Annotated in this window: 46 protein-coding genes, 6 tRNA genes, 1 rRNA gene and 1 riboswitch (1 of these 54 running past the window's edge); of the genes, 38 read left to right on the top strand and 15 right to left on the bottom strand. The window is 37.7% G+C overall.

From position 1 onward, the window contains the following. Positions 1 to 95, top strand: a 5S ribosomal RNA gene (gene rrf / locus ACIQXI_RS19360); the annotation flags it as partial. A gap of 113 nt (positions 96 to 208) precedes the next feature. On the opposite strand, the gene mbcS is transcribed toward rrf, so the two are convergent. Continuing rightward, positions 209 to 1786 carry an acyl-CoA synthetase MbcS gene (gene mbcS / locus ACIQXI_RS19355; protein WP_402927851.1) on the bottom strand — a complete coding sequence of 526 codons (1578 nt, stop codon included), beginning with the start codon at positions 1784 to 1786 and terminating at the stop codon, positions 209 to 211. Between the two features lie 267 nt (positions 1787 to 2053). Between mbcS and ACIQXI_RS19350 the strand changes: the two genes are divergently transcribed. The 17 genes from ACIQXI_RS19350 (at position 2054) to ACIQXI_RS19270 (ending at position 13804) form a co-directional block, all read left to right on the top strand. Next, positions 2054 to 2130: transfer RNA gene (locus ACIQXI_RS19350), tRNA-Asn, on the top strand. Between the two features lie 116 nt (positions 2131 to 2246). Next, positions 2247 to 2321 (top strand) — tRNA-Glu (locus ACIQXI_RS19345). Positions 2322 to 2389: 68 nt separating this feature from the next. After that, positions 2390 to 2465: transfer RNA gene (locus ACIQXI_RS19340), tRNA-Val, on the top strand. A 14-nt stretch (positions 2466 to 2479) separates the two neighbouring features. Beyond that, positions 2480 to 2563 (top strand) — tRNA-Tyr (locus ACIQXI_RS19335). A 19-nt stretch (positions 2564 to 2582) separates the two neighbouring features. After that, positions 2583 to 2657 (top strand) — tRNA-Gln (locus ACIQXI_RS19330). Between the two features lie 13 nt (positions 2658 to 2670). After that, positions 2671 to 2743, top strand: a tRNA-Lys gene (locus ACIQXI_RS19325). Positions 2744 to 2923: 180 nt separating this feature from the next. Next, positions 2924 to 3829 (top strand): arginase, encoded by a 906-nt coding sequence (rocF, locus tag ACIQXI_RS19320; RefSeq protein WP_402927850.1) that lies wholly within the window; start codon positions 2924 to 2926, stop codon positions 3827 to 3829. A gap of 134 nt (positions 3830 to 3963) precedes the next feature. After that, positions 3964 to 4527 (top strand): RNA polymerase sigma factor SigW, encoded by a 564-nt coding sequence (gene sigW / locus ACIQXI_RS19315; protein WP_402927848.1) that lies wholly within the window; start codon positions 3964 to 3966, stop codon positions 4525 to 4527. Positions 4528 to 4540: 13 nt separating this feature from the next. Beyond that, positions 4541 to 5164 carry a zf-HC2 domain-containing protein gene (locus tag ACIQXI_RS19310; RefSeq protein ID WP_402927847.1) on the top strand — a complete coding sequence of 208 codons (624 nt, stop codon included), beginning with the start codon at positions 4541 to 4543 and terminating at the stop codon, positions 5162 to 5164. Between the two features lie 149 nt (positions 5165 to 5313). Further along, a complete protein-coding gene (gene cdaA / locus ACIQXI_RS19305) occupies positions 5314 to 6150 on the top strand; it encodes a diadenylate cyclase CdaA (protein ID WP_402927845.1) in 837 nt (278 codons plus the stop codon). Continuing rightward, entirely contained in the window at positions 6143 to 7171 is a 1029-nt protein-coding gene (locus tag ACIQXI_RS19300) for a CdaR family protein (RefSeq protein WP_402927843.1), read from the top strand. The genes cdaA and ACIQXI_RS19300 overlap by 8 nt, the downstream gene beginning before the upstream one ends. A gap of 320 nt (positions 7172 to 7491) precedes the next feature. Next, complete coding sequence (glmM, locus tag ACIQXI_RS19295) at positions 7492 to 8844, top strand: phosphoglucosamine mutase (protein WP_402927841.1); 1353 nt, start codon at positions 7492 to 7494, stop codon at positions 8842 to 8844. Between the two features lie 113 nt (positions 8845 to 8957). After that, on the top strand, positions 8958 to 9473 hold the full coding sequence (locus ACIQXI_RS19290; protein WP_402927840.1) for a type 1 glutamine amidotransferase domain-containing protein: 516 nt from the start codon (positions 8958 to 8960) through the stop codon (positions 9471 to 9473). A gap of 638 nt (positions 9474 to 10111) precedes the next feature. Then, positions 10112 to 11914 (top strand): glutamine--fructose-6-phosphate transaminase (isomerizing), encoded by a 1803-nt coding sequence (glmS, locus tag ACIQXI_RS19285; RefSeq protein WP_402927839.1) that lies wholly within the window; start codon positions 10112 to 10114, stop codon positions 11912 to 11914. 262 nt (positions 11915 to 12176) lie between these two features. After that, the gene (locus tag ACIQXI_RS19280; protein ID WP_402927838.1) at positions 12177 to 12884 is read left to right on the top strand and encodes a hypothetical protein; all 708 of its coding nucleotides are present in this window, start codon (positions 12177 to 12179) and stop codon (positions 12882 to 12884) included. Positions 12885 to 13086: 202 nt separating this feature from the next. Further along, positions 13087 to 13572, top strand: coding sequence for a DUF2975 domain-containing protein (locus ACIQXI_RS19275; protein ID WP_402927837.1), 486 nt, complete (start codon positions 13087 to 13089; stop codon positions 13570 to 13572). A gap of 10 nt (positions 13573 to 13582) precedes the next feature. Continuing rightward, complete coding sequence (locus tag ACIQXI_RS19270; RefSeq protein ID WP_402927835.1) at positions 13583 to 13804, top strand: helix-turn-helix domain-containing protein; 222 nt, start codon at positions 13583 to 13585, stop codon at positions 13802 to 13804. Positions 13805 to 13917: 113 nt separating this feature from the next. On the opposite strand, the gene ACIQXI_RS19265 is transcribed toward ACIQXI_RS19270, so the two are convergent. The 3 genes from ACIQXI_RS19265 to ACIQXI_RS19255 form a co-directional block, all read right to left on the bottom strand. Beyond that, positions 13918 to 14808, bottom strand: a complete 891-nt coding sequence (locus tag ACIQXI_RS19265) for an alpha/beta fold hydrolase (RefSeq protein ID WP_402927834.1) — start codon at positions 14806 to 14808, stop codon at positions 13918 to 13920. A gap of 341 nt (positions 14809 to 15149) precedes the next feature. Beyond that, positions 15150 to 16589, bottom strand: a complete 1440-nt coding sequence (locus tag ACIQXI_RS19260; RefSeq protein WP_402927833.1) for an MDR family MFS transporter — start codon at positions 16587 to 16589, stop codon at positions 15150 to 15152. A gap of 163 nt (positions 16590 to 16752) precedes the next feature. Then, positions 16753 to 17460 (bottom strand): DUF421 domain-containing protein, encoded by a 708-nt coding sequence (locus ACIQXI_RS19255; protein ID WP_402927832.1) that lies wholly within the window; start codon positions 17458 to 17460, stop codon positions 16753 to 16755. 176 nt (positions 17461 to 17636) lie between these two features. On the opposite strand from ACIQXI_RS19255, the gene ACIQXI_RS19250 reads away from it, so the two are divergent. The 11 genes from ACIQXI_RS19250 to ACIQXI_RS19200 all read left to right on the top strand — a co-directional run bounded on the left by ACIQXI_RS19250 (position 17637) and on the right by ACIQXI_RS19200 (position 28235). After that, the gene (locus ACIQXI_RS19250; protein ID WP_402927830.1) at positions 17637 to 18158 is read left to right on the top strand and encodes a GNAT family N-acetyltransferase; all 522 of its coding nucleotides are present in this window, start codon (positions 17637 to 17639) and stop codon (positions 18156 to 18158) included. Positions 18159 to 18481: 323 nt separating this feature from the next. Continuing rightward, positions 18482 to 19741, top strand: a complete 1260-nt coding sequence (locus ACIQXI_RS19245) for a histidine--tRNA ligase (protein WP_402927861.1) — start codon at positions 18482 to 18484, stop codon at positions 19739 to 19741. 25 nt (positions 19742 to 19766) lie between these two features. After that, a complete protein-coding gene (locus ACIQXI_RS19240; RefSeq protein WP_402927829.1) occupies positions 19767 to 20270 on the top strand; it encodes a GNAT family N-acetyltransferase in 504 nt (167 codons plus the stop codon). Between the two features lie 571 nt (positions 20271 to 20841). Further along, positions 20842 to 21834, top strand: a complete 993-nt coding sequence (locus tag ACIQXI_RS19235; protein ID WP_402927859.1) for an ABC transporter substrate-binding protein — start codon at positions 20842 to 20844, stop codon at positions 21832 to 21834. A gap of 158 nt (positions 21835 to 21992) precedes the next feature. Next, positions 21993 to 23009: a FecCD family ABC transporter permease gene (locus ACIQXI_RS19230; protein WP_402927827.1), complete on the top strand. Its 1017-nt coding sequence runs from the start codon at positions 21993 to 21995 to the stop codon at positions 23007 to 23009. After that, positions 23002 to 24036, top strand: a complete 1035-nt coding sequence (locus tag ACIQXI_RS19225; RefSeq protein ID WP_402927826.1) for a FecCD family ABC transporter permease — start codon at positions 23002 to 23004, stop codon at positions 24034 to 24036. The genes ACIQXI_RS19230 and ACIQXI_RS19225 overlap by 8 nt, the downstream gene beginning before the upstream one ends. Before the next feature lie 65 nt (positions 24037 to 24101). Continuing rightward, positions 24102 to 24908 carry an ABC transporter ATP-binding protein gene (locus ACIQXI_RS19220; protein WP_402927825.1) on the top strand — a complete coding sequence of 269 codons (807 nt, stop codon included), beginning with the start codon at positions 24102 to 24104 and terminating at the stop codon, positions 24906 to 24908. Between the two features lie 15 nt (positions 24909 to 24923). Further along, on the top strand, positions 24924 to 25703 hold the full coding sequence (locus tag ACIQXI_RS19215; protein ID WP_402927823.1) for an IucA/IucC family C-terminal-domain containing protein: 780 nt from the start codon (positions 24924 to 24926) through the stop codon (positions 25701 to 25703). A gap of 181 nt (positions 25704 to 25884) precedes the next feature. Continuing rightward, a complete protein-coding gene (locus ACIQXI_RS19210) occupies positions 25885 to 26427 on the top strand; it encodes a cupin domain-containing protein (RefSeq protein ID WP_402927822.1) in 543 nt (180 codons plus the stop codon). A gap of 241 nt (positions 26428 to 26668) precedes the next feature. Beyond that, complete coding sequence (locus ACIQXI_RS19205) at positions 26669 to 27607, top strand: ring-cleaving dioxygenase (protein ID WP_402927821.1); 939 nt, start codon at positions 26669 to 26671, stop codon at positions 27605 to 27607. Between the two features lie 19 nt (positions 27608 to 27626). Continuing rightward, complete coding sequence (locus ACIQXI_RS19200) at positions 27627 to 28235, top strand: flavin reductase family protein (RefSeq protein ID WP_402927819.1); 609 nt, start codon at positions 27627 to 27629, stop codon at positions 28233 to 28235. A 100-nt stretch (positions 28236 to 28335) separates the two neighbouring features. Here ACIQXI_RS19200 and ACIQXI_RS19195 read toward each other — a convergent pair whose 3' ends face one another. Further along, on the bottom strand, positions 28336 to 28728 hold the full coding sequence (locus ACIQXI_RS19195) for a RidA family protein (RefSeq protein ID WP_402927817.1): 393 nt from the start codon (positions 28726 to 28728) through the stop codon (positions 28336 to 28338). A gap of 403 nt (positions 28729 to 29131) precedes the next feature. Here ACIQXI_RS19195 and ACIQXI_RS19190 point away from each other — a divergent pair, with 403 nt between their 5' ends. Further along, positions 29132 to 30175: an AI-2E family transporter gene (locus tag ACIQXI_RS19190; protein ID WP_402927816.1), complete on the top strand. Its 1044-nt coding sequence runs from the start codon at positions 29132 to 29134 to the stop codon at positions 30173 to 30175. Positions 30176 to 30468: 293 nt separating this feature from the next. On the opposite strand, the gene ACIQXI_RS19185 is transcribed toward ACIQXI_RS19190, so the two are convergent. Both ACIQXI_RS19185 and ACIQXI_RS19180 read right to left on the bottom strand, forming a co-directional pair. Next, positions 30469 to 31803 carry an MATE family efflux transporter gene (locus ACIQXI_RS19185; protein WP_402927815.1) on the bottom strand — a complete coding sequence of 445 codons (1335 nt, stop codon included), beginning with the start codon at positions 31801 to 31803 and terminating at the stop codon, positions 30469 to 30471. Further along, positions 31790 to 32257, bottom strand: a complete 468-nt coding sequence (locus ACIQXI_RS19180) for a GNAT family N-acetyltransferase (protein WP_402927814.1) — start codon at positions 32255 to 32257, stop codon at positions 31790 to 31792. Before ACIQXI_RS19180 ends, ACIQXI_RS19185 begins: the two co-directional genes overlap by 14 nt. Positions 32258 to 32341: 84 nt before the next feature. Between ACIQXI_RS19180 and ACIQXI_RS19175 the strand changes: the two genes are divergently transcribed. Next, a complete protein-coding gene (locus ACIQXI_RS19175; RefSeq protein WP_402927813.1) occupies positions 32342 to 33175 on the top strand; it encodes a MerR family transcriptional regulator in 834 nt (277 codons plus the stop codon). Between the two features lie 66 nt (positions 33176 to 33241). Here the strand turns inward: ACIQXI_RS19175 and ACIQXI_RS19170 are convergent, their stop codons facing one another. Further along, positions 33242 to 33595: a hypothetical protein gene (locus tag ACIQXI_RS19170; protein ID WP_402927812.1), complete on the bottom strand. Its 354-nt coding sequence runs from the start codon at positions 33593 to 33595 to the stop codon at positions 33242 to 33244. Positions 33596 to 33616: 21 nt separating this feature from the next. After that, complete coding sequence (locus tag ACIQXI_RS19165; RefSeq protein ID WP_402927811.1) at positions 33617 to 34312, bottom strand: DUF2225 domain-containing protein; 696 nt, start codon at positions 34310 to 34312, stop codon at positions 33617 to 33619. A gap of 402 nt (positions 34313 to 34714) precedes the next feature. On the opposite strand from ACIQXI_RS19165, the gene ACIQXI_RS19160 reads away from it, so the two are divergent. Together ACIQXI_RS19160 and ACIQXI_RS19155 are read left to right on the top strand one after the other, a co-directional pair. Next, on the top strand, positions 34715 to 35488 hold the full coding sequence (locus ACIQXI_RS19160; RefSeq protein ID WP_402927810.1) for a Cof-type HAD-IIB family hydrolase: 774 nt from the start codon (positions 34715 to 34717) through the stop codon (positions 35486 to 35488). A 194-nt stretch (positions 35489 to 35682) separates the two neighbouring features. Then, positions 35683 to 36279 carry a DedA family protein gene (locus ACIQXI_RS19155; RefSeq protein ID WP_402927809.1) on the top strand — a complete coding sequence of 199 codons (597 nt, stop codon included), beginning with the start codon at positions 35683 to 35685 and terminating at the stop codon, positions 36277 to 36279. A gap of 41 nt (positions 36280 to 36320) precedes the next feature. Here ACIQXI_RS19155 and ACIQXI_RS19150 read toward each other — a convergent pair whose 3' ends face one another. After that, complete coding sequence (locus tag ACIQXI_RS19150; protein ID WP_402927808.1) at positions 36321 to 37058, bottom strand: cyclase family protein; 738 nt, start codon at positions 37056 to 37058, stop codon at positions 36321 to 36323. Between the two features lie 231 nt (positions 37059 to 37289). Beyond that, positions 37290 to 37391, bottom strand: a riboswitch (SAM riboswitch). A gap of 397 nt (positions 37392 to 37788) precedes the next feature. On the opposite strand from ACIQXI_RS19150, the gene ACIQXI_RS19145 reads away from it, so the two are divergent. Then, positions 37789 to 37947: a DUF1540 domain-containing protein gene (locus tag ACIQXI_RS19145; RefSeq protein ID WP_402927806.1), complete on the top strand. Its 159-nt coding sequence runs from the start codon at positions 37789 to 37791 to the stop codon at positions 37945 to 37947. A gap of 139 nt (positions 37948 to 38086) precedes the next feature. Here the strand turns inward: ACIQXI_RS19145 and ACIQXI_RS19140 are convergent, their stop codons facing one another. Next, positions 38087 to 38512: a YuzC family spore coat inner layer protein gene (locus ACIQXI_RS19140; protein WP_402927805.1), complete on the bottom strand. Its 426-nt coding sequence runs from the start codon at positions 38510 to 38512 to the stop codon at positions 38087 to 38089. 129 nt (positions 38513 to 38641) lie between these two features. Here ACIQXI_RS19140 and ACIQXI_RS19135 point away from each other — a divergent pair, with 129 nt between their 5' ends. The 3 genes from ACIQXI_RS19135 (at position 38642) to ACIQXI_RS19125 (ending at position 40012) form a co-directional block, all read left to right on the top strand. Beyond that, positions 38642 to 39085 carry a VOC family protein gene (locus ACIQXI_RS19135; RefSeq protein ID WP_402927804.1) on the top strand — a complete coding sequence of 148 codons (444 nt, stop codon included), beginning with the start codon at positions 38642 to 38644 and terminating at the stop codon, positions 39083 to 39085. Positions 39086 to 39147: 62 nt separating this feature from the next. Next, a complete protein-coding gene (locus ACIQXI_RS19130; RefSeq protein WP_402927803.1) occupies positions 39148 to 39753 on the top strand; it encodes a methyltransferase domain-containing protein in 606 nt (201 codons plus the stop codon). A 100-nt stretch (positions 39754 to 39853) separates the two neighbouring features. After that, a complete protein-coding gene (locus ACIQXI_RS19125; protein WP_402927802.1) occupies positions 39854 to 40012 on the top strand; it encodes a DUF1540 domain-containing protein in 159 nt (52 codons plus the stop codon). A gap of 98 nt (positions 40013 to 40110) precedes the next feature. On the opposite strand, the gene ACIQXI_RS19120 is transcribed toward ACIQXI_RS19125, so the two are convergent. Further along, the gene (locus ACIQXI_RS19120) at positions 40111 to 40365 is read right to left on the bottom strand and encodes a group-specific protein (protein WP_402927801.1); all 255 of its coding nucleotides are present in this window, start codon (positions 40363 to 40365) and stop codon (positions 40111 to 40113) included. Positions 40366 to 40489: 124 nt separating this feature from the next. Between ACIQXI_RS19120 and ACIQXI_RS19115 the strand changes: the two genes are divergently transcribed. Next, on the top strand, positions 40490 to 41038 hold the full coding sequence (locus ACIQXI_RS19115) for a histidine phosphatase family protein (protein WP_402927799.1): 549 nt from the start codon (positions 40490 to 40492) through the stop codon (positions 41036 to 41038). A 46-nt stretch (positions 41039 to 41084) separates the two neighbouring features. Here ACIQXI_RS19115 and ACIQXI_RS19110 read toward each other — a convergent pair whose 3' ends face one another. The 3 genes from ACIQXI_RS19110 to ACIQXI_RS19100 all read right to left on the bottom strand — a co-directional run. Beyond that, complete coding sequence (locus ACIQXI_RS19110) at positions 41085 to 41735, bottom strand: SIMPL domain-containing protein (protein ID WP_402927797.1); 651 nt, start codon at positions 41733 to 41735, stop codon at positions 41085 to 41087. A gap of 35 nt (positions 41736 to 41770) precedes the next feature. Continuing rightward, positions 41771 to 42073, bottom strand: a complete 303-nt coding sequence (locus ACIQXI_RS19105; protein ID WP_402927796.1) for a YunC family protein — start codon at positions 42071 to 42073, stop codon at positions 41771 to 41773. 283 nt (positions 42074 to 42356) lie between these two features. Beyond that, positions 42357 to 42415: the end of a hypothetical protein gene (locus tag ACIQXI_RS19100; RefSeq protein WP_402927795.1), read on the bottom strand. 64 nt of this gene lie beyond the right edge of the window; the window shows 59 of its 123 coding nt (coding positions 65-123); the start codon falls outside the window, past its right edge — the gene reads right to left on this strand; its stop codon occupies positions 42357 to 42359.

Below are 42415 nucleotides of genomic sequence, written 5' to 3'. Positions count from 1 at the left end.
GTCACACCCGTTCCCATACCGAACACGGAAGTTAAGCTCTTTAGCGCCGATGGTAGTTGGGGGCTTCCCCCTGTGAGAGTAGGACGTCGCTAGGCGCAAAAAGTCGCTGCTGATACAATCAGTAGTGGCTTTTTTTATTGCTGTCTTATAATTCAAAATAAAAGGAGACATTTCACCATGAAAAGTGAAGTGTCTCCTTACTTGTTTATTAAACGGTAGTTGCTCGCAATTCAATACGACGGATTTTACCCGAAGTGGTTTTTGGTAGCTCATCGATAAAAACAATGCTACGAGGGTATTTATAAGGCGCTGTTAACGCTTTAACATGCTCCTGAAGCTCTTTTACTAATTGATCTTCATCCAGTCCCCGGAAGCCCTCTCGTAAGATGACAAAGGCTTTCACAATATGACCTCTGATTTCATCTGGTGCTGCAACAACAGCGCATTCTTGTACAGCTTCATGTTTATTTAATGCATCCTCTACTTCAAATGGTCCAATTGTATAGCCTGATGAAATAATAATGTCATCACCACGTCCTTCAAACCAGAAGTAACCATCCTCGTCACATTTAGCTTGATCTCCTGTAATATACCAATCCCCTCTAAAGGCAGCTTGTGTGCGCTCAGGTTCACGGTAATACTCTTTGAATAGAGCAGGTGATGATTTATGAACTGCGATGTCTCCTACTTCTCCAACAGGTGCCTCATTACCGTCGTGGTCAATAATACGTACAATATTTCCTGGTGTAGGAACACCCATTGAACCAGGGCGTAATTCTGTATTTTCCAGTGTACCAATCAATAATGTATTTTCAGTTTGTCCATAACCGTCACGTACCTTAAGGCCAAAATTTTTCATAAACGTTTCGATAACAGGACGATTTAATGGTTCACCCGCAGAAACAGCACTTCTTAATGTTGATAAGTTATAATCTTTTAGATTATCAATCTTTGCCAAAATTCGATATTCTGTTGGTGTACAACAAAGAACATTTACTTTCTCATCTTGAAGAAGTTGTAGATAAGTATGTGGGTCAAAACCGCCATGATAGACGAATGCCGTTGCCCCTAACATAATTGTCGATAAAAACGGACTCCAAATCCATTTTTGCCAACCAGGTGCTGCTGTAGCCCATACTAAATCACCTTCCCGTACACAAAGCCATTTGGAGGCTGCTGTGCGAATATGGGCGTAGCCCCAGCCGTGGGAATGAACAACCCCTTTAGGTTTACCAGTTGTGCCTGAAGTATAAGAAAGGAATGCCATATCATCACGTTTTGTTGCCACAGCAGTAAAGCTTATAGGTTGTTTGTCAGCTAATGCGTCTAAAGAGATCCAATTGTTTGAGGCATTGCCAATAACTAATTTGTTATTTAAAGCTGCTAATGAGGTAGTAATTTGATCAACCTCACTTGTAAAAGCTTCGTAAGCAATAACTGCATTGGCAGAAGCATGTTCCATACGATATTCTAAGTCACTTGCTCGCAACATCTCAGAACAGGAGATTGGCACGATGCCAGCCTTTAAACAGCCAAGGAACACAAAATAGGCTTCTGGTAGGCGTGGAATGATAACTAAAACACGATCACCTTTTTGAAGACCTCTTTCTGTAAAGGCATTCGCATATTGGTTCATTTTTTGAATAAGGTCCGCATAAGAAATGGTACGACGATTTTGTTTAGTATCCAACCATCGTATAGCTTGGCGATCACTATCTTGGGAAAATTTCTCTAATTCCTCTGTGATGTTGTAAAGTTCTGGTGCTATTAAATCTTTTGTTACCATATGAACATTCCTCCCCAAAACGTATTTAATAGAAAATTCTTAAAACTATTTTTATTTTAACAATTGAAATAATATACAGCAAGAATATTCAATACATAAAATAGAAATACTTCTCCTTATAGAGAACTATTAAACTTCTGAAAATGGAAATGAAAATTATGCAATAAATTAAATAATTTTTTTGAAAAAGTATTGCATAATTTAGAATGCTTGGTATAATAATAAATGTACTTAAGAGGTTGTTTAAACCGAATTGAATAGTATTGTTCCGAAGTAGCTCAGTTGGTAGTAGCACCTGACTGTTAATCAGGTTGTCGCAGGTTCGAGTCCTGCCTTCGGAGCCATTTTTTTGCACTTTTTTAAGTCAAATTAAATTTTAATAAGAAATTTTTAAAAAAAGCTTGCAACAATAAAAGAATGATGTTAATATAAATCTTGTCTTGTTTGAGACATAAAGAATGGCCCCTTGGTCAAGCGGTTAAGACACCGCCCTTTCACGGCGGTAACACGGGTTCGAATCCCGTAGGGGTCACCATTTTTAAGTAGTAATGCATAGGCTTAAAAAGATAAATAAACTGTGAAGAAATAAACACCTGTTTCTATGGAGGATTAGCTCAGCTGGGAGAGCATCTGCCTTACAAGCAGAGGGTCGGCGGTTCGAGCCCGTCATCCTCCACCATATAGTGTTTTTTCGGAGGGGTAGCGAAGTGGCTAAACGCGGCGGACTGTAAATCCGCTCCTTAGGGTTCGGCGGTTCGAATCCGTCCCCCTCCACCAGTTTTATTTATATAATGATTGGGGTATAGCCAAGCGGTAAGGCAACGGATTTTGATTCCGTCATGCCTAGGTTCGAATCCTAGTACCCCAGCCATTTTTCTTTTTTTGAGCCATTAGCTCAGTTGGTAGAGCATCTGACTTTTAATCAGAGGGTCGAAGGTTCGAGTCCTTCATGGCTCACTTTTCTATAATTTAAATTTAAAAGTGTAACATTAACTACAGATACTAATCTCTTGCTGAAAACAGCAGGAGATTTTTTTTACTATTTTTAAATGCATAAATATACGATTTTTTGTTAGGTTGAGCCAAGTGCATTGTAGGCTTTACAATAGTCTTATTAAAAATAGGGGGTATAAAAACATGAATAAACATCAAATTTCAATTATAGGGGTTCCAACTGATTACGGACAAACGCGAAGAGGAGTGGATATGGGTCCGAGTGCTATTCGTTATGCAGGTGTTGTAGAACGACTAGAAGCAATTGGTCACGGGGTACAAGATCAGGGAGATATTCTTGTTAGTCAAGTACAAGAAAGTAATGAAATCGATAAACAGCTATTAAATTTAGAAGAAGTTGTAGAAGTAAGCACAACTTTAGCAAATCAAGTACATGAAGCATTAGAGCAAAAAAAATTCCCACTAGTATTTGGTGGAGATCATAGTATTGCAATTGGTACTCTTGCAGGACTTGGTGAACATTACAAAAACTTGGGCGTTATTTGGTTTGATGCGCATGCAGATTTAAATACACCTGAGACAACACCATCTGGTAATATTCACGGTATGCCACTTGCAGTGAGTATTGGCTTAGGACATGAACGTCTTGTACAAATTCGTAACTATGCACCTAAGGTTAAACCGGAAAATGTCATTATTATTGGTGCGCGCTCAGTAGACCCAGGTGAACGTGAGTTAATTCGTCAACAAGGTATTAAAGTTTATACAATGCATGAAATCGATCGTCTTGGTATGACGCGTGTTATGGAAGATGCACTGGCATATTTACAAGAACGCAAAGTAGATGGTTTGCACTTATCATTAGATTTAGATGGTTTAGATCCGCTCTACACACCTGGTGTAGGAACGCCAGTGCCTGGAGGTATATCTTACCGCGAAAGTCATTTAGCAATGGAAATGTTACAAGAATCAGGGATGCTAACATCTGCTGAATTTGTTGAGGTGAATCCAATACTAGACGAAAAAAATAAAACTGCAGATGTGGCCGTGGCATTAATCGGTTCTTTATTCGGTGAGACACTAGTTTAATGTAAAATTGTGAAAAAATTGTTTATCGCCACATTGATTAAAAATCTTTTGTTATAATTGAATATAAATTGAAACTTTTCTTATAGTCGGGCCGTATAGTATAAGACAGTTGTAAAGGTGGAGAAGTAGACACAATGGATGCGTTAGTAAATAAGAGAATAAAACAAGTGCTTAAAGGCGATCAAAACGCATTTGCCGATATTGTGAGTCTCTATCAGCACAAACTGTACCAAGTATGCTACCGGATGTTAGGAAACAAGCAAGAATCTGAGGATATTGCGCAAGAAGCGTTTGTTCGTGCTTATATGAACTTGCATACTTTTGATCAAAAAAGAAAATTTTCGACGTGGCTTTATCGCATCGCAACAAACCTCTGCATCGACCGTATAAGAAAGAAAAAACCGGATTATTATTTAGATGCGGAAGTAGCTGGTACGGAAGGACTCGATATGTATTCACAAATCGCAGCAGATGACCAACTACCGGAGGAACAGTTAGAACAGATGGAGCTACAAGATCGCATTCAATACGAGATAGGACGTTTGCCTGATAAGTACCGTTCGGTTATAGTATTGAAATATATTGAAGAATTACCGTTGCAGGAAATTAGTGAAATTTTAGATATGCCTCTTGGGACAGTGAAAACGAGAATTCACCGCGGACGCGAAGCATTACGAAAGCAATTAAACAATCTGTAGGAGGGGGAGCGTCATGAATATTTGTCCAGAGCATATTATTGATTATATGCATGATTATTTAGACGGTGACATTAGTCGTGAGCATGAGCAAGAATTGAAACAGCATTTGCACTCATGCGGTGATTGCAAACAATTGATGCAAGAATTGAGTGAAACGATCGCCTTTGTGAAGAGTGCTTCCCATATTACAGCACCTCCAGATTTTGAAGCTGCGGTGATGGCTCGTTTACCGAAACCAAAAAGTCGTGTAGGCATGCAAAAATGGATTCGTCGTCATCCATTCTTTGTTGCAGCAGCAGTCTTCTGTTTATTTATGAGCGCTACATTATTAGGTAGCTTCATGGACGATCAACAATTCTCTGTCACGAAACAACCAAACCTTGTTGTAGAAGGACAAACGGTTATCGTTCCAGAAGGAGAGGTTGTAAAAGGTGATATCGTCGTTAAAAATGGTGATTTAATTGTTGAGGGTGAAGTGGATGGCAATATCACCATTATTAATGGTCAGTATATGGCATCTTCTGCAGTCGTTTCAGGTAAAATAGAAGAAATAGATGAAGCGTTTGAATGGTTATGGTATACCATCAAAAATTCCGTAAAAGCTGCCATGACATTTGAGGAAAAAGAAACTAAATAAAACTCTATACGTCCTACATGATAGTGCACGGGAGAGAATGAAAAGTCTACCCATATGGGTAGACTTTTCTTTTGAAAAAAGTTACATTTGACAAGAATGTGCTATACTTAAACGTATATGGATTCGCAATGAAAAGTGGGGGATGCCACGTGCAAATTATCGAACAATTCACGGATTTAACACCGGTGAACATTGTTATTAACTTCATAGATGTACTGCTCGTCTGGTACGTTGTTTATAAAATTTTAACCCTCATTAAAGGGACGAAAGCTGTCCAATTACTAAAAGGCATTTTCGTCATTATTATTGCACGCATTGCAACAGACTTTATTGGGTTAGAAACTTTAGGATGGATGCTAAAACAAGTCATTGAATTTGGTTTCTTGGCTATTATCATTATCTTCCAACCTGAAATTCGACGTGGTCTCGAGCAAATTGGACGAGGAAAGCTGTTCCAACGTTCGACGAGTCAAGAAGAAGAAGAACAAACGAGACTGATTGAAGCCATGAAGAAATCGGTTAGCTATATGGCAAAACGCCGTATTGGTGCACTTATTTCTATTGAAAAAGATACAGGCTTAACTGAATATATTGAAACGGGAATAGGTCTTAATGCAGAAGTATCTTCTGAATTACTTATTAACATTTTTATACCGAATACCCCACTTCATGATGGGGCAGTTATTATGCAAAAAGATAAGGTAACAGCAGCAGCGTGCTATTTACCGCTGTCAGAAAGTCCTTTTATCTCAAAAGAGCTTGGAACACGACATCGTGCAGCACTCGGGCTTAGTGAAGTAACAGACGCAATTACCATTGTCGTGTCAGAGGAAACTGGCGCCATCAGTATTACGTTAAACGGTAATCTACATCGTAACCTTTCTCTAGAGGAATTCGAAACACTGTTACGCAAAATGTGGTTTGGATCAGTACAAGAATCGAATGCGGCCTCTAAGTTGACTTGGAGGGGGAAAAAGAATGGATAAAATGATGGATAGCCCATGGGTATTGCGAATCATTGCGCTCTTTCTAGCGTGCTTACTATTTTTCTCTGTTCGGACTGAGTTAGCATCTACAGATAAAACTGCGATGACTGAACAGGTAGAAGTGATTCGAGATGTACCCGTAGAGGTTTATTATGATGATGATAGCCTTATTGTAACGGGAATTCCGAAAACAGTGAATGTTACGGTTAGGGGACCAAAGCAACTCGCTTTGCAGGCAAAATTAGTGAAAGATTTCTCTGTATTTATAAATTTAAATGATTTATTAATTGGTGAGCATAGCGTTGAACTACAATACGAAAATATTTCGGATAAATTAAAAGTGACGCTAGACCCAGCGACAGTGAAAGTAAATATAGAGGAAAAAGTCACACAAGAATTCCGCGTCGATCCTGAAATGAATAATCGTTTAATAGATGAAGGTTATTACTTAAAAGGAATGTCCGCGAACCCAGCGACTGTGTTTGTAACAGGCGCAAAAAGCGCAATAGAGAGCATTAGCTATGTAAAAGCGACTGTAACGGGTGAACAAGGCTTGAGACAGTCTTTCTCTCAAGAAGCGGCTGTAAAAGTATTAGATCGCGACTTAAATAAACTAGATGTGATGATAGAACCAGAAAAGGTTAAGGTACGGGTAGATATTGCAGAATATAGTAAAGAACTACCGGTAACGATAAAGGAAACAGGTAAAGCGGCAGATGACATTACTATCAATCGATTAACCCTTATTACTAACTCTTTGAAAGTGTATGGGAAAAAATCGATTATCGATGTTTTAACGAGCTTGCCAGTTGAAGTTGATCTATCGAAAATTACTGAATCAAAAACGTATGAATTCGATGTGAAACTACCTGAAGGTGCGACTAAAGTATCTGAACAAAAAATAAAAATTAAAGCTGATGTCACAAAAGCAGAAAAGGTAGAAGAGGAAAAAAAGGAAACTATTACAATTCCTGAAGAACCAAATCCTGACCCTGTGACAGAAGATGATGTTGATTCTTAAACAAGAACTGACTATAATTTTAATTTGATTCATAAGAGATTTCCTGTCTCTACAAATCGTGCTATATAGCAGATATCTAAATGCTAACGAACAAGATAGGCTCAGGTAATGATGAGCACGTGAATTATTCTGTCATTTGAATGGAGTGCCTGTTGCCAAAAGCTTGTTGCATTAGAGCCTCTGAAAGCTAGTTGAAGAGGCCTATTATTAGTAAATGAATAACAAAAGACTTTTCCAAAAGTAAGCAGACGAGCCGTCCGATTGTCCGCAGGAAACAAGCGTGATGCGGTCGTCTTGCATTGAAGGAGAGAACAATTAAAATGGGTAAATATTTTGGAACAGATGGCGTTCGTGGCGTCGCGAATAGTGAATTAACACCGGAATTTGCATTTAAACTTGGCCGCGTAGGTGGTTATGTTTTAACGAAGGATGCAACGGGGCGTCCAAAGGTATTAATTGGTCGTGACACGCGTATTTCAGGCGAAATGCTTGAAGGTGCACTAGTAGCCGGGCTTTTATCTATCGGCGTAGAGGTGATGCGTCTTGGTGTAATTTCTACACCAGGTGTTGCTTATCTTTCTAGAATTATGAGTGCAAACGCAGGCGTCATGATTTCAGCTTCACATAACCCAGTTGCCGACAATGGCATTAAATTTTTCGGTCCCGATGGTTTCAAACTAACTGATGCGCAAGAGGCAGAAATTGAAGCTATACTTGATGCACCAGAAGATACATTGCCACGTCCAATCGGTGCGGATTTAGGCATTGTAAGTGATTATTTCGAAGGTGGACAAAAGTATATTCAATACTTAAAACAAACGGTAGATGAAGAGTTCGATGGTATTCATGTAGCATTAGATTGCGCACATGGTGCAACATCGTCACTCGCAACGCATTTATTTGCTGACTTAGAAGCAGATATTTCAACAATGGGTGCTTCACCAACTGGTTTAAACATTAATGACGGTGTTGGTTCAACACATCCAGAAGGTCTTGCTGCGTTTGTAACTGAAAAAGGTGCAGATGTCGGTTTAGCATTCGACGGTGATGGTGACCGCCTTATCGCAGTAGACGAAAAAGGTAAAATCGTTGACGGAGACCAAATTATGTTCATCATTGGTAAGCATTTAAATGCAGTGGGTCGTTTGAAAAAGCAAACGATCGTCTCTACTGTGATGAGTAATATGGGCTTCTACAAAGCTGTTGAAGAAAATGATATGCACAGTGTACAAACTGCTGTAGGAGATCGTTACGTTGTAGAAGAAATGCGTGCCAATGAATATAATTTAGGTGGCGAGCAATCAGGTCATATTGTATTCTTGGACTTTAATACAACAGGTGACGGTTTACTTACAGGTATTCAACTTGTCAATATTATGAAGGCTACTGGCAAAAAACTCTCTGAACTTGCTGGCGAAATGACGATTTTCCCTCAACGTTTAGTAAATGTCCGTGTAACAGACAAGCATGCAGTGACTGAAAATGCCAAAGTTGCAGCTGTCATTGCGGAGGTTGAAGCGGATATGGCTGGTAACGGCCGCATCTTAGTTCGTCCTTCTGGCACAGAGCCACTTGTGCGTGTCATGGTGGAAGCAGCTACAGAAGCGGATTGTGAACGCTATGTAGAATGTATTGCCAATGTAGTACGTGCTGAAATGGGCTTAACAGAATAAGTGTAAAGTAACTCGATCTTTCATCTTGGAAGATCGAGTTTTTTATGTTTGAAATAGCTGGGAGAGGGAAGAATACTGTTGAGTCACAAAACAACAAGGGGTGTTTTATTGATATGGCTAAAATTGCAGCAGTAATAACAGATATGTTCGAGGACGTAGAGTTTACAAGTCCAAAGGCAGCTTTAGAAGCAGAGGGGCATGAAGTAATTACAATTGATATCGAAGCAGGAAAAGAAGTTGAAGGTAAGCACGGGGAGAAAGTAAAAATCGATAAAGGTATTGAGGAAGTGAATGCGTCAGAATTTGATGCACTATTTATTCCAGGTGGCTTTTCACCAGATATTTTACGTGCAGATGATCGTGTTGTCGCTTTCGTCAAAGCATTTATGGATGATATGAAGCCAACCTTTGCGATTTGTCACGGGCCACAGCTACTTATTACAGCGAAAACGCTAAATGGGCGTGATGCCACAGGCTATAAATCAATACAAGTTGATTTAGAAAATGCCGGTGCAAAGTTCCATGATGAAGAAGTATTTGTTTGTCAAAAACAATTAGTGACAAGCCGTACACCGGAAGATTTACCTGCGTTTAATCGAGAAATTGTGAAATTACTAAGTAAGGAATAGAAGGCACTCTTAGCGTAAGATGCAACCTTTATTACCTGTTGCGTCTTACGCTTTGTTTTATGCCTTATTTTGATGCAATCTGGCATGCACACTCGCCTTTTGCACTACGTTGTTACTCGAAAATGGGGAAATGGTGATATTTTTTTAACGAAAATTTGACGAACAGCATATGATTGAGTATTATGGAGAAGCTGACGGCTTGGAGATACCATGTCCGCTTAGCAAGTGCAAAAGGAGGAAAGTTAGCACAAAAAATCGGAAAACAATTATAGCGCCTGAGCTGGAGAAATTGGACGAAGACATCTTCAGCAGACGAGGTGGAGGTTTATCGAAAATTCGGCGGATGCCTCCCGATCGACATACCCGATTGTCATTTTTCATTTTGAAAGCATTTAAGTGATTGAATGTACAGAAAATGGAGAAGGTATAAGTAAAGCAATAGATAAATAGAAAAACTTCACGTATCGAAGTAAAGCACTATTTTAGAACGCTAAAATAGTACGAGGACGTGCGCGTATCAGTTTGCTTATTTTTTACTCGAAACTAAGCGATACTAATACCGCCCACTGAAAATTTTCGATAGGCTGAGGTCTAGTTTGTCATTGCGTCAATACGACAATATCGGAGGAAAAGTAATTATGTGTGGAATTGTAGGATATATTGGTGAATTAGATGCAAAGGAAATTTTATTAAAAGGCTTAGAGAAATTAGAATACCGTGGCTATGACTCAGCAGGTATTGCTGTACGCAATGAAGAGGGCGTAACAATCTTTAAAGAAAAAGGACGTATTGCGGACTTACGTGAAGCTGTAGACGAAGACGTAGCTGCAAAGATTGGGATTGGTCATACACGTTGGGCAACACACGGTGTACCAAACCGTTTAAATGCGCACCCGCATCAAAGTACATCAGGTCGTTTTACGCTTGTGCATAATGGTGTAATTGAAAACTATCATTTATTACAAAAAACATATTTAAAAGGCATTCCAATGAAGTCTGACACAGATACGGAAGTAATCGTGCAGTTAGTGGAGCTATTTGTGAAGGATGGACTGCAAACGGCAGAGGCATTCCGCAAAACATTATCACTATTACACGGTTCTTATGCGTTAGCGTTATTAGATGCTGAAGCGGCTGACACAATTTTCGTTGCGAAAAACAAATCGCCACTTCTAGTAGGTGTCGGTGAAGGCTTTAATGTAGTAGCGTCAGATGCAATGGCGATGCTACAAGTAACAGATCAATTTGTGGAATTACACGATAAAGAAGTCGTTATCGTGCACAAAGGCAGTGTGGAAATTACAAAATTAGATGGCACAGTAGTAGAGCGTGCACCGTACACAGCAGAGCTTGATATGAGCGATATTGAAAAAGGTACGTACCCTCACTATATGTTAAAAGAAATGGATGAACAGCCAACAGTTATTCGTAAAATCATTCAAGCATATGAAGGCGACAATGGCGAATTAACAATTGATAAGGATATTTTACAAGCAGTGCAAGCTGCTGATCGTCTATACATTATCGCGGCCGGCACAAGCTATCATGCAGGCTTAATCGGTAAACAATACTTTGAGAAAATGGCAGGCATTCCTGTTGAAGTGCATATTTCAAGTGAGTTTGGCTACAATATGCCATTACTATCAGAAAAGCCGTTATTCATCTTTATTACTCAATCAGGTGAAACAGCAGATAGCCGCCAAGTACTTGTGAAAATTAAAGAGCTTGGCTACCCAACATTAACAATTACGAACGTACCAGGTTCAACGCTATCACGCGAAGCAGACCATACGCTATTATTGCATGCTGGCCCAGAAATCGCTGTAGCTTCTACAAAAGCATACGTAGCGCAGGTGGCAGTTCTTGCAGTAACAGCATATGTAACAGCCAAAGCAAGCGGTAAAGGCTTAGAATTTGATTTAAAACAAGAACTAGCCATTGCAGCCAACGGTATTCAAACAATTATCGATTCAAAAGATGTATTAGAAGATATCGCAGAAGACTATTTGAAAATTGCACGCAATGCCTTCTTCATCGGTCGTAATATCGACTTCTATGTAAGTCTTGAAGGTGCTTTAAAACTGAAAGAGATTTCATATATTCAAGCGGAAGGTTTTGCAGGTGGCGAACTAAAACACGGTACAATTGCCTTAATTGAAGAAGGTACACCAGTTTTCGCCCTTGTAACACAAGAAGCAGTAGCCTTAAATATTCGCGGCAATGTAAAAGAGGTAGCAGCACGTGGAGCGTACCCATGCATTATCGCCATGGCTGGCGTAGACGAAGATGGCGACCGTTTAGTCATCCCACATGTCAATGAATACTTAACACCACTTGTTTCCGTAGTACCATTACAGTTAATTAGCTACTATGCAGCATTACACCGTCGTTGTGACGTTGATAAGCCTCGTAACTTGGCGAAGTCAGTGACAGTGGAGTAGGCTGGAGAGCTGTTGCGTTTGATGAAGCTCTATTAAAGATAAATAATTTGTATTAAAGTTTAATTCAAGCCATCTCACCTTGTTAAAGGCGAGATGGTTTTTTTGCTATCGCCGAGTGAAGCAAAGTACTTAAATTAACTACTGAAAATAGTGTAAACAGGTGCAATTTATTAAGTGAGGTTAAATATTTAAAAGCCAATATAATACATATTTATGGTATAATTAAGGGAAATTTAAGGTGGTGTTAAATGAGGTGAAAATGTTGAAAAAATATTTATACATAAGCATTTTTCTAGCGGTATTTGCATTATCAGGTTGCAATAATGATGAAAGTGATCAAGAAAAAGTAGTAGCAGAATCGCCGATTACAGAGCAATCAAGGGCTATAAACAATGAGGCTAGTACAACAAAGATAGAAGATGCAGCACCGATTCCTTTAAAGTTAACGCAAGAACAAAAAGAAGAATATTATCAAAAATATGTAACGATTATTGAGAAGCTAAATAGTGAAGATATGGACTTCGAACTAGAGTTGGAGCCTATAACGAATTTTGTAGATGAATATTGGATTGCAATAGAAGACTTTGAAAAACTGGCAAAGGACAGAGCTAATATGTCTATTGTTATTTTAGAAAATAGCGAACGCTATAATCCAATGATAGTGCCAAAGACAGTAAAGTTACAGATTGGCTCAAAAGAAACAGACATTATGTTTAAAGGTTCTTTTGACACACAATTAAACACTAATACACCAGGAGGACGACAACTATTTTCAGCATTTCATTCTATTTCTTCAGAAGCAGCAAACGCTGATGGAAGTTGGACACAATTAGGATATGAAGGTTCGCTAATGGATGGAGGAGTTAATTATGTTATTGATATAGGGGGGAAATTCTCACAGGGTGGTATTATTTCTTCACATATTGTGACATTAAAATTCAACTGTAATATAAATGGCGCAATTAGTTAAAAATTTTAATAGAATTCTATCAAACGTTTTTCACATAAAAATTAACAGTTTAAAGTAAGAGCATTTCTCCATCTGGGAAATGTTCTTTTATTTTTATCACTTAATATAACGGTGGGAATAACGAAAAACAATCTATATTTATTGTGAATCGATAAATGTTGTGGTAAATTTATTGTGTCATTAACTAACTGAGGTGCTTATTATGAATAATAAACGAGGTTCAACCACTTTTTTAAAGGTCATTATTTCACTGGCAGGAATGGCAGTGCTTGCGCTATGTATATTTTTAGTGCCCCATGTAGCGAATTTCGCCTCTACATCGTATCCGACGATTGCGCCGATGAAATATCTTGTATTCATCGTGATGTATGGAGCGGCTGTGCCTTTTTACTTTGCACTCTATCAAACTTTCAATCTTTTACGGTACATTGATGCAAAAACACCGTTCTCGGATTTATCTGTAAAGGCGTTAAAGAACATTAAGTACTGCGCAATTATCATTAGTAGTATCTATATAGTAGGTTCACCATTGTTCTACTTTATAGCGAGGAAAGTTGATCCTCCTGTTGGATTATTGGGCCTTATGATTGTTTTTGCTTCGTTCGTTATCGCCGTTTTTGCTGCTATTCTCCAACGGCTTCTACAAGAAGTCATTAGCATAAAATTAGAAAATGACTTGACGGTCTGAGGCGGATACTATGGCAATTATTATTAATATTGATGTAATGCTAGCAAAACGAAAAATGAGCGTAACGGAGCTTTCGGAGAAGGTTGGTATCACTATGGCGAATCTTTCGATATTGAAAAATGGCAAAGCAAAAGCGGTTCGCTTTTCAACATTAGAAGCAATATGTAAAGCTTTAGATTGTCAGCCGGGTGATATTATGGAGTATCAAAGCGACGAAGAGATACAAGAATAACAAACGATGAGTAATATATAAAAACAGAGTTTATCTACAAAATGCGTAGAATGTAACTCTGTTTTTTTAGTTCGTAAATTTTATATTTAATTAAAATCCTCATCTAGGCAGTGTCAATTGCGACGAGCCATTTGCTCTATACGATCCACAACTACTTTGTACAATTGATGTGGCAGGTCATGCCCCATGCCGTCCACTAACATTAGCTCAGCTCCCGGGATGGCAGAAGCCGTGTCCTCGCCACACACTGGAACGAACAATGGATCGTCCACCCCATGGATGACAAGTGTGGGTACTTTTATAGTCCCCAACAGCGGACGACGGTCACCAGAGACAGCGATAGCAGCAATTTGTCTTCCGACACTACCTGGATCGTATGCTCGCTGAGCTTCCTCCATAATAAGCGCCCGATAAGCATCTTCTTCAAATGGATAGCCTGTGCCAGCGATACGTTTAGCAAATGACAGGCTGTGCGCCAAAAATCCTGCTTCATTGTCAAATGGGTTCGGCGCTGGTTTGGTCATCATGGCCATGACATCCGGGTCAGTTTGCGGGAGGGCGGGATTACCCGAACTGGACATAAAAGATGTCAGTGATAGAACCCGTTCAGGGTACTCACTGGCTGCAATCTGGGCAATCATGCCGCCCATCGATCTGCCAATGAAATGTGCACGTTCAATGGATAGGGCATCGAGTAGTCCAATCGCGTCATTGGCCATGTCATTGAGTGTGTATGGGATTTCCGGTATCTGTCCTGACATGAGAGCAGTCGCCAGTGCGTTAAAATCCAGCGTTGGGCAATGGCTAAAGTGCGTTGAGTAACCTACGTCTCGATTGTCAAAGCGGATTACGTGAAAACCCCGCGCTGCTAGTATCCGACAAAATGAATCCGTCCATCGAATCATCTGAGTTCCAAGCCCAGCAATTAGGATAATAGCCTCGTCATTACCGTTACCGAAACGGTCATAGGCTAATTCGACTCCGTTGACTTTTAGGATATTCATAATCATGTACTCCTCCAATTATTATTCCAAATTTTTTACGCCTCATTTACTTTCGTTCCGTTTTTTTCCTCCGAGAAATGCCCTAGGCTTGGATTCTCATCGGTCAAAAATGTTTAAAAAGACTAACCGCCAGTTCTAATAAACTTCTTTATATTGAGTGAACAATTAGTATCGATGTAATAATTTATAATAAACATTATATTATTTTGTTTGTTATTAATCAAACGATTTTAATTTTTGTTTGTTTATTAGAATAAATAGAAACGTTGAGATTCCTCGTAAAAAAATAAGCTATGAAGAAAAATTTCCTTCATAGCTTATTTTTAATAAGCATTATTTTTTTATAGCTCACTCGTTTGAGGGGATGGCTTTAAAAAGAACCACACAATGAATAATGTGACGATGGCTAATATAAATGTATCCATATAAATGAAATGGACACTTGCAGCTAATGCTTCTTGGGACTCGGTTACGACGTCTTTTATTGCTCCGCCGTGACCACCGGAAGAAACAAGATCGAGGTTTTGAATGCCTCGTGCATGAATCATTGTGTTGAAAAGCGCACCGAAAACTGCGGCGCCTAATGTTTGGCTAAATGTATTGATAAATGTATTTAAGCCGATTGCTGTGCCGCGCGTTTGATTGGAAACAGCTGTTTGAATTGTTACCATGTAAATAGGTGAAACAAGACCCATTCCTAGTCCGAATAATCCAACGCCAACATAAATAAGGAACGCCGGTGAAGTAATGGACAAAGTAAATAATGAAAACGCTGCGACTGACAGTACGCAAACACCAAGTAGAATAATTTGTTTCGTATTGAAGCGACCTACTAGTTTGCTAGAGAAAATCGTGCCAACCGTCCACATAACGGGAAGTGGCATTAAAATAAGCCCTGCGTCTGTCGCATTTTTTCCTAATACACCTTGGCTCCAAATTGGCAAATACATTGTTAGACTAATAAGCATAGCACCTGAAATAAGTGTTAAGATATTAATAATAGATAATGTACGGTTAGCAAAAAGTGCTAGCGGAATTAGTGGTTCTGGCGATTTTTTCTCAATAAATAAGAAAACAATAAATGACACAGCTGCAAAGATTAACAAACCAATAATGGACATGTCTCCCCAGTTGTTCTTACTGCTACCCGTTAATAGGGCGTATAGTAGAGCAATGGCACTTAATGAGAACACCGTTGCTCCAAGATAATCAATATGGTGTTTTGCAGGTTTAACGGATTCTTTGTAATAAATAACGATCATTAAACAAGCGATAATGCCAAATGGTACGTTTAAAAAGAAGATGTAGCGCCAAGAAAGTGAATCTACTAAAAAACCACCAACTAGTGGGCCAATTACACCTGAAATACCCCAAACGGCACTAATCCAGCCCTGTGCTTTTGCTCGGTCTTTCACTTCGCTATATAAGTCACCGATAATCGTCATGGTGATGGGCATAATAGCACCAGCTCCTAGACCTTGAAGGGCACGAAAGACAATAAGCTGCTCCATTGATGTAACGACACCGCAAAGTGCAGAGCCGACTAAAAAGATAGTAGCCCCAATCAGTAAAACTTTTTTTCGACCAAATAAATCTGCTAGTTTCCCGTAAATTGGAGTCGAAACAGCTGTGGCAAGCATGTAGATGGCATAGACCCAACTAACAAGTTCGACGCCCGATAAATCACTGGTAATACGGGGGATGGCTGTACTAATAATAGTTCCTTCTACAGCAGAAAGGAAGGTCATTAACATTAATGACATAATAACTTTTTTTCTCATAGGTTTCCTCTATACTTCCATTAAGTTAAATTATATATAACTTACATTTAAATCTTTCATATAACAATAGTTGACTTCTATATGAACCTATCTAAAATGCAAATAAAATTTAAGTCTAAAGGAAAATAGGCATATTTTCAAATACAATTTATCACGCGTCATGCTAATTTTCTTTTCGTAAATTCTCCCTATTAGATGAATAGGTTTTAATGTAAAACCCTTCTGTCTCTGACCATTCCGCATACAAAATATCATGAGTAGAAGTATATCCTTCCTTTTGCAGGGCGTCATATAGCCATTCCTTCGACTTGCCTGTGTATTTTAAAATTTCTTCATTAATTTCCCCATCATCAACAAATAAGAAATTAATCGACTCGTCATCTGGCTTTAAATTCAGCATAGCTGGTGTGACCGTATCGAATTGAGCATATTTTTTTAAGCTGACAGTACCACCAGGCTCTAAGTACAAATCACAAACTTCTCGAAGTGAGAAGACCCCTTGTTGGCGCAGCATAATGCGCAATTGCTCCATTTCTAAGTGATTCGCTTCTAATTCCTTTAGATTGAATTGACCATCCTTAATTAAAATGGACGTTTCTCCTTTCAGCAGAGCTCTAAATTTATCGAAGCGCTGTGAGGAAATTTCAATGATAAATAGCATGACTCCCCATACGCTGACCGCAAACCAAACATGAAGCGGTGTAATATTATCATCATAAATACTTTCTTCCAAAATACCTCCAAGTACAATGGAGTAAATAAAGTCAAAGGGAGTAAGCTGTGATATTTCCTTTTTGCCTAACAAACGCGTGACAATTAATAAAGCGATGAACCCAAAAAATAATTTTAATCCAATATTCATATAGGTCATGCAATACGACTCCTTCGCTAATCATACTTTCACTGACAAAGCCACTAGACGGTGCCGCATCTTCCGTCTCTAGCTGTAGAACTCTATACCCGCTGTGCTGAAATGTTCAACCTAATCAAATGACGTTAAGGTATACTTTTCTTAATAGCATGAATTAGTAAGACAAGGAGGAAATTATGCATATTGAAAAGGGAACGGTATGTAATATAGAAGAACTTGAAGCTTTATATAATGATTTAAATGATTATCTTGAGGCACATATTAATTACCCTGGATGGAAAAAGGGCGTCTATCCAGTAAAAGAAACGGCCATACAAGGTATTGAAGAAGGCACTTTATATGTCATGAAAGATGGTCATCATATTGTGGGCACTGTTATTTTAAGACAGGAGCAAGAAGCAGCGTATGCTAAAGCAAATTGGCCTATGCATTTAGAGGATGAAGAATTAATGGTTATTCATACTTTTGCCGTACATCCTACATATTTGAAAAAAGGGATTGGCACAAAATTAATGGACTTTGTTATACAACATAGTAAAGACATGAAGTTAAAGGCAATTCGCCTGGATGTCTATGAAGAAAATAAACCTGCAATCAAACTTTATCAAAAGTACGGTTTTCAGTATATTGATACAATCAATTTAGGATATGGCAAATATGGTTTAAATAATTTTGAACTATATCAAAAGTTATTATAAATTATCAGTATTAACGGCAGTTAGTCTTTACAGATTAACTGCTTTTAATTTTTATTGTTAGAAAATAATGAATTGACAAAAATATTGTTATGGTTTAAAGTAACGAATAATTGAATGGGGGAGAGTCTATGTCGATACTCAATCGTCTAATATCTGCAACTACACATCATCATAGCCAATAGTCTTGCTATCTTTATTAATTTTTTAATAATGAATAGGAAGACTATTTCTCATGAAATCGTATAACTAAGCCGAAATTGGAGCTTATGTTCATACGGTTTTTTTATTTTCTAAAAAACGAAGGAGTGAAAAAGATGAAGAAAATGGATTATCAAAATGTACGAGGAACCCAAGATTATTTACCGGAGCAAGAGCTGATTCGTCGGAAAATTCGCCGTACGTTGGAAGATACGTTTATTGCATACGGTTGTAAACCTCTCGAAACACCAATCTTAAACTATACGAGTTTAATGGCATCTAAATACGCAGGGGGTGCGGAAATTTTACAAGAAATGTATCAGCTATCAGATCGAGGACAACGTGATTTAGCACTACGTTATGATTTAACGATTCCATTTGCAAAAGTCATTGCGATGAATCCGACATTACCTATGCCGTTTAAACGTTATGAAATTGGCAAAGTGTTTCGAGATGGCCCGATTAAAGCGGGCAGATTTCGCGAGTTTACACAATGTGACGTCGATATCGTAGGGGTTGATTCACAAGCAGCAGAGGCCGAATTAATGATGATGGCATTAGATGCTTTTGATAAGTTGGAGCAGGATGTGGTCATTCACTATAACAACCGTAAGTTACTAGTTGGCTTACTTGGATTTTTCGGTGTCAGTGCCGATGATCAAAGCCGAGTTATTTTAATTTTAGATAAAATAGAAAAAGTGGGCAATAGCGCAGTTTTAGGGGAATTAATCGAACTTGGTTTAGAGACAACGGTCATCACAAAAATTGAAAATTTCTTGCAAGATCATCGTAAAAATACGCTTGAATTTTTTGCTCAATATGAGGAACCTGTCATTCAAGAAGGATTAGCTGAAATGCAAGAACTAGAACGTTATTTAAGTACATTAGGCATTACGGCAAATTGTCTATTTAATCCATTGCTCGCTCGCGGGCTGGAAATTTATACAGGCACGATTTATGAAATGTTTGTACGCGATGGTCGCATCACATCAAGTATTGGTAGTGGAGGACGCTATGACAATGCAATTGGTGGATTATTAGGTGGGTCAGATACGTTTGCCACTGTCGGCATATCATTTGGGTTAGATGTTATTTTTACAGCTATGATGTTAGCTCAACAAAAGGATACAGCAACATTGGTTGATGTTTATATTATCCCAATCAATACAGTAGCAGAATCGCTTGTATTAGCGAGGGCTTTACGAAAAGACTATCGTGTTGAAGTCGAGCTAAGTGGCAAAAAAGTGAGAAAAGCAATGGATAAAGCGAATCGTGAGAATATCCCGTTTGTGATTGTGCTAGGAGAGGAAGAGGTTAGGCAAAATCACTATATTATCAAAAATATGGACACAGGAGAAACCACTGTTAAACAATTTGTTTTTTAAAATAACGAAGTAAGGGGATGATAGAATGGCAATACGTATTTTACAACCATCAGATGCTCAGTTATATCAGGAAGTAAGATTATCTGCATTAAAAAATGATCCACAAGCATTTGGTTCAACTTATGAACGTGAAGTAAACTTTTTGTTAGAAACAGTTGCAACACGATTAGAACCAACTAATGATAAATTTGTGCTTGGTGCTTTTCACGACGACGGTTCTTTAGTAGGAATAGTTACTTTTATGCGTGACAACAGCCTTAAAACAAGTCATAAAGGAAGCATTTTCGGCATGTATGTAGCACCTGAAGGAAGAGGGCAGGGATTAGGAAAATTACTTATGAAGGAACTAATTAAGAGGGCGAAAAATTGTGAAGGTTTGGAGCAAATTAAGTTAACAGTTGTCTCTAATAATAGTTCAGCCAAACAGTTATACAAGTCATTAGGCTTTGAGTTGTATGGTGTAGAACGAAATGCTCTTAAATTTAATGGGCAATATTGTGATGAAGATTTAATGGTTTTACATATTTAACGAAAAAATAGTCTTTTGCGTATAAAGTAGCCGCAAAAGATTATTTTTTATTTCCCGGAAAATAGTATTTTTGGGAAATAAGAAATATAAAGTAACTAGCGTCTATTTAGAGTTATTTAATCATTTACTATATTAGAGAACCTTTTGCTACATGAAAGGAGAGGAGGATATGCATCTTTTTATAGACAACGTAAGAGATGTAGCTTTTTTAATAATAGTGCTTTCAAGTTTTATTTATCGTAGACAACTTAAATTAACAAAATGGAAAAGAAAGCTAACGAAAGGCGAAATGTTAATGTATTTACTGACGTCCATTGCTCTTCCGATATATTTCATTATTTATTTTGTTCAGCTTTTTGGAACATAAAAAGCATTTGGAGAAACCTTTCTTCAACTGCTTATTTTATTTAGTTTTATTTACAATATTTTTACATCCTAAATAATCTAAAAATAGATATTGTAATTCCTTCTTTACAAAATTATAATGATAATGATTATCATTATCGACTATATAATTTTTTGATAGGAGGAAAATAAATTGAATTCTGTTAAATTATTAAGTTTTAAAAAGATGGTCATGTTTTTAGTGTTAATATTCGCATTGGTGCTAGTAGGATGCGGAAATAAGGAAACTAAGGAAGCTTCTAATACCGATGACAATAATACAACGCAAGAATCTAGTGCTGACAATAGCAGCACTGAAGAACATAGTAGCCGAGAAGTCACACACTCATTGGGGACAACAACAATTGAGGGCATTCCTACAAAGATTGTAACGCTTTACCAAGGTGCGACAGATGTGGCGGTGGCAATGGGCATAAAGCCTGTAGGGGTTGTAGAATCTTGGGCAGATACGCCATATTATGATTATTTACAAAAAGACTTGGAAGGTGTCCCTCTTTTAGGGGAGGAAACACAGCCTAACCTTGAAGAGATTGCTAAGCTTCAACCAGATTTAATTATTGCATCGAAAAACCGTCATGAGGAAATTTATGAACAATTATCGCAAATTGCACCGACTGTTGTGCATCAAGATGTATTTGACTTTAAAGGCACAATCAATTTAATTGGTGAAGCGGCTCATAAAGAAGATAAAGCAAAAGAATTGCTTGGAGAATGGGAAAGTCGTATAGCAGATTTCCAAACAAAAATTAAAGATAAGTTAGGCGACAAATGGCCAATTAGTGCTTCAGTTGTCAATTTTAGAGCTGACCATGCACGTGTTTATCCAGCAGGTTATGCTGGTGAAATATTAACAGAGCTTGGCTTTAAAGGGCCGAAAAATATTACAGAAGATCCACTGCCAATCGTCTTAAGATTTACAGATAAAGAAAGTATTCCGCAAATGGATGCGGATGTTATCTATATGTTCTATATCGATGATGAAGCGACGAAAAAGACAATGGAAGAATGGACAAGCCATCCATTATGGAAAGAGCTTGATGCTGTTAAAAATGATCAAGTATACCGAGTTGAAGAAGTGTACTGGAATTTTGCGGGTGGGATTTTAAGTGCACATATTATGTTGGATGATATTTATGACAGATTTGAGCTAGAAAAATAAGCGACTGTTCATTACCTAGCGTAGAATGGCAGTCATCTCTTTTGAATCAAATGGGGGCTCAGTGTATGAGTCCCTTCATTTCTAACAGCCACTTCCCCCTAGGGGTAGTAGCAGTTGTTAAAGGAAACTAGAAATATGGATAAGAAAGTAGGAGTGCAATGCAAAATTTGCTTACCAGTACCTCAATGAAAAGAAGTGTTTTGATTATTTGTTGTGTGTTGCTGATTGTAGCATTTATTTTAAGCGTAGCTCTTGGTCAAACGTCTATTCCACTTCAATTAGTGTACGATGCCTTTTTCAATTATGATGCATCCAATTCAGAGCATGTTATTATTCGAACATCTCGTTTTACAAGAGCTGTTGTTGCCACTGTAGTTGGAGCAAGTCTAGCTATAGCAGGAGCTCTAATGCGGGCTTTGACGAGAAATCCTTTAGCTGCTCCAGATATTTTAGGTGTTAACGCAGGCGCATTATTTTTTATTGTATGTGCCATTACCTTTTTTTCTATGGACTCGCTTATCCATTATATGTGGGTTGCCTTTTTAGGAGCAGGTATTGCGGGAGTGCTCGTATTTTTTTTAGGTTCATTAGGAAGAGATGGTCTGACACCTATCAAAATAGTGCTAGCTGGTGCAGCCATTTCGGCATTGTTTATATCTTTTACACAAGGTTTATTAGTAATCGATGAACAAGGCATACAAAGCGTATTGTTTTGGTTAGCGGGTTCTGTTTCAGGAAGAAATCTCGACATGTTGTTGCCTGTACTACCGTTCATTGTTCTAGGTGGTAGCTTTGCCTTTTTTATGGGTAGATCCATCAATATTTTGCAGTCAGGTGATGATATTGCAAAAGGCTTAGGGCAACGTACCATTTTAACGAAAGTTGTTATGGGTATTATTGTTGTCTTACTTGCTGGCGGGTCTGTAGCAGTAGCTGGTTCTATCGGGTTTATCGGTTTAATTGTTCCGCATATGGCGATGGGGTTAGTGGGCACAGACTACAGATGGATTATACCGTTTAGCGCAGTAATCGGTTCAACATTGTTATTGTTAGCAGATATTGCAGCTCGCTTTGTTATTATGCCGTTAGAAATGCCGATTGGTGTTATGACAGCTTTTATTGGTGCACCCTTCTTCATTTATATAGCACGAAGGGGGTTAGCAAAAAATGCATAATTATATAACGGTTCGAACAAAATCGGATAAAGTATCGTTTCAACTATCTAAAAAAGTAGCGCTGATGATTATTCTCCTTTGTATTTTGCTAAGTGGCATGATTTTGCTAGCTCTTTCAGTAGGTAGTGATTTTATATCTCCAGTAACAGTCCTAACAGAATTGTTTGGCTATGGTACAGGTGAATATTTATTTACAATCCAAACATTACGCCTCCCGAGAGTTTTACTTGCGGCGTTAGTTGGCATGGCACTTGCTGTATCGGGATTAATATTACAGGGCATTATTAGAAATCCTTTAGCTGCACCGGATATTATTGGCGTAACTAGTGGAGCATCAGTAGGTGCGCTACTATTTCTTGCTTATGCGACTGTGAGTATTCATTTTTTACCCTTAGCAGCTATTATAGGGGCGGGCGTCGTATCAACAATTATCTATTTATTGTCTTGGAAAAAAGGCGTCACACCTATTCGTATGGTGTTAATTGGAATCGGTATTTCAGCATTTGCAAAAGGGATTGTGACGATGCTAATTGTTATGGGGGAAGAAGTTCGTACTTCAAGAGCTTATATATGGCTTACAGGTAGCTTGTATGGTGCCAATATGCAGGATGTTTATTTATTGCTACCTTGGGTTGTCATTTTGAGTTTGATCACCTTTATTATTGCAAGAGTTATTAATGTGAAGGAATTAGGTGATGATATTGCATTAGGGGTAGGCGTGAAGGTACAAATTTTCCGATTAATATTCCTGTTAATCAGTGTCATGTTAGCTGGCACTGCCGTAGCATTTGTAGGAGGCATCGCCTTTGTTGGATTAGTAGCTCCCCATATTAGTAGAATGCTAGTGGGACGATCATTTGCAGCGCTAATTCCCATTTCATCAATGGTTGGAGCTATTATTGTCATTTTGGCAGATATTATTGGTCGGACAGCATTTTTACCAAAAGATTTACCTGCAGGTGTGTTTACAGCAGCGATTGGTGCCCCATTTTTTATTTACTTACTGTTCCGTACAAGAAATCAATGATGTAATAACAAGCGCAATACATAGGGCGCTAAACTGTACAATATGAGAAAGTAGGTGTAGCTATTTTGAATCATATATTAGAAGCAGATGCATTAACGGTGAGTTATGGTAATACCAATATTCTTGAAGATTTACATTTACAAGTACCAAAAGGGAAAATAACAGTTTTAGTAGGTGCGAATGGTTGTGGTAAATCAACATTATTGCGTACATTTGCACGCTTAATAAAACCAACGGATGGCCATGTATTATTGGAAGGAGAAAAAATTCGGGATTTATCTACAAAATCAGTTGCCAAACGCTTAGCAATACTACCACAGGGACCGATAGCACCTGAAGGGTTAACCGTTTTACAACTAGTTAAACAAGGCAGGTATCCACACCAAAGTTGGATGAAGCAATGGTCCACTGAGGATGAACAAATCGTAAATGACGCATTAGAAGCGACGCAGATGACTCCATTTGCAAATAGCCCCGTCAATGCATTGTCGGGCGGACAGCGACAGCGTGCTTGGATTGCGATGACATTAGCACAAAATACAGATTTGATTTTATTAGACGAGCCAACTACTTATTTAGATATGGCGCACCAAGTAGAAATTTTAGATTTACTATTTGATTTAAATAATAGGGAAAATCGGACTGTCGTGATGGTTTTGCATGATTTAAATTTAGCTTGTCGTTATGCACATCATATTGTGGCGCTGCGCGATAAAAAAATTTATGCACAAGGTAAGCCAGAAGATATTGTAACAATTGATTTGGTGAGGGATGTATTTGGAATGGGTTGCACAATTATGAATGATCCTTTATTTGGCACACCTTTATGTGTACCGCATGGAAAGGGGATAAAGTGTTGTCTTAGAGCCTGAGCGGGAGGGATTTTAATGTTACATGTACAACAAAATAGACGATTAACACCCTCAGAAATAGCAATTTTGACAGAGAATTATCGCTTTACAGAAACAGATTTGCCACCTTCACCTTATTCAATCCAATCAAAAGATTTACTTTGCGGTGAGCAATGCCATCTGTATTTACAAACTATTTCGCCTATTTTCAATTCGACTTCTTTATTAGCTACCGCATCTTTATTTGGCAAGCGCTATTGTGTTTTGACGATGGCAGCCCCGTTATTTGCCATGTCACGGCTACAGAAAGGGTTGGATGTGTCGATTGACAATGCACGTGTGGAATCAAGTTACCAAGAAGATTTATGGCTTCCACGCATAGGATTGGTCGATGCACTAGTATCTTTGCCAACAAGCAACAGAGAAAAATGGCGAGATCAACTACTTCATTACATCTTCGCTGAAAATATCGCTAAAGTTTGGATGGCTCTATCGGCTACTGCTAAAGTGTCGAAAGCTGTACTATGGGAACATGCGGCTATGTATTTGCATTGGTTTTATGAAATCCAATTTCGACAAGGGGCAAGCGAAAAGGAAATAGCTTTTTTAGAAGATGATTATCACTACATTATAGAAGAAGCTCCAGGAGCAATTTTTGGCGAGCGTAAAAATCCTTTAACACAATATAATACTCAAAAGGTCAAGACAAAAAGTACCGACGAACCGATTAGATTACGAAAGACCTGCTGCTATTATTATTTAACCTCTCAAGAAGAACATGATTATTGTATATCATGCCCCAAAATGACAACGTAAAGTTATATAAGTTCGTTTGATGTCAGCAAACTAGTAACAAATAGGTTCATTACCGCAACAACAGAGACACTCGCATAATTATAAATAGAATATATCGTGTAAAATGAGCTCATTGTAATTGGGTACATTCCGACATTAAGTTGCATAGGATAATTTTATAATCTGTGAGAGGATTGAGAAAATGTACTATGTTCCTTATTATGTAAATACGCCAATGTATAGCTATGGCAATCAGCCAATTCAAATGCCTGTACCTCAAGCGGTAGTACCTCCTAATCAAGCTGGTTACGGTTATAACAATCAAATGACTAGCGATTTTGGTACACAACCTTTTGTTGTCAACATGGAGCAGGCAGCTAAGCTTAATAATACGTACCGCACTGCTATTTGGACAGGAAACCATTTGCAAATTACATTAATGAGCTTGAATGTTGGAGAAGATATCGGTTTAGAAGTGCATCCACATGTTGATCAGTTTTTATATATTGAACAAGGGCAAGGGGTCACGCAGATGGGTAGCAGTAAAGAGAATTTAAGCTTTAGTCGGAATGTGTATGATGATTATGCCATTGCCATACCTGCTGGTACATGGCACAACTTAACGAATACGGGAAATACACCGTTAAAGCTGTATTCGATTTATGCACCTCCTAACCATCCTTTCGGTACGATTCATGCTACGAAGGCAGATGCAGCCGCTTCAGAACATGGTTATGGTCAATAACGTTTCATACTTATATAATTGCGGAGCTGTGAGGGATTACAGCTCTGCTTTTTTATGCAAAAAATACTTTCTAGCAGAGTGATTGACGAAATTAAAATTAACGTGTTATAATTATCTCGAATTCAAGATATATTAATTCGAGATAATTAACAAAGTCTTTATGGAGCAGTTTGAAGTTGTACAAAATAAGAAAATCTAAGCATGAGAAAACATGTCATTAATTACGAAGGAGAATAGTCACATGAGCAAACATACAGAAGGTATTCATCATATTACAGCCATTGTAGGGCACCCACAAGAAAATATCGATTTTTATGCAGGTGTTTTAGGTTTACGTTTAGTAAAACAAACGGTCAATTTTGACGACCCTGGCACTTATCATCTTTATTTTGGCAATGATGCGGGGAAACCTGGTACGATTATTACATTCTTCCCTTGGGCAAACGCTTATCAAGGACGTATCGGTGATGGGCAAGTAGGCGTTACAACATATGTTGTTCCTGAGGGGGCTTTGCCTTTTTGGATTCATCGTTTGGCGAAATTTTCTATCCCGTTCAAAAAAGCTGAACGTTTTGGTGAGCAAGTCGTTCAATTGGATGATCCGCATGGACTTCATATCGAATTAGTTGCACGTGCGCAAGGTGATTTAAATAACTGGACATTTGGTGATGTTACACCAGAGGTTGCTATTAAAGGTTTTGGTGGCGCAACACTTTATTCAAGTCGTCCACAAGAAACTGAAAAAGTACTAACAGAAGTAATGGGGCTTGAAAAAATAGCGACAGAAGGCGAATATACTCGCTTTATATCCAGTGCTGATATCGGAAATATTATTGATTTAAAAACTGTACCTGGTATACGTGGACAAATGGGTGTCGGCACAGTCCATCATATTGCGTGGCGAGCAAAAGATAATGCGGATCACTTAGAGTGGCAAGAGTATGTTATGAATCATGGGCAACATGTTACAGAAGTGAAAGATCGAAATTATTTTAACGCCATCTATTTCCGTGAAGCGGGTGAAATTTTATTTGAGATTGCGACAGACCCACCTGGATTTGCGCATGATGAAACCCTTGATACAATGGGTAGTCAATTAATGTTACCGTTGCAGTTTGAACCACATCGAGAACAGTTAGAAAGTACATTAATCCCAATTAAAGTTCGTTCATTGGATTGATAAAAGGGGGAGGAATCATTTGATTTCGATTGATCCTAAAAATAATACAGAGCGTGAAAACTATAAATTATTAACGGGTAGTATTATTCCTCGGCCGATTGCTTTTGTGACAACAAAGTCGGAGCACGGTGTGGTCAATGGTGCACCATTTAGTTATTTTAATATCGTATCATCCAACCCGCCAATGCTTTCTTTAGCCATTCAGCGATCGGCGGGGTCCTTAAAAGATACGGCTCGTCATATTCAGTATCAAGGACAATTTGTTGTGCATATTGTAGATGAAGATAATGTAAGCCAGGTTAATGAAACAGCCGCTTCTTTAGCTGCTACAGAAAGTGAAGTTGAAAAAGTTGGTTTTACAGTTATTGACAGTAATCGCATTAACGTTCCTGGTATTATGGAGGCGAAGGTCCGCATGGAATGTCGCTTAATCCAGACGATACCTTTAAAAAATGGTGAGGAACAGACAGGTGATTTGTTTATCGGTGAAGTTGTACAATTTCATCTAGATGAAGCGGTTTATCAAGAAGGTCGAATAGACTCAAGTGCTTTAAAGGCTGTAAGTAGATTAGCTGGATCCAGTTACGCAACAATTGGCGATATTTTTGAGATAGCACGTCCAAAATAGGAAAACTGACATGCTTATGAATGAGGGCACTAAGCAGTAGAACCTCATTCATAAGTATTGAAATACATAGGTCACATGCTTTACAGCCAGTACCCTCAAATTATAATATTTCCTGACATGCCCAAGCATCGATTTCCACTTTTAATGTAGGAGTAGCAAGTGCTACTACATACAACATCGTCATACAAGGCAAGTGATCACCAAAAAAGTCATTCATCACTTTCTTTCTTTCAGTGGACTCAAAATCCCCTACTAAGTAAAAAACAACTTTTGTTATATCATTAACAGTCATGCTAGCACACTCTAAATTTTTTTTAATATTATCTAATGCTATTTTCAGTTGGGCAATTGGTTCTTCAGGCACAGTGCCATCTACTGTCATTCCTATTTGACCTGATAATGTGAGCCACTTATGAGGTCCAGTTATTTCGATATGATGTACGTAAGGCGCAACGGGTGAGTGAACTTCCTGTGGGTTTCTTGAGATTTTCATTTAATCCATCCTTATCTATTGAATTTTTGCTAAACTTCTAAAATATGTACGAAAATTAACATAAAAGCCTGAATTTAATGCATTTTATAAAAGAAGTTACTTTGGATATACGTGTTTATAAGGTTATAATAGAATAAAAATGCTGGCTATAACGCTGATGTAGCTTTCAATACACAATGATTAATAGTATTGTCTTTCATTCTAATTTGATAAGAGGAAAAAAACTACTTAAAAATGGAATTACTCCTTTTAATTAGGGATATTGATGGATGTATCCCTCAGCTCAAATAATGATATGAAAATTATCTATATTGATTACTAATATTTTGTCTACTTGCTTAATAGTATTGTATTTTGTAAGTCGACAGTTGAAGCGAAGCCGTTTTGTGGAAGGAGTGAATGCATGAGTAATTTTTTTCGAAGTAACGGATTTAAACGTTTTATTATTCTAGTCGGAATTGCTATTGCCCTATATTTAATGCGCAGTATGATTAACCTTATTCTTCTCACTTTCATTATGACCTACTTAATGAATGAGCTCTCTACGAAGGCGACGAAAGAGTTTAGAAAAATTGCACCAATCAATGAAAAAGCGATTATTGTTGCGCTATACCTCCTGCTTGTAGCTGGAATTATAGCCGTTATTTATAAGTATTTGCCGATTGTGACCCAACAGATTACCCAGTTATTTGATTTGATAGCTGCTTTTAATCTCAATCCAAACGATAACGAGATTGCGAGATATTTAGCGCCGACATTTGAGAAAATTGAACTCGGTAAATATTTGGAACAAGGTGTGGATATTACCCTTAAAAATTTAACGAACATTGGTAAAGTGATTTTGCACGTTTTCATCGCACTTATTTTGAGTTTGTTTATTCTTCTTGAGAAGAAGCGAATAATTGAATTTACTGCAAAATTTAAAGATAGCAAGATTGGTCCGCTTTATGATGAGTTAACATATTTCTCTAAAATATTTATTCGTTCTTTCGGTAAAGTTATTGAAGCGCAATTTATTATTGCAGCTGTAAACTGTATTTTATCTGTTATAGCACTCTCAATTATGGGCTTCCCGCATTTAATTGCACTTGGAATAATGCTGTTCATCCTTGGGTTAATTCCAGTAGCAGGGGTAATTATTTCATTATTCCCTCTTAGCATTATTGCTTATAGCATTGGTGGCCCTATGTACATTGTCTACATTCTTATTATTGTAGTGGTACTACATGGGATTGAGGCATATTTCTTAAATCCAAAGTTAATGTCTGCTAAAACAAATTTACCGATTTTTTATACGTTTATCGTCATTCTTTTCTCTGAGCAATTTCTTGGCGTTTGGGGACTTATTATCGGGATTCCGTTATTTATGTTCCTGCTCGATGTTCTAGGAGTTACCTCCTCTGATGGAGAATCACAACAAGCGGTCGCGATAAAAGAAACAAAGTAAATTAACAAAAGGAAGCAGCGCGTAATGCGTATGCTTCCTTTTTTGATATTAGCAAGAATCCGTTTGAGGTCCTTTCCGGAATCTTTTTTAGCAAGCGGGCTTCAAGTTTTTTTTTGTGAAGTCAAATTCAGCACTTGCCTGTTAATGAAAGAGGTTTAGTTGATTGTAGCGTAGGTTAGCTCGACTCCTGCGGGAAAGCGTGCGCCTTAAGACCCCGCACGTAGCGTAGCGGAGGAGGAGGCTTAAGCCACGCCCGCGGAAAGCGAGCTAACCGTAGCGGAAATCAACGTCGCTTAATTTGCATAAACCGCACGTGGATTTCTTTTAATATATAAGAAAATGAGCAATGCGGTAATGCCTTCTGCAACGGGGAAAGTCCACCAAATTGCCTGTGCACCAAGTAATTTAGGTAACAATAAAAGCGCTGGAATAAATAAAATGATACTGCGTAGTAACATAATAGTTGTTGCAAGACGAATCTTTTCAATCGATTGGAAAAATTCCGCAAGTACCATATTCATCCCTAAGAAAACATAGCCAATCGCAAATTGGACAAAACCATGCGTTGCCATATTAAGAATGGCCACTTCACTTTCGCCGAATAACGCCATTAATTGGGAAGGGAAAAGCATAGCAATAATAGCAATACATAAACCAAGTATCAAAGCAGTTGCTAAGCCAATTTTCAAAAGCTCTAGCAAACGTTTTTTTAATCTGGCGCCATGGTGATAACTGACGAGAGGCTGTAAGGCCATGCCAATGCCTAAAAACACAGTTAATAATACCGTATGAATATAGTTCACCATTGCATAGGCCGTAACGCCGTTTGCACCTAAATAATGCAAAAACGACACATTATATAAAATCACGATGATCGCCAAGGAAGCTTCTACGATAAAGCTCGGTAAACCAATGGCAAATATTTTCTTTAAATCGGATAAGCTAAAGAACGAAGAAACAAACTTTAATTCAGATTGCTTTCGGAAGAAATGGAGACATAGCACCGACATGCCGATAATTGTAGAGAGGGCTGTCGCTAATGCACACCCTTTTACGCCGTAATGGAGCATGAAAATAAATACGTAGTTTAATATGATATTTAAAATAGATGTTATGATTAAACCCATCATAGCAAGCTTTGGATTGCCATCATTGCGGATAAAAATACTCAAAAGGTTTTCAATAGTGTAAAAGACACCAAATAACAAAATGACATGCAAGTATTCTTGCACATAAGGATAAGTCACATCACTTGCCCCAAAAATATAGGCAATGTCCTTTAAGTTTAATAAAAGAATTATCACTAAAGTTAAAACGACTGCAAGCATCGTTGCAAACGACAGTGTAAAGAGCTGATGTGCTCGTTTTTTGTTGCCTTCCCCAAGTGAAATGGAGTACAATGTCGCACCCCCCATACCAATCCATAAAGAAATGGATAACAAAATGGAGAATATCGGGACAGCAATATTAACACCTGCAAGTGCGGTAGGGCCAACCCCGTGACTGACAAAAATACCATCGACTAAAATGTTGACTGACATCAATAGCATACCAATCATCGCTGGAAATAAGTACGACAGAAACAATGGCTTTAACGGTCTTGTTTCAATTGGATTAATGGTTGTCATGAGCAAAAACCTCTCTTACCATCACCTTTTCGCCCTTTTCATCTAGTTCACCGTTAAAGACGAATCCAAATTTTTGATAGAGCTGAATGGCTACCACATTGTCATCATAGACACTTAAAAATATTTCTTTGCAATTGTATTTTACTTGTAAAAACTTAATAAGTTGCTGTAAAAAATACTTTCCGAGCCCTTGATGCTGATAACGCTCATCGATGAAATAGCGGTCTAACCAAACGCGTTGTGTGCCATCTTCATGTGGAAACACACCGTACATTGCAAAGCCAACCGCGCTACCTTCCTTATACAAACCAACAGGAATAAAGCGCTGATCGCTTTCGGCCTCGTCCAGGCATTGTTGCGTCGTTTCAATAAAGTTCTGCTGATTATCAGCGATGTGTAATGCTAATACTTCTTCTTTGTTTAAAGCTGTGATGTCACGTATTTCCGTGAACATAATGTCAAAACCTTTCTTAATTTATTGTGAATAGTTACAATCTAAAGTATATAGTAACTATATAGTCAAGGAAGGAAACTTAAAATGCTTAATAAAAACGTAAAATATTTTACAACAGGGGAATTTGCCAAGCTTTGTAAGGTTAATAAACAAACACTTATTTACTATGACCAAATTGGTCTATTATCGCCAATTATGAAAGATAGTAAAGATTATCGTTATTATTCCATCGCTCAATATGATTTTTTTAGCGTGATTGAATTATTAAAGACGGTCGGTATGTCTTTAAAAGAAATTCAAAAGTATATGGCCAATAAATCTCCAGAAAATTTTCTAGAATTGATGCATCAGCAAAAGGAACTTGTAGCGAAAAAACGGCAAGAGCTCGAAATGATTGAAAGTATTATTGAGGCAAAAATTGATACAACAGAAGAAGCGTTGCATATAGATTTTGACAGTATTACGATTGGGCATTTCCCGGAAGAAACATTATATTTAAGCAGAAATATTGAAGATTCCACAGAAGAACAGTTTGTGAAAGCAGTGTCGGACTTTATCGATGAATTGGACCGCTCCCAGCTTGATACTGGCTATCCAATTGGCGGTATCACTAAACGGGAGCAAGTTTTAGTTGGTAACTATGATAATTATTGTTACTTATATATGGAGCAGCCGCATCCGCAAGAAGGGCATCCGTATTTCAAGGCGATTGAAGGGGACTTTATTATTGGCTACCATATTGGTTTATCCACAACACTTGGACAAACATATGAACGACTATTTAAGGTTATGGAGAAAAATGGCTATGAGCTAGGGCAGTATGCATATGAAGAATACATTTACGATGCTGTCATCAAAAATCGTGAAGAAGACTATGTAACGAAAATTATGATAGAAATCGTTAAAAAAGCAAAGTGATTTCATAAAAAAAGAATCTACGTCAATGCAGTCCTGCCGCTGCAAAGTAAGTAGATTCTTGCTATTTTACTTGTAATGGTATGCGCTAGCTCTTGGATTTTGGCGCTGGATTTTATTAAACCATGCTTGATCCTTTTCTTCTTGCTGTAAGGTGTTAACAATGGATGAAGCACAGTTTACACAAATTTTCGCTTGTGTAATTTTACCGCATCGTTCACATGGTGCACCAAGATTAGGGAAGATTGAAGTTTTTAATTTCCCTGTCTTCACCCATTTATAAAGTAAGTCCGATGAAATGCCTGTTAATGCAACAATTTCATCATTCGTTAAGTGACGATGATTTTTCCTTAGTAAAAAATGATGTAATTCTGAGAAAATATCTTCTTCTCGTGCATCTATTTTCTTCCCGGACAGCAGCATGCGTTTCCTCTCCCTTCCCAACTATTTAATAATTTCATGTGTATTGTCAGCGACATTTTGCGGGTGCTCGTCATATTTATAGTTTTCCCAACGAGTACGTGCTAATTTGCGATATTTATTTGAAACACTACGATCAGCAATCAAGCGTGAGAAGCCTTTTTTTGCTTCTACAATATCGCCGAGGCGAAGACTTAATTCAGCATGTAAGTATTGAATACGTTCACTACCCTCTTGATTAGAAGCAAAAGATTTACTATAAAAATCTCTGGCTGCTTGTAAATAGTGAATTTCCGCTTCACTTTCATTTTTTAAACGATACAGCCAAGCTATTTTTAGTGCGATATTAGCCATTAAAAGCGCCTCTTCCATAGAAGCTTTTGCGACGAGATAGGCTAATTTGTAGCTAACAATGGCATCATCAATAGTCCGTTCCTGGCAGATGTTCATAGGTTTTTGGAGTTCTTTAATATACAGTTCGTCGATTAGTAGCATAAAAGGTCCGTACGTTCGTGTCATCGATTTATGGTAGGCATATCCGCAATGCGGGCATACGGCAACTTCATACAGCAGTGGATTTAAGCCTTCGTAAACAGGCATAAAATCAGATTGCTCTTCGACTACTTTAAAACGATTCGGACGTACCTTATAGGTTGTATATTGTTTTTTGCAAAATTTACAATCCACATTACTTTCGTAGTAGTAAATATTAAAACCCATATGAACCAACTCCTTTGCATCGAGTTTTTTTACATTTCTTTAGTTCTATTTAAATAGTGAAAACACTCGTTCAATATATGTAATGGAAATTTACTATTTTAGCTATTCTATGTTTTTAGTTTACGCCTTATCGACGGTAAATGTTTGCTTAAATATACTGGCAATAGTATTTATCGGTGGTTTATATGTAAAAGTTAAATAATTTAAATCTACTTTATTAAATTACATCTGACAGACCTAGAACCCTCTTTTTAAGAAAATTTATAAGTAGGTTTATTATAATATATGTAGGATTTTTTTACTATTCAATAATATGCTAATGCAAGAAAGAAATATTATTATTTATCAAGTACAATAAAAAGGGGTGATACCTATATTTTCCTAAAAGGAGCTTATAATTGAATGGACTGTAAAATTATATTTTTTGATGTCGATGGCACGCTCATTAATTATGAGGATGGTTGTATTGAAAGTAGTACAAAAAAGGCACTACAAAAACTAAAAAATAAAGGCATTCGATTAGTAGCTGCGACGGGGCGTCCGTTTTCTATGTGCCACACTTTGCAAGAATTAGGTATTGAAACATTTATTACGGCGAATGGTGCGTATGTTCAACATGGGGACCAAATAATTTATGCTAGTACTATCGCACAAGATATAGTAAAAAGTGTAAAAGCATTTGCTGATGACAATTATAATAGCTTGTCATTTTTCACCAATCAATTATCAATGAATGGAGTGCATCATCCTGCAACACTACAGGCTATGAAAGAGACATTATCTATAGCTGAATATCCTCCAATTGATGATAATATTTTAAATAAACAAGTTTATTTAATGTGTTTATATGTAAATAACCAGGACGAGAAAAAGTACATTACACAATTTCCTCATTTAAAGTTTGAAAGATGGCATCCAATGATTACAAATGTTTTACAAGTGGAAGTATCAAAATCCATTGCGGTTAAAGCCGTACTGAAGCATTTAAAGCTGCGGCCCGAAGAGGCAGTTGCTTTTGGTGATGGGGATAATGATATTGAGATGTTCAAGCAAGTTGGATATGGGGTTGCAATGGGGAATGGTAGCGTAGCATTAAAAAATATAGCTGATATGATCACGCTGAAATCGACTGAAGAGGGCATTGACTATGCACTGCAAAAGCTGCAGCTGATTTAGGTAAATACGATAAAGGGAATCATAGTAAATAACTGAATTTAGCAAAAAATAAAACTGTAAAGATTGTACAATATTACTATACATGTAATAATGAATAAATCTATGCAAAAATCATTTTAGAATAAATGGACTTTAAGTTGCTTATGTTAATGTAAGGACTAATAGAAAAATTTAGGCTTTAGGTGGGGTAGATCATGGTACATCATGTGCAATCTCTAATTGAACATTACGGGTATTTTGGCATTATACTGATACTAGTTGGAGGGATTGTCGGGTTGCCACTTCCTGACGAAATTTTTTTAACTTACATAGGATACTGTGTTTATCGTGAAAACTTAGAACATATTCCGACATTAATAAGTGCTGCTGTGGGCGCTGCGGGGGGCATTACACTTAGCTATTATATAGGCTATCGTTTTGGCTTACCGTTATTACAAAAATATGGACCTAAAATTCATATAACTACGCAAAAAATAGATTATACTAGAAAATTATTTAATAAAATTGGTCCTGTGCTGTTACTAATTGGCTTCTTTATTCCAGGTATACGGCATATCACAGCCTATATTGCTGCTATTAACAATTATCCTTATAAAAAATTTGCTGTCTACGCCTATGCCGGTGCTATCATCTGGACATTTACCTTCATTACGTTAGGGATAGTATTAGGAAATAAATGGCGCTATGTTGGCTTGTATTTATCTCAATACAGCCTGTATGCAATACTACTGTTTATAGTCCTACTGGTTATTGTTTACTTAATAATTAAAAAAAGAAATACGATGAAATAAAAAGGTCTGCTTCATTTGGAAGCAGACCTTATTGTTTATAATTAAGGCAAAATAGCAAATGAGCGCACAGGGAAACCAGATGCTTTCTCTGGCTTTGCCACAATATTAAAAATAACAGCTCCTTTTGTAGGTAGCTTATCTAAGTTGGTCATTAATTCAATTTGATATGTATCCTGATCTAATACAAAGTATTCGCCATCTAACTTGCCATTTTTGCGAAAATCAGCCGCTGAATCCGTGTCAAAAGTTTCGTGGCCGATAGCACTTATTTTCCGTTTTGAAAATAAAAATTGTAATGCTTCTAATCCCCAACCTGGAATATGGTTATGACCATCTTTGTCTTTATTACTGAATAAATCCTTGTCAGGCCAACGTTTACTCCAATCTGTACGCAGTGCAACAAACGTCCCTGCTGCTATTTCTCCATGCTCCGCCTCGAAATCTAAAATATCTTGTACGCTTAATGTGAAGTCATGATTCGCTTCAGCTTCCTTGGATTTATCAATGACAATAAGAGGAAGAACAAGTTCTTTTAATGCTAATTCGTCTAAATAACGAGTATCCCGAACGAAATGAATCGGTGGGTCGATATGTGTGCCATATTGCCCCGGAAACGTAAATTGTTGTGCGAGGAAGCCGTCATCATGAGTAAATAACGTTTCAAATTTTGCATCCTCAAACATGAAGAAGTGGGGTGAGTTAGGGCCGAATGTGTGTGTTAAGTCGATCCATTGTTTAGATTTTAATAGTTGTAATGCTTGTAAAAGTTCATTTGACATGATAAATCCCTGCTTTCTTTATTAGTAGTGGTGAAACAATTCCATCATGCAATACGAACAGCAAGAGGTACACCATGGCGAACGCCTACTTTGAGCACCGAGCTGCTTCCTTTACTATGCTCTGTTTTTCCGCTGTAGTCGCCGCCGCTCCATTACGCTCGTGATGATAGTTCAAAAACAAAAAAAGAGCCCTACTTGTAGAAGAGGACTCTAATGCTACTGAAGTCTGTCTTCTCATCTTTTTGCGAATATCGCCAATTGGAATTAGCACCATGCCTAAGACTGGTTGCTGAGACTTCGTAGGGCCAATCCCTCCATCTCTCTTGATAAGAAAAAATATATAAATATTCAGAAATATTAATAAGAAATACTTTAGCATAATTTAAAATAGTTTACAAGTTCGATAGGAGTGCATGGTTATAAAAATTACAACTCGGATATAGATTGCGATATAACTGGATTCTCTCATATTTTACGTTATAGTTTTTTGTTCTTTCAAAACGAGGCATAAGCTAATTTGATGTATAAATTTAGTCGTACATATCAAATAAGATAAAAAAACAGCAAATTAATACAAAGTTTTTGAGAAAACAAATAATTCAGATAATATAGTTTTTTTGTATTATTTTCAAATGGATAGTTAAATAACACTGATTTATCTCTTGATTATTGAATTGTTTTATATGATTATTTAGAATTATTATAAATAGATTTGAGGGGGTGTGATACGATGGCACAACAGATTCTATGTGAAGTCAATAACTGCACGTATTGGGGTTCAGGAAATAAATGTACTGCAGAGGCTATTTTCGTTGTTAGTCAAAACGGTCAGCGTGCATCCAATAGTGAAGAGACAGGATGCAAAACGTTTACACCTGAAGAGCATTAATGACGGTAGAAGCCGAGACTTAAGCAAAAAAGTGTTAGATTGATGACAATCAATCTAACACTTTTTTGCTTTGGCATTAATACTGAATGTTCTAGTATAACCAATATAGTTTTCAAGTTTAGTAGAAGGCTCTTTTCCATCACCAATACAACGTGACGGCTATACTACAGCATCCACCTTCTTTTAAGACAATACGAATATTGTCAGGTGTATATTTTGCTTCAAATTTCGTCGTCACACCGGCAGAGGAAATCAGTTTTTCGACCTCATCTTGTTTGGAAAGTTGAGCGGCATTTTTAAGATCATGTGCAAATTGTTCAGACCCTTCAATTTTCTCTGTCAGTAATTGAGCTTGTTGCATAATGGGCTGGATTTGCTTAGCGGACGTCTTAAACTTCAGTGTATTAATTGGCGGATACTGAGCGGGGGTTGTAGGAGATGTAGGCATCGCAAGCTGTCTAGGGAAATGATACGGTGAAGGCGGATTTACATTGCTCCAATTTGGATATTGGTTTGTATAAACGTAATACGGATAAGAATTGTAATACAGCGAAATTCCTCCCATCTATAGTCTAATAGCTTAGTGTATCTTATGTAGCGGCATACGGATTTGTGTTGTATATATAGGGATAAAAGGGAATTCAATGATAATAGTAGAATAAGTATTAGACACTTTAGAATTGGAGGTTTTCGGATGAATCGTTTAAATTTAATTACATTAGGTGTGAAAAATATGGTTGAATCACTAGCGTTTTATCGTGATGGGCTTGGCTTTGAGGTAGTGGTTTATGGAGATGAATCCAACCCTGATGTGATTTTTTTTAATAATGGCGGTACAAAAATTTCGCTATTTCCAATAGAGCGATTAGTTAAGGACATCAATGAAGCGAATCCACCAACAGTAGGCACGGGCTTTAATGGCATCACACTCGCCTATAATGGGAAGTCTAAGGAAGAAGTGGATGAAGTATTTTTATTAGCTAAAAATGCAGGTGCAAACATAGTAAAGGCGCCTGAAACTGTATTTTGGGGAGGCTATAGCGGCTATTTCCAAGATCCCAACGGTTTTTATTGGGAAGTTGCGCATGGAGATATGTGGGAATTTGATAAAAATGATATGCTAATTATTAAGAACTAGATAGTCAGCATGCTTTGATAAAGTTACTGTCAAAGCATGTTATTAATCGAGGAGATGGTAGAGTGAAGCCGTTTTGGGAGCAAGATTACTTAGCAGATACACATTACGCTTTTGGTAACCCAAGCGAGGAAGTCGTTGAATGGGCCCAAAGATTACAAGCGGGTGCACGCATTTTAGATATTGGATGTGGTGATGGTAGGCATGCAGTGTATTTAGCACAGCTTGGATTTGAGGTGGAAGCCGTTGATATATCAGAGGCTGGGATTGCCAAAATTAATCGATACAAAGCGTTGCACCAATTACATAACTTACATGCAGATGTTCAAGATATTACGACATATGAGTTTAATAACACCTATGATTGTATTATATCCCATGGCTTATTTCATTTTTTAGAACGACAAGATTGGCATCGACTTATTCAGTTAATGCAATCTCATACAAAGCAAGATGGTATCAATATTATTACCGTATTTACAGACGAAGTAGCTATTCCAGAAGATTTAGCTCCATTTGTCAAAGGGATATGTAAAGAAGGTGAAATTAAAGATTTATATCAGCAGTGGTCAATTGCCTATTATCGTTCCTATCAATTTGAGGATCAACATGACAATAATATTCGGCACTGTCATGCAGCGAATAAATTAGTCGCTGTTAAAAGGGGATGAAAACATAGCTGATTTTTCGGTTATTTTGAGGCTTCTGTATTCCATGAAGTATTGAAAACCTCGATTTTGTTAAGGATAACAAAAGAGGAGGTGTGATACGATGGCACAACAGATTTTATGTGAAGTCAATAACTGCACGTATTGGGGCTCTGGAAACAAATGTACTGCAGAAGCTATTTACGTTGTTAGTCAAAATGGTCAGCAGGCATCCAATAGTGAAGAAACAGATTGCAAAACATTTACACCTGAAGAGCATTAATGACGGTAGAGGCCGGGCACAAGAGAAGTGTTAGATTGACGACAATCAATCTAACACTTTTTTGCTATGCCGTGGATGTCCGCTTCGGCGGTTATACGCTAAAGTCGTAATTGGTACATATCTATTTTATCCTTCTTAAACAACAGGGCATGTGCATTTTTTACCTTTTCCTCGACATAATCGATTGAATAGTTTCCAAATGCGTCTGTCAAATCACCGATTGCTCTTGCTAAATTATCAATGACTGGAATTAACGTATCGAGCTCATTCAGTTCTTTCCCTGCGTTCATCTCATCCATAATTTCATGAGCAAGATGTTGAATTTCTCGAAGGCGTTTGTTTTCTGCTTGCATCATATCCTCCTCTAAGATCATCTTTTACACTGACTAAATATATGATGGATATTTCTCAATCATGAGTGTTTTTAAAATGGTAATATAAGGTTTGTCTGTTGATATCAAAAAGGAGGTTAGCTAATTGAAAAGAATTTATATTGTGAGACATTGTGAAGCCCAAGGGCAATCTTTACATGCCCCTTTAACGGATAATGGGCTTAAGCAAGCAGCGTATTTAGCAGAATTTTTTCAAACGATGCAAATTGATCGCATCATTTCGAGTCCTTTTTTACGCGCCATTCAATCAATCGAGCCATTAAGTAAAAGTACAAATAACCTAATTGAAATAGATGACCGGCTTTCTGAACGCATATTAAGCGTGGACAACTTACCGGATTGGTTTGAAAAACTACAAGGCACTTTTACTGATTTAGATTTGAAATATAAGGGTGGGGAGTCCAGTCGAGAGGCTATGATCCGCGTGACAAACGTTGTAAAAGAAGTATTAGAAAGTGCAACGGAACATACTGTTATCGTTAGTCATGGCAACCTAATAGCTTTATTGTTAAAGAGCTATCAGCGTGATGTAGATTTTCAGTTTTGGCAAAAGTTAAGTAATCCTGATGTTTACCAAATAAGCTATATGGGTCATGAAGCGGTTATTGAACGGATATGGAATGCCCAACCATAGAACAAAGAGCCGGACTACATTCGAGTAAATGCAGTCTGGCTTATTTTTAATATTGAAATGTAACGCGAACAACAGCACTGATAGTTGTTTGCCCTTGTTCAATAGGTGTTGTGAGCGACGAGTCAGCCATTGCCATCGATTTATAGAGCACAGGTCCGCTTTCGTTTTCTTCCACTATTTCTAGTGGTTGAGGCTGTAATGATAAATGCATCGTTTGTGCGATGGTGTTTGCTTTCATTTGTGCATTATGAAGTGCCAAGCTAAGGGCCTGCTGGTAGTATACATCGGCATGATCGATTTTGAACTGAATAGAGGAAATACGGTTAGCTCCATTTTCTACAGCTGTATCAATCACGGACCCTACAAGATTTGTATCTGGTACTTTAACAGTAATGGCATTTGTCACTTCATAGCCTGTAAACACCTGTTTCCCCTCTACATAATCATAAATGGGAGCAATCGTATAGGCAGTAGTTTGGATATTTTCCCGTGGAATGGTGAGTGCCAAGATGGATTGTAAGACACGATTCATCGTGCTAGCATTTTCTTGTTGTGCTTGTTGCACATTTTTTCCTTGCGTCGTTACTTCTATTTGCAATTGGACATAGCTTGCTTGCGCGACTATTTTTCCACTTCCAGTTACGGTCATAATTCGCGATGGATGGGGTGTTTGTGGATGGGCAAGTGAGTAATACATTTGAATTCCACCTTCCGACTGGTCCCTAGCATGTTTTAAATCATTTTTAATAATGCTTCTACGCCAGTCATGCCTGCGAATATACCTAGTTGCTCGGCTTCAAAGGTAACAGATTCTAATGGGGCTGTTAATAGCTCATCGATTGTTTTTACTCCAACCGCTCGACCAGCAACAATTTTTCGATCTAATAAGCGGCTATTTAAAAGTCCGACATCTAATGCACCACACATAATGTAGCCCGTATCATTAGAAATCGTTAGTAAGGTCGTTTTCGGTAAATGCACAACTACAGCAGTGAAAAAATGACCTTTAATCATAATAGGCTCAATTGTCACCATGAACATCACTCCTTTTCTCTCTATACATATGGCAATAGATAAAAAGGTGTTCGGTATTTCTACTAAAAATTGTTTGAGTGCCTGGCACTCAAACAATTCTGCTTGCTAAAGCGTAAAAAATCCACGGCGCTTTCCGCGGGCACGACGTAAGCCGCAACCCTCGCAGTTCGCACGGCTTGTTGCGTCATACGTTACGTGCGTTCCCGCAGGAGTCTACGTGGATAAATTACTTAGGACTTGTTGAATTGTGTGGAAATTGTATGTGTGCCTGGCACTCATACAATTATTTTGTGTAGGAGAGCATCGCAGTTTGTTTTATTTTTTTTAACGCTAGCTTCGCCT

Origin of the sequence: Lysinibacillus sp. NPDC097195 (assembly GCF_044762075.1) — a bacterium.
Taxonomy (GTDB): domain Bacteria; phylum Bacillota; class Bacilli; order Bacillales_A; family Planococcaceae; genus Lysinibacillus.
Note: the sequence above shows the minus strand (reverse complement) of the source record. Positions and strands in the feature narration are given on the sequence as shown.

Bases quoted from the DNA above. Each gene is read 5' to 3' on its own strand.
- glmS (WP_402927839.1), top strand. From the start codon at position 10,112: ATGTGTGGAATTGTAGGATATATTGGTGAATTAGATGCAAAGGAAATT.
- ACIQXI_RS19250 (WP_402927830.1), top strand. From the start codon at position 17,637: ATGCATATTGAAAAGGGAACGGTATGTAATATAGAAGAACTTGAAGCT.
- ACIQXI_RS19175 (WP_402927813.1), top strand. From the start codon at position 32,342: ATGCTTAATAAAAACGTAAAATATTTTACAACAGGGGAATTTGCCAAG.
- sigW (WP_402927848.1), top strand. From the start codon at position 3,964: ATGGATGCGTTAGTAAATAAGAGAATAAAACAAGTGCTTAAAGGCGAT.
- ACIQXI_RS19165 (WP_402927811.1), bottom strand. From the start codon at position 34,312: ATGGGTTTTAATATTTACTACTACGAAAGTAATGTGGATTGTAAATTT.
- ACIQXI_RS19170 (WP_402927812.1), bottom strand. From the start codon at position 33,595: ATGCTGCTGTCCGGGAAGAAAATAGATGCACGAGAAGAAGATATTTTC.
- ACIQXI_RS19150 (WP_402927808.1), bottom strand. From the start codon at position 37,058: ATGTCAAATGAACTTTTACAAGCATTACAACTATTAAAATCTAAACAA.
- ACIQXI_RS19160 (WP_402927810.1), top strand. From the start codon at position 34,715: ATGGACTGTAAAATTATATTTTTTGATGTCGATGGCACGCTCATTAAT.
- ACIQXI_RS19140 (WP_402927805.1), bottom strand. From the start codon at position 38,512: ATGGGAGGAATTTCGCTGTATTACAATTCTTATCCGTATTACGTTTAT.
- ACIQXI_RS19245 (WP_402927861.1), top strand. From the start codon at position 18,482: ATGGATTATCAAAATGTACGAGGAACCCAAGATTATTTACCGGAGCAA.
- ACIQXI_RS19235 (WP_402927859.1), top strand. From the start codon at position 20,842: ATGGTCATGTTTTTAGTGTTAATATTCGCATTGGTGCTAGTAGGATGC.
- ACIQXI_RS19185 (WP_402927815.1), bottom strand. From the start codon at position 31,803: ATGACAACCATTAATCCAATTGAAACAAGACCGTTAAAGCCATTGTTT.
- ACIQXI_RS19290 (WP_402927840.1), top strand. From the start codon at position 8,958: ATGGCTAAAATTGCAGCAGTAATAACAGATATGTTCGAGGACGTAGAG.
- ACIQXI_RS19135 (WP_402927804.1), top strand. From the start codon at position 38,642: ATGAATCGTTTAAATTTAATTACATTAGGTGTGAAAAATATGGTTGAA.
- ACIQXI_RS19210 (WP_402927822.1), top strand. From the start codon at position 25,885: ATGTACTATGTTCCTTATTATGTAAATACGCCAATGTATAGCTATGGC.
- mbcS (WP_402927851.1), bottom strand. From the start codon at position 1,786: ATGGTAACAAAAGATTTAATAGCACCAGAACTTTACAACATCACAGAG.
- ACIQXI_RS19225 (WP_402927826.1), top strand. From the start codon at position 23,002: ATGCATAATTATATAACGGTTCGAACAAAATCGGATAAAGTATCGTTT.
- ACIQXI_RS19300 (WP_402927843.1), top strand. From the start codon at position 6,143: ATGGATAAAATGATGGATAGCCCATGGGTATTGCGAATCATTGCGCTC.
- ACIQXI_RS19260 (WP_402927833.1), bottom strand. From the start codon at position 16,589: ATGAGAAAAAAAGTTATTATGTCATTAATGTTAATGACCTTCCTTTCT.
- ACIQXI_RS19145 (WP_402927806.1), top strand. From the start codon at position 37,789: ATGGCACAACAGATTCTATGTGAAGTCAATAACTGCACGTATTGGGGT.
- ACIQXI_RS19190 (WP_402927816.1), top strand. From the start codon at position 29,132: ATGAGTAATTTTTTTCGAAGTAACGGATTTAAACGTTTTATTATTCTA.
- rocF (WP_402927850.1), top strand. From the start codon at position 2,924: ATGAATAAACATCAAATTTCAATTATAGGGGTTCCAACTGATTACGGA.
- ACIQXI_RS19270 (WP_402927835.1), top strand. From the start codon at position 13,583: ATGGCAATTATTATTAATATTGATGTAATGCTAGCAAAACGAAAAATG.
- ACIQXI_RS19110 (WP_402927797.1), bottom strand. From the start codon at position 41,735: ATGTATTACTCACTTGCCCATCCACAAACACCCCATCCATCGCGAATT.
- ACIQXI_RS19265 (WP_402927834.1), bottom strand. From the start codon at position 14,808: ATGAATATCCTAAAAGTCAACGGAGTCGAATTAGCCTATGACCGTTTC.
- ACIQXI_RS19205 (WP_402927821.1), top strand. From the start codon at position 26,669: ATGAGCAAACATACAGAAGGTATTCATCATATTACAGCCATTGTAGGG.
- ACIQXI_RS19240 (WP_402927829.1), top strand. From the start codon at position 19,767: ATGGCAATACGTATTTTACAACCATCAGATGCTCAGTTATATCAGGAA.
- ACIQXI_RS19105 (WP_402927796.1), bottom strand. From the start codon at position 42,073: ATGGTGACAATTGAGCCTATTATGATTAAAGGTCATTTTTTCACTGCT.
- ACIQXI_RS19255 (WP_402927832.1), bottom strand. From the start codon at position 17,460: ATGACCTATATGAATATTGGATTAAAATTATTTTTTGGGTTCATCGCT.
- glmM (WP_402927841.1), top strand. From the start codon at position 7,492: ATGGGTAAATATTTTGGAACAGATGGCGTTCGTGGCGTCGCGAATAGT.
- ACIQXI_RS19180 (WP_402927814.1), bottom strand. From the start codon at position 32,257: ATGTTCACGGAAATACGTGACATCACAGCTTTAAACAAAGAAGAAGTA.
- ACIQXI_RS19120 (WP_402927801.1), bottom strand. From the start codon at position 40,365: ATGCAAGCAGAAAACAAACGCCTTCGAGAAATTCAACATCTTGCTCAT.
- ACIQXI_RS19275 (WP_402927837.1), top strand. From the start codon at position 13,087: ATGAATAATAAACGAGGTTCAACCACTTTTTTAAAGGTCATTATTTCA.
- ACIQXI_RS19230 (WP_402927827.1), top strand. From the start codon at position 21,993: ATGCAAAATTTGCTTACCAGTACCTCAATGAAAAGAAGTGTTTTGATT.
- ACIQXI_RS19195 (WP_402927817.1), bottom strand. From the start codon at position 28,728: ATGAAAATCTCAAGAAACCCACAGGAAGTTCACTCACCCGTTGCGCCT.
- ACIQXI_RS19155 (WP_402927809.1), top strand. From the start codon at position 35,683: ATGGTACATCATGTGCAATCTCTAATTGAACATTACGGGTATTTTGGC.
- ACIQXI_RS19310 (WP_402927847.1), top strand. From the start codon at position 4,541: ATGAATATTTGTCCAGAGCATATTATTGATTATATGCATGATTATTTA.
- ACIQXI_RS19125 (WP_402927802.1), top strand. From the start codon at position 39,854: ATGGCACAACAGATTTTATGTGAAGTCAATAACTGCACGTATTGGGGC.
- ACIQXI_RS19215 (WP_402927823.1), top strand. From the start codon at position 24,924: ATGTTACATGTACAACAAAATAGACGATTAACACCCTCAGAAATAGCA.